The organism is Gilliamella sp. wkB18 (assembly GCF_001690875.1).
GTDB classification, from domain to species: domain Bacteria; phylum Pseudomonadota; class Gammaproteobacteria; order Enterobacterales; family Orbaceae; genus Gilliamella; species Gilliamella apicola_A.
This window is the reverse complement of sequence record NZ_LZHM01000099.1, coordinates 57,672-99,407: the sequence shown is the minus strand read 5'-3', so window position 1 is coordinate 99,407 and position 41,736 is coordinate 57,672. Positions and strand designations below refer to the sequence as shown.

Below are 41,736 nucleotides of genomic sequence, written 5' to 3'. Positions count from 1 at the left end.
CCATGCCGAACTCAGAAGTGAAACGCCGTAGTGCCGATGGTAGTGTGGGTATTACCCATGTGAGAGTAGGGTGCCGCCAGACTTTTTAAATTATAGAGAGCCCAGCAGAGATGCTGGGCTTTTTTACGTCTATTAAATAAATTATATAAATGTATGTTAAATAGAATTTATTTAATGTGTAATATGATAAAATCAGTATAGGAATATAATGAAAACATTAATAGCTTTTAATAAACCGTTTAATGTTGTCACTCAATTTTCGCCTCATGAAAAATATCAGACACTAAAAGACTTTATTCCTTTACCACAAGTTTACCCGGCAGGTAGGTTGGACACCGATAGCGAAGGGCTACTTTTATTAACTAATGATGGTAAGTTACAAGCTAAAATCAGCTCACCAAAATTTAAGTTACCAAAAACTTATTGGGTTCAAGTAGAAGGATTAATTAGTCAACAGGCTATAGATAAATTAAAGCAAGGAGTCCAACTAAAAGAATTTTATACAGCATCGGCGGCAGCGACTATTTTAGAAGAGCCTATAAATTTATGGCAAAGAATACCACCTATTAGGGAACGTAAAACTATTTTTACCTCATGGTTAAGCATCACTATAACTGAAGGGAAAAATCGTCAAGTACGAAGAATGTGTGCTGCTGTTGGCTTTCCATGCTTGCGTTTAATTAGAGTTCAAATTGGAGGATATAATTTATTTACTCATCACTTACCTTTAGGTCAATGGAAAATAATAAAATTAGATGAACTTTATTGATCATAAATACCAATACTTGTATAAGGGAAATGATTTTTTATTTTTTGCTGTTTTATTGTAGGGAATATTTATACTGCTGCATTTAGTTATTTTTATGGAGAAAAATCTAGGCAAATTTTCAAAAATTCATCCATTTTTCCACTTTTTTAGCAACTGAATAAGCAATATTTTTTATAGAAATATTGCTTATTAGCTTTAGTATTAACCTAAAAGTAATGCATCATCAGAGACTTTCTCGCCACGAGTTTTTTCAAACATATCTAATAAATCAGTAACTGTTAATTTATTTCGTTGTTCTCCAGATACATCAAGTACAACTTGGCCTTGATGAAGCATAATTGTTCTATTACCGTATTCTAAAGCTTGTTTCATCGAATGAGTAACCATCATAGTCGTTAAATGATTTTGGGAAACGATATCATTAGTTAGATCTAGAATAAACTGTGCTGTTTTAGGATCAAGAGCGGCTGTGTGTTCATCCAGTAAAAGTATTTTTGAAGACTGTAAGGTTGACATTAATAAACTTATAGCTTGTCTTTGTCCCCCAGAAAGTAATCCGATCATATCCGATAACCGATTTTCAAGCCCTAAATTTAAAGTCGCAAGCTTTTGTTCGAAAGTTTTTCTAAGTTTACGGTTGAGGGCTGGCAATAATTTAAAACGATGCCCGCGGTTATAAGCAATTGCTAGATTTTCTTCAATGGTTAAGTTTTTACAAGTACCAACCATTGGATCTTGAAATACCCTAGCAACCATACCAGATCTTTTCCATGCTGGATGGCGAGTTACATTTTTTCCATCAATGATTATATCTCCTGAATTGCCAAATAGATCTCCGCTAATCACATTAAGTAAAGAGCTTTTTCCGGCTCCATTGCTACCAATAATAGTAACAAATTCTCCTTCATTAATATTCAAGTTAAGACCACGTAATACGTAATTTTCTATTGGTGTGCCTTGATTAAAGGTTAATTGCAATTGCTCAACTTTAAGCATATTTATTTCCTCTTTTTTTCGAGTATTTTTTAAGTTGCTTAGGTAGTACAAGTGCAAGTACAACCAATATTGCTGTAATAAGGTTTAGATCTTCTGTTCCAACCCCTATTTCTTGAAGAAATTCATTACTTAGTGCAAAAGCAATAAATAAGCGATAAAGGATTGAACCCAAAATAACGGCAAGCATAATAGCCCATATACGTTTAGTTGGAAATATACTTTCACCAATGATTATGGAGGCAAGACCAATAACAATTGTTCCAACACCAATAGTTATATCAGCACTACCTTGAGTTTGCACAAATAAAGAACCTCCAAGAGCTATTAAACCATTTGATATCGCCATTCCAAGAATGGTAATCCTACCAGTTGGAATACCTTGAGATTTTGCCATTCTTTGATTGGTCCCAGTTGCTCTTAAAGCTAATCCTATTTGTGTATTAAGAAATAAATTTAGCAACATCCAAAATACAATAACAAATCCGAAAATCATAAGAGGTTGTACGATGTACTGATTGCTATAATCTTCTGTTATAAACGGTGAGAAAATCGTGTTGGCATCAAGTAATGATAAATTAGGCGAGCCGGCCATTTTGGGTGTTTCATCCATAATATAAGGAGCTAATCCTAATATTCTCAAATTGATAGAATAAAGCCCTATCATAACAATAATACTTGATAATAATTGTAATATATTCAGTTTAACATATAGTAATCCAGTCATTGCACCAGCAATACAACCCGCACACATACCAAGTAATGTGGCAATCCAAGGATCAATACCAATATATATACATAAACCACAGATTGCTCCACCAAGAGGGAAACTAGCATCAGCAGTTAAATCTGGGAAATCCAGTAAACGAAAGGAAATAAATACACCTAAACTAACTAGCGCATAAATGAGTCCAATCCCGATTGAGCCTAATAAAAATTCAAACGACATGAAAATATCCAATAATAGTTGTCGCCTAATAGGCGGTTTAGTTATAAAGAATAAAATTATTTTTCAATAATTTTTGTGGCTGATTTTAATACATCTTCAGATAAAGTAATATTTTGGCGCTCAGCTATTTTCTTGTTAATAGTTAACTGAACGACATTTCCTATCTGTGGCGGAATATTACCTGGCTTTTCACCATTAAGTATACGTATAACGATTTTACCAGCTTGGCGACCAAGATCATAATAGCTCATTCCTAAAGCTGCAATTGCGCCTCGTTCTGCTGAATCAGGATCGGAAGCGATAAGAGGAATTTTACTTTCATTAGCTACTTTAGCTAATGCTTCATAAGCAGAAATAACATTATTATCTGTTGTAGTATAAATTAAATCGACTTTACCTTTTAAGCTTCTTGCTGCTGTTGAAATGTCAGAAGTACGTTGAGCAGGAACAGCTATAATTTTCATATCGCGTTTTTCAAGTGAAACCTGTAGTTGTTTTAATATGATAGTTGAATTAATTTCACTTGGACTATAAACATAACCAATATTTTTAGCATCAGGCTTTATTTTTAATATCATATCAATTTGTGAATCTAATGATAAAGCATCAGAAACACCTGTGACGTTGGTTTTTGATGCTTCCCAACTTGGTGTTAATTTTGCTGCGACAGGATCTGTGACAGCAGTGAAAATAATAGGTATAATCTTTGTTGTTGCGACTAAAGCTTGCGAGCTTGGTGTTGCTATACCAATAATGACATCTGGTTTATTAGCGACAAATTGTTTAGCTATTTGAGCGGCATTAGCGCTGCTACCTTGTGCACTTGAAAATTGTAATTTCAAGTTTTTTCCAGCTATATAGCCATTATCTTTAAGTTCATCTTCAACTCCTTTACGAACATTATCTAATGCAGGATGTTCAACAATTGCAGTAATTGCAACATATTTTTGCTTTGTTTGAAAATCCGCTGATGATGAAAAGGCTATAATCGAGAAAAGCAGCATGATAAATTTCAGAATTGGATGGCGCATTTAGGTACCTATGTAATATTTATTTTACAGCCAAATTGAATATTCATTTAATATAAATCGAATTATAATATTTTTCTAGAGTGAAAAACAAGTTGATTGTAAATTTTTAATTACAACCCGTTAATTATACTTATATAAAGAAGATTAGTTTTATAAATTTTAATCTATTAGTTTACCGTTATATGAAATTATGAAGGAAAGAAAGCATAAAGGAATTTGAATTTTCTATTATAACTTATAATATGCTTTGCTATATCTAAATAGCGCACAAAGCGCCTTTAGATAAAAAGCCATTTACTTTTTGGGGAACAAATACAATAATTATTGACCAATAACCTTATAAGCTGAGCTGATAATTTGTGGTGATAAATTTATACCTTGCTTTTGTGCGGCATCAAGATTGATGACAAGGCGCAATGCTTGACCTATTTCTGGTGTAATGCTTCCTGTTTTTTCACCTTTCAATATTCGAACCACTAATTTTCCTGATTGCCGACCAACATCATAATAACTCATACCATAAGCCGCGACAGCTCCATGTTCAACGGCGTCTGGAAATGATGCTAAAAGTGGGATTTTATTTTCATTAGCAAATTTTACTAATGATTCATAAGCTGAAACCACGTTATTATCTGTTGTAGTATAGATTAAATCTACTTTACCTTTTAATGTATTTGTTGCTGTTGATATGTCAGCAGTTCGTTGTGCAGGGACGGCAACTAATAAAATATTTTGTTTACTTAAATAGGTTTTTAGATTTTTTAAAACCACTGTAGAGTTTATTTCGCTTGGACTGTAAATGTATCCAACTGATTTAACATTGGGTACGATTTTTTTCATAAATTCGATTTGTGGAATAATTTCTTGATAATCGGAAACACCAGTAATATTCGAACCTGTTGGTTTCCAGTCTTTAATTAACTTAGCTGCGATAGGATCAGTAATTCCAGCGAACACAATTGGGATTTTCCTAGTAGCTGCCGCGGTTGCTTGAGCACTAGGTGTGGCAATTGCTACGATAACATCAGGTTTAGCAGAGATAAATTGCCTTGCAATTTGAGCTGCTGTTGCACTACTTCCTTGTGCACTTTTATATTGTACATTTAGATTTTTATTTAATATAAAGCCATTTTCTACTAATTCATCTTTAACTCCATCACGAATTTGGTTTAAGGAGGGATGTTCAATAATTGCTGTAATGGCGACGTTTTTAACGATATCAGCAAAGCTAAAAGATGGCATTGCTAACAGTATAACTATCAATGATAAATAACGGTTCATTTAGATAAACTCATAAACTAGTACAGTGATTCATTTTAGCTTTATTAAGCAAAAATGTTAAGTTGTATTTGACTATTAAGCATGATCACTGTTTTAGTATAAATATGAACAAAGTATTGCAGTATATAGAAACTAGCGTGTTTTTATATGGATAAAAATATTTCTATCAAAGAAAATTTTATTTTAAAATTGATTAATATGACAGCTAGAATGAACTAATATTAGTTACTTTGGAAATACAAATGGATTGATCCCACTTTTTGCAAAGCCTTCTTCTTCTGTTTTTATATCTAACATAAGAGAACCAATATCATCTGCGACTACTTCAATATATGGGTCTTTATCTTGATCAAATATTTTTAAATAGCTTTGGCAAACACCACAACATTCTGTTTTGATCGCAGATAATTCGTTATTTAGCGAAAAATATTCAATATCTTTTAGATTATCACAGCATGTGCATTTAACACGTGGTACATACCATTCACTTTCACATAAACTACAATGTAAGTATCGTAGCCCATTATTACTGCCAAGCTGAATAACGCTAGCTACAGGCATACAATTACAAACAGGGCATAACCAGTGCTGGTGGCTATTTTCTGCTACAGCTTTACCTTTGATTTGACTAGCAAGTTGACTGTAATGAATTGATAATGCCGACCATATAAATACAGCTTCATTACCATCTACATGATTGTACTCTTTATTAAGTAAATGAAATGCTTTATGTTGTAATTGCTCAGTATCATTTTTTTTTAATTGTTGAATAACGAATGCAACTTGTTCTGTTGTATTAGAAAGTAAATGCAATAGCGTTTTTAAATAATCTTGCCAAACATAAGTAAGCGGCAAGTTTTCTAAAGTTAATGGTGGTTTGTCATTGTTTAATAGATGAGATAGATCGGTATTAATGGGATTATTTTTAATTATTTCAGCTTGTTGTTCAACAATTGTGGAACAAAAAATCAAATAGCTAGACAGTGGACTTTCTTTAGCAAGCGCTTTCAAACGTTTTGCTCTACGCATATACAATGTATTCGGGGACGGATAAAAAAGTAATGGAATTTGTCTAATAACAGAATTTATATTATGTTGTTCAAGTTGCTCTTGTTGGATGATTTTAATGCTCATTATCGCTTACCATTCATGACTATTTTATCTAAAATTAAATTATTAATTTAGATAACTCCGCTGATTACTACCAGCGGATAATATCTATTAAAATTAATAATGATTATTAAGTGTTTTTTTGTTCTGCTTTTGCTTTTTGAATAATACTTGATTGTTCATTCGCTTGTAGTTCTTGTTGATAAATTTTTTTCATTTCTTCTTCATACCATAATGAGTGATTTTTATGCGCCCACGCACGTGAAACATAACCCGTAATCATTCCTTTTATTGAACCTTTGACCCAAAACGCCATATAAGCATGACCAATAGCAAGCAAAATTAGACAAATAGCAGCAAATGAATGGAAAAATATTGCAATGCGAACAATTTCAATTGAAAAGTAATCCGAAATGTATCTACGCCACATAATCATTCCTGTAACAAATAACACAGAAATTAAACCCATAATACACCAGAATAAAAATTTCTGACCGACATTGTATTTGCCAATAGGGATACCTTCTTCTTTACCCATAATGACGAATTTAAAGTTTTTTAACCACATAATATCATTTTTATTCGGGATATTGTGATGAGCAAGTTTTAAGAACATAAACATTAATAAAACAAATACAAAACAACCAATAATTGGGTGTAATACCCTAACTAATTGTGGTGTACCTAGTACTAATCCAAATAGTTTAATTGATGGAAAAAACAGCGATAAACCAGATAATGTAGTTAATATAAACAGGAAAACCATACACCAATGACAAAAACGAACTATAAGTGGTGTTCTTAATATCATTCCTTTCTTATTCATGATGATCCTCTTGATATAATGGATTATTCTTACTTCTAAAAGTAGGTAGTCCTAAACGTTTTCTTGCTTGTTTATCTGCTTCTTTCTCATGTTCTATATCTTCTTTATCGACTTCAATAGCTCCAACGCCCATGTAATGGAAAAGAAGTCCACTAAAAGTTGCAATAAACGCTGCAGCTGATAGCGGTTTCCAAGCTCCTTTCCAGAATTTAACTAGTTCGCTAATTTGCGGTTCATTTGGTAGACCATGGTAAAGCTCCGGTTGATCAGAATGGTGCAAAACATACATAACGTGAGTACCACCGACAGCTTGAGGATTATAAAGCCCAGCATGTTCGAAACCACGTTTTTTTAGATCTTCAATGCGATGCTCAGCATGGCGAATCATATCTTGTTTTGTTCCAAAATGAATAGCACCAGTAGGGCAGGTTTTAACGCAAGCTGGCTCTTGTCCAACTGCCACCCGATCAACACATAAAGTACATTTATAAGAACGATTGTCTTCTTTGCTTACTCTTGGTATGTTGAATGGACACCCTACAACGCAGTAACCACAACCTATACAATGCTCTGATTGAAAATCTACAATACCATTAGCATATTGGATAATTGCACCTTCAGAAGGGCAGGATTTTAAACAACCAGGATCAGAACAGTGCATACAGCCATCTTTACGGATAAGCCATTCGAATTTTCCGTTAATTTCAACTTCTGAGTAACGCATAACTGTCCAAGCTTTAGGCTCTAAATCAGCTGGATTATCGTATACCCCAACAGTATTACCAATTTCTGCACGGAGATCATTCCACTCACTACAGGCAACTTGGCATGCTTTACAACCAATACAAGTGGTTACATCAATTAATTTTGCTACTTCTTGCTGATAATCTCTTGCTCGTGGAGCAGGGGTCAAATCATTAGTTGCTGAGCGGCGGATGATATCTTGAGTTTGTAATGACATATTTATTCTCCCATCTTATGCCACTGTGGTAACTTTTTCGATATTGACTAGGAATGACTTATATTCAGGTGTTTGTGAATTTGCATCTCCCCAATGAGGTGTCAATTCGTTGACTAAAAAACCTTTTTTAGTTTGCCCGGTGAAGCCCCAGACAATTGGTATTCCAATAGTTTCGATCTCTTTACCATCTACTGTCAAAGTTGGTAAGCGTTTTGTCACAACTGCTTTCGCTTTAATATAGCCGCGATTAGATGTTATCTTTACTGTATCACCAAGTTTTATTCCCTTTTTATTGGCAAGATTTTCACTTAATTCAATGAATTGCTCTGGTTGTGTAATTGACGCTAACCTTGTATGTTGTGTCCAAAAATGGAAGTGCTCAGTAATACTATAAGTTGTACCAACATAAGGGAATTCATTAGCATTACCTAATCTTTCTAAATCTTCTTTAAATGCTCGAACAACTGGGTTATTTATCTGATTTGGATGTAAAGGGTTATTTGAAATAGGCGTTTCAAATGGTTCATAATGCTCAGGAAAAGGACCATCAACCAATCTATTTAAGCAAAATAATCCACCCAAACCATCATTATTCATAATAAATGCGCCAGCACCAGAGCTTGGTGACAATGTTGTGGTGAAATCAGCCACATCATTACCATCCCAGCTTGAACCATTCCATTTTACTAATACTCGTTTAGGATCCCATGGCTTACCATTTTCATCAGCAGAAGCGCGATTATAAAGGATTCTTCGATTCATTGGCCAAGCCCATGCCCAACCGGCATGAATTCCTTTACCTGATGGATCACTTGGATCTCGTCTAGCCATTTGATTACCTTGCTCTGTCCATGAGCCACAGAAAATCCAAATACCTGATGACGTTGTGCCATCGGCTTTTAATTGTGAAAAGCCACTAAGTAACTGCCCTTTTTTGAGAATAAGGTTATCATTATCATCGATTAAATCAGCAAGTGCACGACCATTGCATTCTTTAGCTAACTCTTCCGCAGCAGGTCCTCTAGGATCTTGGTAATCCCATGTTAATTTATTAATAGGCTCATGATATGCACCACCTTCTTCGGCATAGAGTTCTTTAATTCTTAAAAAGATACGAGCGATGATTTCAGGATCATATAATGATTCATAAGGAGGTCTGGCTGCAGCCCAATGCCACTGTAATAAACGAGAAGAGTTAACAATGGTCCCGTTTTCTTCGGCAAAACAATTGGAGGGAAGTCTGAAAACTTCAGTTTGAATCTTACTTGGATCAACATCATTTGACTCGCCGTGGTTTTTCCAAAACTCGGCTGTTTCTGTTGGTAATGGATCAATATTAACTAAGAATTTTAAATTTGATAAACCTTCGCGAATACTATTTTTATCAGGTAGAGCAGCAAGAGGATTAAATCCTTGGCAAATAAATCCATTAGCCTCACCATCGCGCATCATTTTACTAAATCTTAAAATATCGTAAGTTTTATCCCATTTAGGTAGCCAATCAAATCCCCAATTATTGTCTTTAGTCGAATTATTTCCATACATAGACTTCATAAAACTAACAAAGAATTTAGGGTAATTACCCCAAAAATTAACCTCAGTTGGACCAAGTGGTTTTGGTGTTTTTTCTTCTAAATATTGCTCTAATGAAACTTGAGAATCTTTCGGTAACTCGAGATAAGCAGGTAATCGATTAGATAATAAACCCACATCGGTTAATCCTTGAATATTTGAATGTCCACGTAGCGCATTAATACCTCCTCCCATTATACCAATATTGCCAAGAATTAGTTGAATCATGGCGGCAGCACGAATAATCTGTGTGCCATAAGTATGTTGAGTCCAACCTAATGCATATAAAAAAGTAGCGGCTCTATCATTAGTTTTAGTGCTGGCTAGGGAACGACAAACATGTAAAAAGCCTTCAATAGGACTACCTGTTATCTGATTGACTATTTCGGGAGTGTAACGGCTAACGTGTTGCTTAAGTAGATTCCAAACACAGCGGGGATGCTTTAGCGTTTTATCTCGTAGGGCATAGCCATTTACATCTTTTTGATATGCCCAGCTGGTTTGATCATATTGTTTATTTGAGGCATCATAGCCACTAAAAAGCCCATTATTTACATTAAAATTAAAGTCATCTCGAATAATCAGAGCAGCATTACTATGGGTGATTAAATAATCGTAATTCACTTCATTATGGGTAATAAGGTAATTAACAATACCTAATAAAAATGCAATATCTGATCCTGCACGGATTGGTACGTAATGATCAGCAACAGATGCGGTTCGATGAAAACGTGGATCAATAGCAATTATTTCTGCTCCATTAGTAATCTTAGCTTCAATAGCCCATTTAAAGCCTACAGGATGAGCCTCGGCAGCATTTCCTCCCATTACGATGATTACATTAGCATTTTTTATATCATTCCAGTTGTTAGTCATTGCGCCTCGACCATAAGTTGCTGCTAAGCTTGATACTGATGGTCCATGGCAAACTCTTGCTTGTGTTTCAAGACTTAACATGCCTAATGATCGGGCTATTTTAAATGCTAACCAACCTGTTTCATTGCTTGCGGCTGAGGTGACAAGCCAACCAGTGGTTGTCCAACGGTTGACAGTTGTACCTTTTTTATTTTTTTCAATAAAATTTTTATCACGGTCATCTTTCATTAGGTGTGCAATACGATCAATGGCCTCATCCCAACTAATACGCTGCCATTTATCTGATCCTGGAGCTCGATATTCAGGGTATTTAATACGTTGTTCACTTTTGATATAGTCGAGCACGCCTGCACCTTTCGGACAAAGTGAACCGCGGCTAACAGGGTGATCAGGATCTCCTTCTACATGGAATATGGATGATTCGGCATTTTTTGCGCCATCTCCACGGCTATAAAGTAACATTCCACATCCTACAGAGCAATAGGTACAGTTGTTACGGGTTTCCTTTGATTTCAATAATTTAAATTGGCGAGTTTGTGCAAGTGCTACATTTGGAGCAAATCCCAGTGTAGCTACCGTTGTTCCAGCCATACCACCAGCACAGATCTTGAAGAACTGTCTACGGTTAAATAGCATAAGGACTCCTTAAAAAGCTGACATTACATTATTTGGTTTATTATATTGAAGGTAATAAACATCCTTACTATTTGTAATGATAATATTTAATGAAATGGAAATAAAGGAAAAAACAGGAATGAATGCATGAAATTTGATGTGAGTCAAAAAATAGATAAAATAACAGTATTATTTTAAGTAATTACTATAAAAACCATAAAATTTATTTTGAGAAGATGGTAAGAAAAAATTGGTAATAATTTGTGAGGCTAAAAAAATATAAATCGCATGTTTATCGTGGTACTTTTTCCTTCATTAAATTACAACTTAAGTATTGCTTGCCTATCAGCAAGGCAAGCATAAATAATTTATTTAGGATTAATTTCTTCAATTGTTTGCATCACTCGTGTTGTTATAAGCGGTTTGAGTATAGTATTCATTTGTTCAATCTTTAAGACGTTAGTCCCGTTTTGGTCATCTAAATAACCTTGTTCACGTAATGCAATAACCAAAGTTGAAAATACGCCTTTATCAAAAAATTCAGGGGCATTAATACCGTGTAATACTGATAATCTTTCAGCAATTAACCGAGCTTCTTTTTCTAAAGAAGATCGGCTGATAGTTGGATCTTTTTGTAATAATGAAAAAGCAATAGTATAACGCTGTAGCATATCTTTAGATGATGATGCAAGTAACTGCAAATCAGATATTTTAAGGTAACTTAAAGTTAGTTTATCTGGTGAATAATCAATTAGATTTAATTCAGCGTAAGTTGCGATGATTTGAGATACATATTTAGTTAGTTGCTCATCATTATGGTAAAGAAATAACTCTGATTTGATTAACGGGAATAGCAATTTTATCTGTTCAATAACTGCACCTGGTGAAATTCGGTTATATTTTAGTAAAATGCGAGCCACTATAGCAGGAATAATTAATAAATGCTGAATATTATTGCGATAATAAGTCATCAATACTGTTTGTTCTGCCGTTAAGCCTACAATTTCACCAACTTCATCTGTTGTGATAACAAATTTTCCCATTCCTTTAGCGTGTTTGAATAGCTCTTCTGCCGTTTGATCTGGAATGGTAATTAAATTCGAATAGGGAACATTTTTCATTAATTTTAAAAGATAATCAATGTGCTCTAAAAGTTTCGCTTTGGTTAATGCATGCTGATCGGCAGCTAATAATATTGAACTACACAGATTCATGGCGTTAATTGCTGCTGATGAATTAATACATTCCATTATTTGTTTGGCAAGCAAATTGGTTGTCGGTGTTAACCAGTTAGGGCGCTGTATGCCCATTGGTTCAATAGCATCTCGCCAATTAGAAACCTGTTGATTTAAAAATTGGTTAAGGGGTATTGGTTGTCCAAAATTAACATAGCCAAAGCCTAACCTTTTTAATTTAAAAAAAGCTTTAATTGTGCGCCACAAACTCTCTTTTTCTTTTTTAGCGCCACGTAGCTCATTTGCATAGGTTGCTACTTCTAATATATGCTCATAACCAATATAGACAGGTACTATAGTAATTGGTCTGGCATCACCTCGTAATAGGGTTTGAATGGTCATCATCAGCATACCTGTTTTAGGGGCAAGAAGTCTACCAGTACGTGAACGCCCACCTTCAATAAAATATTCAACTGAATAACCTCGGATGAATAGCTCAGCTAGATATTCACGAAAGACGGCTGTATAGAGTTTATTTCCTCTAAATGAACGGCGAATAAAAAATGCACCTAATCGCCTAAAAATAGGACCTGCTGGCCAAAAGTTCAAATTAATGCCAGCAGCAATATGAGGAGGTACTAGCCCTTGGCGATAAAGAACATAAGATAATAGTAAATAGTCCATATGGCTGCGGTGGCAAGGTGCATAAACAATTTCATGACCATTTTGCGCAAGCTCTCGAATTGGATCAGCATTTGTCACTTTAAGCCCTTGATAAAGCCGGTGCCAAGCCCAAGTTAAGGCAAAATCAGTAATTCTAAGCATACGATAAGAAAAATTAGCAGCAATTTCATTTAGCATTGCTAATGCATCTTGTTTAGCTTGATTAAGGCTAATATTTTTACTTTTTGCTTCTTCTTGGATTATTTCTGAAAGACTAGGATTATTTAATAATTTATTCAGCATTTCTTGGCGAATGGGTAGCTTTGGACCTACTGATGCTGTTCTTTGTTTAGCAAAATGAATACGTGCAACACGTGCTAATTTGTGCGCTAAAATAGAAACATCTTGATTATTATCATATTCGATGGCTTTTAATGAAACAGCTCTTGAAAAACGTGTATAACAGTCTCGTCCTGAAGTGATTATTTTATATAATTTATACGTTGCACCAAACACTTGAAGAGATGGTTTTTTTTTGCCTTCTTTATCTGGACTGCGTCCAAACATTACCGATACAGGTAACATTTGAATATCTAATTGTTGATTTTGTTGATGAGCTAAAAGATAATTTCTTAAAATTGTTATAGATTTATACTGTTGTTTGTTTGATGCAAAAATACCTGGCCCTTTATCAATATAAATAAAAGCAGAAACCATTTTGCCATTAATATCAATACGTTTTAATGGATCTGGTAAATTATGATGCAGACAAAGGGAACGAACGACCATTAAGTCTATTTTCGAATGATATGGCAATACATAGAGGATTGGTCTGTTTGTATCAATATCTAATTCAGCAATGGGATCAGTAGGAATAGGTTTGCTTTTAACAAAAAGTTTAATTAGGAGTTGGATAAGTGAAAAATAAGCTTTAGTCCACCAAGAAAACATAAAAATAAACCTCATACTTTTGCGTAAATTATATACATTAAATCATGCCAGGTTGTTAACCAATCAACCAAACAAAAATTGAGTGTTTAGGTTGTAAAGCTAAATAATTCTTTTTTTTAATTAAAAAAAGAGGACTTGATTAAGTATATACTTGTTATCACTTAAAAGTTAGTAAAATTGCACAATCTTTTAGCTAATAACTATATTTGCTATTAATGGTTATAGTAATATATAAGCGTATTATAAAGGTTTATTAATATCAACTTCAACGAATCTCTTTGGATTATAAGGAATGATCTAAGTGCACCGGAATAATTTCTTTAATAAATTTATTAAACTAGTATATATAAAACCTGTTATAAAAGAAGTTAGTATCGTTATTTATATTTTTGTATATAATTAACAAACCATATGATTTATCTATGCATTATTAAAAAATATAATAGTTAGCCTTTTAAAAAGGATAGGTCATTGGTTAAAATTGCTTTTTATTTAATTAAGTTTTATTTAAAAACGTTTCGAACTTTAAAAATGAATAGTATATTTGTTATTGTTAAATCGTCGAGCTTTCGCTAAAAATAAATGTTTTAGGATTATTAATGTCTACACTCAGATTATGATGAATACATCTTATTTTTTAATTGGCAAACAATACTTTTGGTATTCGCTCATAATTTCCGATTTTATATTATAAATTTTAATGATATTTGATTTATTTATTGTTGCTTCTAATGCTCTTTTCATTTATTTTTTTCTTTCGATTAAACTATAGTTTATCTTCAGGTTAAACTGAATTATAAGTAACTTGGAGAAAAATAGTATGTTGTTTAACAGAAAATTGATGTGGCTTCAGCTAGAAGTTGGTACTAAATCACTTAATATTACTTTGATACTATCAAACCCCAGTTTTGCCTCATTCGAATAATCATAATGTTTACCGACTAGATATAACACAAATATTTGCAATATAGATTGTTCCACTAATGTGGCGGTTTGCTATCATATGTGTATAGTATTATTCAACTTATTAATTTTAATATATTATTTGATAAAGATATTTTAAAATAGTGTAAACAAACAGCATCACTTAAACGTCCCCAATTTTGACTAATAAAAATTTCTATTAATTAAACTTTTCAAATTTATACTTTTTGATATTTCCTTAATTAAATGTTTTAACGAAAATCAGCAATTAATTATTTTACTAAAAATAAGTTTTATTAAATTAATTTTTATTTCGATACAATATATCTAAAATATAACGTAACTCTTTAATCTCTAATTGACCAGGTGCCGAAGCGTTTTTGGCTGCACCAAAAGTCATTGCTGAACCAAACGTTGCACTAGCAATACGGCTCACGACGCCAAGCTCTGCCATAGACATGGTAATGATAGGTTTGGTTGCATATTTCTGGTTCATTTCAGTGGTGGCAGCAAGTAATGTTAATACATCATCTGTTGTTTGTGGCATAACAGCAATTTTGGGAATGTCTGCGCCAAGTTCTTGCATTTTTTTTAGTCGATAGATAATATCTCTTTTAGATGGCGTTTTTTCAAAATCATGATTTGATACCACAACAAATACCTGATGTTTGTGTGCAACATCAATAATATCTTTTACATAGTTATCACCAATAAACATCTCAACATCAATCAGATCGATAAACCCGCTACAAGCCATTTCTTTATTTAATTGAATATAAGATGTTAATGGCCATGGCTTAGCTCCACCTTCGTTTGCGGTTCTAAAAGTGAATAAAATGGGTTTATTTGGTAGTAAATCTGTTATTTTTTTAGCGACTAACTTTACAGTATTAAGATTATCAACGTGGATAAAGTGATCAACACGCCACTCTAAAACGTCAAAATCAATTGATTGTAAAAATTGTACTTCATCAATTAATTCTGCTTCAGTTTTACCGATAATTGGCACAATAATTTTGGGTGCGCCTGAACCGATTTCAAGTTTTTTGATGGTTAGTGTTTTCATTTTGTATCCTGTTAGCTAAAAATTCCGTTAATAGACCATAATTTTATCTGGTTTTAATTTTGTATTAAATAAAACAGTAGCATGAAGTCATTAGCATAAGAAATTATTTATTAATCATTAAAACCCATTTGCTCTTTCACATAATCAATAGGGGCATCTTCGCCTGTCCAAATTTTTATTTGAGCTGCACCTTGCCATAACATCATGCCAATACCATTTAATATTTTACAACCTTGTTGCTCAGCTATTTCAAGTAGTTTTGTTTTACGCGGACTATAAATACAATCTGTAACAACAAGATCGGGGGGTAACATTGTTGGATCTGTAATTAAGCTTTTTCCTTCTAACGGTTTCATTCCGACACCTGTTGCATTGCAAAGTACAACACTATCTGAAATTTCTTTGCGTAGTTGATCTTTATCGGCCAGATCGAACACGCATACATCACATTGAGTATTATGATTTAATTTTTTCGCAATGGTCTCTATTTTTGTATAGCACTCATCTTTTTGATTAAAGACAGTGATCTCTTTTACGCCATCAAGAGCAGCTTGTACAACAATGGCTGTTGCAGCCCCTCCAGCACCTAGAATGGTTATTTTTTTGCCTATTATATCAATATTGGCTTCTTTGAGCATGCGCATGTAGCCCATTCCATCTGTGTTATAGCCTGTTAAAACACCATTATCATTTGAAATAGTATTACACGCACCACTCATTTCCACAGCAGGTGTTAACTTATCAAGGTATTGGCAGACTAGTTGTTTGTTGGGCATAGACACAGCACTGCCACGTAATCCTAATGCTCGTATTCCTTTAATTGCGTCAGGGAGTTTTTTTTGGTCAACTTCAAATGCTAAATAAACATAAGGTACCTTTAATTTAGAATAAATGGTATTTTGCATTTGAGGGGATAAGCTATGGCGAATAGGGTAAGCCATTAAACCAATCAATAAAAAATGTCCGTCGATATTATTTCTCATTAACAACTCTCCACAATAGCCCTACATTTTAGTTAAAGGCTATTTTTAGAATTTTTTATTAACACATTTTTAATTTTATATATATTTATATATAGATGAAAGAGTGAGTATACACTATCGATTGCACTTTCAACATCTATCGCCTAGAATAATAAGTTTTCTTCTTAAATAAGAATTTATTTTATGAATACAGTGCTTGATTTGTTTTCTTCAATAAATGCGGTTGTCGTTGCGGTAATTTGCATGTTAATTTTATCTCTTTGCCGTGTTCATGTCGTTATTAGCTTAATAATTGGTGCATTTGTTGGTGGACTATTTAGCCATTTATCGTTAAAAGAAACTATTGATGCATTTAATACTGGGATCAGCAATGGAGCTAATATTGCGCTTTCTTATGCTATGTTAGGAGCGTTTGCAGTTGCAATATCAAAATCTGGCTTACCCGAATTATTGGCTGATAAAGCTATTAAGCAACTTACATCAAGCGATGCAAAAAAACGTATCAAGTGGATTTTGATTGTTATTATTGGGTTAGTAAGTATTTCATCGCAAAATGTTATTCCTATTCATATTGCTTTTATTCCGCTTTTAATTCCACCACTTTTATACGTAATGTCCCGTTTACAGCTTGATAGAAGAATGGTTGCTTGTATTATGACATTTGGATTAATTACCCCTTATATGTTTTTACCGGTAGGATTTGGAAATATTTTTTTGAATCAAATTTTATTAAAAAACATTACTGCATCAGGAATGGATGTTAGCCATGTAAATGTAATGCATGCAATGGCAATTCCTGCATTAGGTATGTTTGTTGGTTTATTATGGGCTATTTTTATCAGTTATCGTAAACCTAGAGAATATAAAATTATTCATAAAGAGGCGAATCAAGAAGCTTTAAAAGATGTGAATAAGCGTTCACTTATTGTTTCATTATTGGCGATTGTTCTATCTTTTACTATTCAACTTTATACTGGTTCAATGATTTTAGGTGCCTTAATTGGTTTTATTTGCTTTATTGTATCGGGTTCGATTAAATGGGGCGAAGCTGATGGCGTTTTTACGGACGGCATCAAAATGATGGCTATGATTGGGTTTGTAATGATTTCAGCGCAAGGTTTTGCCGAAGTGTTAAAACAGACTCACGAAATAGAACCTTTAGTTAACAACAGTGCAGCATTATTTGCTGGTAATAAAGTGATTGCCGCTTTTGTGATGATGCTAATTGGTCTGGTTATTACATTAGGTATTGGATCTTCATTTTCGACAGTCCCTATCATTGCCGCAGTATATGTACCACTTTGTGTACAACTCGGTTTTTCACCAATTGCCACCGTATGCTTAATTGGTGCATCAGGTGCGATAGGTGATGCGGGATCGCCACCATCAGATACTATTTTAGCGACCTCTTCTGGGCTAAATAGTGATGGGCAACATGATCATATTCGTGATAGTGTTATTCCAACATTTACCCATTTTAATATTCCATTATTTATTGCTGGTTGGATTGGCTCGTTAATTTTATAAGTTAATCCAATTAAATGAATTAAGGTCGCTATTCATTATGAATAAAAAATCATCCCAAAATATTAGAGCCATTTGTGCGCAAGCTATTTTTAATGTGCTAGAAGAAGGACAGTCATTAAGCGCTACATTGACAACTTTAAACCACAAAATAGCCGATAAAGATAAGGCGTTAGTACAAGAAATCTGTTTTGGTGTGATGCGAGTGTTACCAGAACTCAACTTTTATATTCATACCTTGATGAGTAAAGTGTTAACGGGTAAAAATAGAATTTTACATGACCTATTGTTAGTGGGTATTTACCAGATTCTTTATACCCGTATTCCAGCACATGCAGCAGTCGGTGAGACAGTTAATGCGGTCAATACTCTCAAAAAAACACAGCTTAAAGGGGTTGTAAATGGTGTATTGCGTGAGTTTTTGCGCCAACAAACATCATTACAACAACAATTTACACAAGACAGCAAGCAACAAAACCAGCAGACATTACACCCAAGTTGGTTGTTAACACGCCTTAAGCAAGCCTATCCAGAGCAGTGGCAAGCCATTGTTCATGCTAATAATCAAAAGCCACCAATGTGGTTGCGAGTTAATCTTAACCAATATTCAGTAAGTGATTACCAACAATTACTTGCTGAACAACAAATTGAGTCTGATAGCTTTCCAGAGTTACCTAGTGCTCTGCGATTATTGTCGCCAGTCAATGTAAATAAATTACCCTATTTTGATGAGGGTGCTGTCACGGTACAAGATCTGTCTGCGCAATATGCCGCTTATTTACTTGCTCCACAAAATGGCGAGTTCATTTTGGATATGTGCGCAGCACCTGGTGGTAAAACCACACATATTTTAGAAGTTGCTCCAAAAGCACAAGTTTTAGCGGTGGATATTGAGCCTAGCCGAGTGAAGCGCATTCACGAAAATTTAACTCGATTAAACTTACATGCCGAAGTTAAAGTTGGTGATGGATTAACCCCAGAACGATGGTGTAAAGGGCAACAATTTGATCGCATTTTACTTGATGCGCCTTGCTCAGCAACAGGCGTTATCCGCCGTCATCCAGATATAAAATGGTTACGCCGAAATAGTGATATTGCCCAATTAACTGAGCTACAACATGCAATCTTAACTAATATTTGGCCTTATTTAAAAACTGGTGGTACTTTGGTTTATGCCACTTGTTCAATTCTACCAGACGAAAATAAATTACAAATTGAGCGTTTTTTACAAGAGAATACCACCGCAAAATTACGAAGTGAACTTAAGCAATTTTTACCTACTGAAAACGGTGGTGATGGTTTCTTTTATGCGGTATTAACGAAAGAATAAAATTAAGTTGTTATTTTTGTCGAAAAGCTTCAGGAAGTATAGTGTTGAACTATAAAATGGTAAATTACTTGCTTAATCCTAACTTGGACAAAGTTTAGTAGTTATGATAAATTTTAGGCTTGTTTTATGTTAGGAATACTATCTGATATGGCTTACACGCTTACCTACAATGATTTACCTGAAAATATCCAAAATTGGCAAGGTTTGCCGCTTTCATTAAATGGCTGTGAAGTTGTTCCTTTAGATTATAATGCAGGTAAAACAGGTTGGATTATTTATGGTAAAAAGTTAAACAAAACGGTATTGTCAAAATTTCAAGAGCAGCTTGCTATGCCAATGGTGATTGTTTCATCATGGAAAATTAAAACTTACCAAATTGTTCGTATCGCTGGCGTCATGCCTAAAAAGGCGAAATCTATTTCACTGAGATTAGGTATCGATGTCTCTCCAATTGATAATCTACCAACATTGCAGTCACCAGGTTTATTAGTGATGGATATGGACTCAACGGCAATTGGTATTGAGTGTATTGATGAACTAGCAAAATTGTTAGGGGTTGGTGAACAAGTTGCTTGTGTTACAGAACAAGCCATGCGAGGTGAACTGGATTTTGTAAATAGCTTACGTAAACGTGTTGCTATTTTAAAAGGTGCTAATGAAAGTATTTTACAACAGGTTAAAAATAAACTTCCTCTCACGCCAGGTTTGATTTATTTGATTAAACAGTTACAACAACGGAATTGGCATGTAGCAATTGTATCAGGGGGATTTACCTATTTTGCCGAGCATTTAAAACAGAAGCTAAAACTAACGGCTGTATATGCTAATGAATTAGAAATCAAACATGGAAAATTAACTGGTAAAGTTTCTGGTCAAATTGTTGATGCAAAATATAAAGCAAGGACATTACAACAACTAGCAGCATCGCTGGAAATTCCCATTGAACAAACTGTCGCAATTGGTGATGGAGCCAATGATTTGATGATGATTCGTATTGCTGGTCTTGGCGTTGCTTATCATGGTAAACCTAAAGTTGTCGAAAAAGCACGAATTAGTATTAATTATGCTGATTTAACGGGGTTATGGTGTATTTTATCCACTAGTTTATTAAGCGAAGGTTAGGAGATTAAATTGGCAAAAGCAGTAAAACGTGCTTATGTTTGTAATGATTGCGGAGCAGATTACCCACGTTGGCAAGGGCAATGTAGTTCATGCCATGCTTGGAACACCATTACCGAAGTTAGGCTTGCAAGTACCTCTTCACGTAACGACAGATTAACGGGTTATGCAGGTAGCGGGATTGGGCAAGCTAAAATTCAAAAATTGTCCGAAATCAGTTTAGAGGCACTGCCAAGATTTTCAACTGGTTTTTCAGAATTTGATCGTGTGCTTGGTGGTGGTGTCGTACCGGGGAGTGCCATTCTCATAGGGGGAAATCCTGGAGCAGGTAAAAGTACGTTGTTACTGCAAACCATGAGTAAGCTTTCATCACAAATGAATACACTTTATGTTACTGGTGAGGAATCCCTCCAACAAGTTGCAATGCGTGCACACCGATTAGGTTTACCTGCGGATAATATTAATATGTTGTCCGAAACCAGTATTGAGCAAATCTGTTTATTAGCTGAGCAGTCACAACCTAAACTAATGGTGATTGACTCAATTCAAGTAATGCACCTGACTGATATCCAATCTTCGCCCGGTAGTGTCGCTCAGGTTCGAGAAACAGCTGCCTATTTAACTCGTTTTGCTAAAACAAAAGGTATCGCTATTATTATGGTGGGACATGTTACTAAAGATGGCTCACTTGCTGGCCCAAAAGTACTTGAGCACTGTATTGACTGTTCAATTTTATTAGATGGTGATGCTGATTCTCGTTTTAGAACTTTACGCAGTCATAAAAACCGTTTTGGAGCAGTAAATGAGCTGGGTGTGTTTGCTATGACTGAACAAGGTTTAAAAGAGGTTAGCAACCCATCAGCAATTTTTTTAAGCCGTGGCGATGAAATGCTACCGGGTAGTTCGGTAATGGTATTGTGGGAAGGTACTCGCCCATTACTGGTCGAAATCCAAGCGCTAGTCGATCACTCGATGTATGGTAATCCAAGACGTGTGACTGTAGGCCTAGATCAAAATCGGCTTGCATTATTGCTTGCAGTATTGCATAGGCATGGGGGATTGCAAATGGCCGATCAAGATATTTTTGTTAATGTTGTTGGTGGTGTAAAAGTTACCGAAACAAGTGCGGATTTGGCATTGATTGCAGCACTTGTGTCAAGTTTTCGCAATCGTCCGTTGCCACAAGATATCGTTATTTTTGGTGAAATTGGTCTTGGAGGCGAAATTCGACCTGTACCGAGCGGGCAAGAACGTATCTCTGAAGCGGCTAAACATGGTTTTAAAAAAGCAATTGTACCTATTGCCAATATGCCGAAGAAAAATCCCGAAAATATGCAAATTTTTGCAGTTAAAAAAGTGTCAGAAGCACTAGATATTTTAGGTGATTTTTAAAAAACAGATAAAATAGTAATAGTTAAAATTAATCCGCCAATAAGATTATCGGCGGATTAAAGTTGGATTCAATTTTTATTAAATGGGTTAATATTATTGTTTAATAACAAATTTCATAACAAGGTTGATAAGCGCTTCCTCCTGGCAATTTCATTCGGTTTTGTTTAACGAAACTACGCAATAAATTATCGAGTTGCTGCATAATTTCAATATCACCTTGTAATTTGTATCGACCATTTTCGGCAATTTGCTTCATACCAAATTCTTTAACATTTCCTGCAACAATACCAGAAAACGCACGACGCAAATCAGCGGCTAACAGCTCGACAGGTTGCTCACGATGAAGATTTAATGAGGCCATATTAGCGTGAGTAGGTTCGAAAGTATGTTGTAATGATTCATCGATTTTTAATAGCCAATTAAACCCATAAGCATCGCCTGTTTTTAAGCGTGAAGCTTTAACATGCTTAACACCCTCTTTCATAATACGAGCTACTTGTTCAGGTGAGTCGATAATAATTTGATAAAGTTTAGTTGCCTCATCGCCTAATGTGCTACGAATAAAGCTGTCGATAGAAGCAAAATAGGACTCGCACTCTTTAGGACCCGTTAAAATTAGAGGTAATGTTTGATGTTTATTTGCAGGGTTTAATAAAATACCCAGAATATAAAGCAATTCCTCGGCGGTTCCCGGTCCACCAGGGAAGATAATAATGCCATGAGCCATTCGTACAAATGCTTCAAGGCGTTTTTCGATATCGGGCATAATAATCAATTCATTGACTAATGCATTAGGTGGTTCAGCTGCAATAATTGATGGTTCTGTCATGCCAATAAAACGGCTTTCTTTATAACGCTGTTGCGCATGACCAACAGCAGCGCCTTTCATTGGTGCTTCCATAACACCTGGACCACAACCAGTACAAATGTTAAGTTCACGCAAACCAAGTTGCATACCTACTTGACGAGCATAATAGTATTCATTTTCGTTAATCGAATGTCCACCCCAGCAGACAACCAAATTTGGCTCTTCACCCACATGGAGTGCATTGGCATTGCGTAAAATAGAAAAAACAAGGTTTGTAATATAAAACGATTGATCCCTTTCAAATTTGAAATCGGAAATAAGCTCTTTAACTGCACTGATTTGACTATTTAAAAAAAGGATATCGCGTAGTACAGCAAAAAGGTTAGCTTGAATTGAGCGAATAATTTTACCATCAACAAAAGCACTTTTTGGTGCATTAACCAATTCCAACTTGACACCACGCTCTTTGCTAATCACATTAATTTCGAAAGACTGGAATCTATCTAACAGATCTTTAGTATTATCAGTCTTACTGCCTGCATTTAGTGTCGCTAAAGAGCAATTTCTATATAATTTATAAAGCTCACTATTGGCGGATTTTTTTAAAATATCGACTTCTGCTTGAGCAAGTAAATCCATTGATCCTAATGGGCTAATATGGGTGATCATTGCAACCTCGATTTATCGGTTTCATCTAAAAAAGTTATTATATACCTAAACAGATGGAATAGATAACTTGGTAAAATAACATTTTATTTTGTTATACCTTTAAGAGTGAGGTCGCATTTTTTCGATAATTTGGTTACTGTACTGTTGAATTGCTAATAGTCAAAAAATAAAGTCTATGTTAGACTTAGTTAAACTCTGAAGCTCTTTTACTAAAGTGTTTTTTATTGATTTTATATGTTAGGTGAGCTGTGGTATAGCACAAAAATTGCTATGCTCTTGGATTTGGATAAGGTGTTTAAACTTATATGCAATTAGTTGATAATTATCGACGTCGATTTCAGTATCTGCGTTTATCGATTACTGAATTGTGTAATTTTCAGTGCCAGTACTGTTTACCGAGAGGTTATCAGCCTAACAAGGAACATAAATTTTTGTCGCTCAATGAAATTAATCAAGTTGTGGCAACATTTACTGAGCTCGGTGTACGCAAAATTCGGTTAACCGGTGGTGAGCCTACTTTGCGTCGCGATTTTATTGATATCTTATCGCTCATATCTTCCTATCCCAGCGTGAAGGAACTCGCTATTACGACCAATGGTTCACGTTTATTAAAAAATATTCACCATTGGCATCAAGCTGGTTTAAATGCGATTAATATTAGTATTGATAGTTTTTCTCCCCATTTATTTAAATTAATTACTGGTCAAAATAAGCTTAAAGAATTACTGCAGTGTGTTGATAAATCGTTAGAAGTAGGTATAAAAAAAGTCAAAATTAACACTGTTTTGATGAAAAACATGAATGATAATTTAAATGATTATTTGTTATGGATTAAAGATATTCCAGTAGAGTTGCGCTTTATTGAACTTATGGAAACAGGCGAAAGCAATGATGTATTTAATCGTTATCACTTGTCTGGTAGTTTTATTGAAACACAATTAATTGCGCAGGGATGGGAGTTACAACCCAAAAAACCTTTATCAGGTCCTGCTAAGATTTATGTGCACAGCGACTATCAAGGAAAAATTGGTTTGATTATGCCCTATTCAAAAGATTTTTGTAAAAGTTGCAATCGATTACGTGTATCATCTATCGGTAAATTACATTACTGCCTATTTGGCGATGCGGCGGTTGATTTACGTGATTTGTTGGAAAGCTCAGAACAGAAACAACAATTAAAAGCAAGAATTCTTGCTTCATTAATGATTAAACCAGAAAAGCATTTGTTACATGATCATCATGTAGGACTCACCCCTAATTTATCTTATATCGGTGGATAATTGGCTGTTCTGTTTTGGAACTTTGTCAATTTGCCAATGTTGTATAGCCCAATCTAGTAACTGTTTTTGAGTGGCGTCTTGCCAATTTTCTGGCACACATTGCCCTAGAAACTGTAAAGCCTGGACGGTTAACGCTTTAAAATTGTTTAAATCAATCGGGCTAGCATGATTTTGTTTTGATAGTTTATTGCCATTTTTATCTAATACTAGTGGTAAATGGCAGTAACTTGGCACAGAAAAACCAAGCAGTTGATATAGTGAGATTTGTTTTGCAGTAACAGGTAAAAGATCTGCGCCACGAACAATTTCGGTAATTCCTTGTTCATGATCGTCTAATACTACCACTAAGTTATAGGCAAATAAGCCGCCTTTTCGGTGAATAATAAAATCTTCTTGCGCGCTTGCTTTTTCAACTGTTTGTAAGCCACGAATCTGATCTTTAAATTGAAAAATAGGATGATTTTGTTTTAAACGTATAGCAACTTGTTGTTTATTATTGATAGATAAATGTCGTTTACGACAAAAATTATCGTAAATACCATTTGTTAGGTTTTGAATTCGTTGTCTAGTACAGTCACAATAATAAACTTCTTGTTTGTCTATTAGTGTTTTTAAAATAGTGCGGTAACGCTCACAGCAAGATGATTGATACAAGACCGTATCATCCCAATATAGATTAAGTGCTTCAAGCGTTTTTAATATAAGTGATGATGCCCCTTTGACTTCTCGTGGTGGGTCGATATCTTCGATACGGACAAGCCATTTACCACGACAAGATTTAGCTTGGAGATAACTACCAAGAGCTGTTACCAACGAACCGAAATGTAACGGTCCTGATGGTGAAGGGGCAAAACGACCGATATAATACATAGGTCTTATTTAAGATTAATAGACAAAACTAGGATTACATTCCCATTTGTTTTTCACGAAGTTCAGCAAGAGTTTTACAATCGATACATAAATCGGCTGTAGGTCTTGCTTCTAAACGACGTATACCGATTTCAATACCACAAGATTCACAAAAACCAAAATCATCAGTTTCAATCTTTTTTAATGTTTTTTCAATTTTTTTAATAAGTTTACGTTCTCTATCACGTGCTCTTAATTCTAGGCTAAACTCCTCTTCTTGAGTTGCTCTATCAGCAGGATCTGGAAAATTTGCTGCTTCATCTTGCATATGTGAAACAGTTTTACCCATTTCTCCTTGTAGCTGAGTAAGCCATGCTTCCAAGATAAGCTTAAAATGTTTCAATTGCTTAGAATTCATATACTCCTCATCTTTTGCCTCTTTATAAGGTTCAAGCCCAGCAATTGAAAGCAGGCTAAGAGAAGATGTATTTAATTTTTGTTCCTTTTTCACTGCAATCCCCTTAGATACAGATTATTCGCAAGCGCTAAACTATAGCAATAAATTAGCTATTGGCAAAATTTTTTTATGTTTTTTTTTAAGTAAACTATGTAGATTAATATAAGTGCGTGTTATAAATAAATTTTATTATCAATTCCACTGTTTCATGCCATTTATAGGGCATTTAACGACTAAGTCATGTAAATTATCATTATCAGGTAATATCAATTCCGGAGCGATATCAAAAAGAGGGTAGAGTACAAATTCCCTATGTTTCATATGGTAATGTGGTATAGTAAGCCTTTCACTATTAATAATTAAATTATCATACAATAAAATATCTAAATCTAGGGTTCTAGCACTCCAACGGTTATCTTTACGCATGCGTCCTTGTGACTTTTCAATTGCTTGTAATGCATCAAGTAGTTCTATCGGAGATAAGCCTGTGATCAATTTTATAACTGCATTAAGGTAGTCATTTTGATCTTGCGGGCCTAAAGGTTTACTCCTATAAAAAGGTGAAATATCTGCTACTTTTGTTTTAGGTAACTGTTGTAAAGCAGTAATGGCATGATTCGCTTGTTCAAGCGGATTTCCAAGATTACTTCCAAGAGCAATATAACAAATTGACATAATTAGGTTTTTTTCAGAATATAAATATATTTAAGTAGTAGCATTTTATCATATAATACAACAGGCAAAAAATGTATATATAAAATGATTAATGCTTTTGATCTGAACGTATTGAATTATAAATAGATCAGTTTTTTATTGATGCTTTTTTCTCATTTCTGTGCGAATTAATTTATCATGTGAAAATGATCTTATTTTAGGGTTTATAATCCGTTTAAGAAATTAACTAACTTTCTTAATAAACATGCACATAATTTGTTAACTTCAAATTATTGAACGGAATGATTAATCAAGTAATGAATTATTTTGCTTGTAATTTAAAAGATTGCAATGAATTGGATAATTCAAAAACTATTGGTTTGTGGAGCAATAATGAAGGTGGCAATGCTAAGCTTTGACTAACTGGCAAAAAATAGATCTGCTTTTGCAACAACAACTGTATTGTGTATAGGTAAAATTATTAGGAGCTAGTTCAAATTTTCCCACCGTTTTTGTCAAAGTAAACTCAATATTGATTTAATTGTCTAAAAGGCTTTATTTTCACCAAAATATACGTGTTTAATTGAAATTAAAATTGTTAGTTAAATCTAGAAAACCTAAAACAGGTGATGCTATCAAATAACCCTTAATAGTTACTGTTATTTTGTTAAAAAATTATTAATTAATATTAGAATAGTGTCCAATAATTAGTATTGATATTGATATAACAAAATGGATTTACTGATTTTAGATCAGTTTTTTAGGTTAGTAAAAGAGGAGGACGTTTGCGTAATTTTGGGTGCTTAGTCTTTATTGAAAAAGATTAAAACTCCCAAAATTAAAATAAATTATTATGTATTATAACACGTTAACAATTGATTCACACAGTCTGGACATGTTATCTAGGGTCATTCCTGCGACATTAATGCGCCCTGAGTTAATAATATAAATACCATAATCATTGCGTAATTTAAGTACTTGCCTTTCATTCAATCCACTAAAAGAAAACATGCCATTTTGTTTGACTATGAAACTGAAATCTTGATTTGCGCCTTTATCTTGTAGCGTTTTGACAAATAATTGGCGCATACGATGAATACGTTGCCGCATGTTGGTTAATTCATTAATCCATTCTTCTTTTAATTCCTTATTATTTAGAATATACGAAACAATTTTTGCTCCATGAGCTGGTGGGTTAGAGTAATTTGCACGAATAATGGTTTTTACTTGGCTAAAGGCGCGATCGGCAATTTCAGTACTTTGGGAAATTAAAGTAAAGGCACCAACACGTTCGTTATAAAGCCCAAAGTTTTTAGAATAGGAGCTAGCAATGAGTAGCTCTGGATGCATGTTAGCAAATAAGCGTAATCCGTAGGCATCTTCTTCAATTCCTTGCCCAAAGCCTTGATAAGCTAAGTCAAATAGTGGTAACCAACCATTTTTTAAAGCTAAACCAGAAATAGTTTGCCATTGTTCAGGTGTTGGATCAATACCCGTTGGGTTATGACAACAGCCATGGAATAAGACTGCATCTCCTTTTGTAACTAGGTTTAAACTGTTCATCATAGCATCAAAATCAAGGCTATGTGTTTGTGGGTTATAATAGTTGTATTCACGTGCTTCAAGCCCTGCTGTTTGAAAAATACTAAGATGATTTGGCCAAGACGGATTACTTAACCAAATACGTTTTACTTTGGTTCGATGAACTAGAAAATCTGCCATAATACGTAAGGCACCCGTGCCACCTGGTGTTTGTGCTGTTCTGGCTCGCTCACTTTCACTACCAAAAAGCAAGCTTTGTGTTGCAATATTGAATTCTGGAACGCCATCAATAGGTAAATAGCTTTTAGTCGCCTCCTTATCAAGTAAAATGTGTTCAGCTTTTTTTACACTATCTAAAATAGGTGTTAGGGTTGTTTCATCTTTATAAACACCAACGCTTAAATTAATTTTATTGATACGTTCATCTTTATTATAAAGATCGGCTAGACCGAGAATAGGATCTGCCGGGGCAGCATTTAAATTTTCAAACATAATTCACCTATTTCCTCTAAGTTACTTTCATCGCATTATATACACATTATTTTGTAATATACAATTTAGATAATTGAATTTTACCAAAAAGATTTAGCTGATAATTTAATCTTTTCACAGATCATTTTTTAGTTACGTACAATGAGTTTGTCTAAAAATGACATCAAATCATCAGCTAAAGTTATAATTTGCCCTGTTATTAAATCTTCTTTTACAATTTGATTGGTGAGGTTGTTTAATGCAATTATAGTTGTATCTTCATCGGTTGTTGCTATAAAAATAGTCGGGAAACGTTTTAATCTTTTTTGCTGAGATAAATGAGCAATTAAATGTTGTTCTAAATTTGAAAAATCATCGTCATTCCAAGCTTGTATTAGTGTTAAATTGATATCAGCAAACTTTGCTGACATATTGCCTGCGTACTGAGTTCCATAAAAAACGTGTGCGTTTGGTTGTAACGTGATACCAACAATTTTTTCAACGACTGTTAGATCTCTAGGCGGATTTAATAAGAAAGGTCTCCAAAACACAGTTAATTGATCGGTCTTTAAAATACAGGGTGAAGACATGGCATGGAGTTCTTCGCTTTGTGGTGCATACTCAAACTGACTCAGCCAACGAGCAGTGAAATCAATTAATGCATTTTTATCAACTGAATCCATAAAACTAATTTAATCTCTTAATTTTATAAAAATATTATCATATATCAATTATTATACTGGTTTAGCTAATATATGCACTATTGTTTTGATATATAATTTTTGTTAATTATTCTAATAATCAAATAAAAGTTTGTAGAGATATTTTTAGCTTTATCTGATGTTTTAGTTTAATGTTTCAAATAGATAAAATTTGTTTTTGATAATATAGCTAAATTAATTTTAATACTATAAAAAATCATTATCTAACTATTTATAAAATGGTAAGTTTAATTTTCTTGCTATCCTTAGCGGAAACGTGAATAATAAAGACGGGTAATTTTATCCTTGTAATGCAGCAATGGCGTTAGACATTACAATTTTTTAAAAAATAAATAGCGTATGTAGAATCGTTATAATTAGATAATATGTTTATTTTTAACAATCATATATAAAGTTAGAATGTTTGCGAAAATCAGTTAACTACAAGATTTTGCAAATTAATATGGAAATAATATCAATTAAATAGGTGCTTAGTATTGATTCGAAAAAACAGACAAATGTTTCGAATTTTACATAGTAACTGAATATGGGTTGATATTGTGTAAACGATATCGGATTCACATAAAATAATAACTAAAAAAACATAAATAAAATAATGAATACCGTTTAAAAATATCTTGTTTAGTATCGTTTGTTATTATTGTTAAAATAAACAGCCTACTAATAATAGAATTCTACCTACAGTTAATTAAGATTAATCAAGAGTGTAGAATAATGAAAAGAATGCTAATCAACGCAACCCAGCAAGAAGAACTCCGTGTTGCGCTTGTTGATGGTCAACGCTTATACGATTTAGATATAGAAAGCCTTGGGCATGAGCAAAAGAAAGCCAATATTTATAAAGGCAAAATTACCAAAATTAATCCAAGTTTAGAAGCAGCTTTTGTTTCTTATGGCGGAGAACGAGATGGTTTTTTACCTCTAAAAGAAATTGCTGATAACTACTTCCCATCTAATATGACAGGGCGTCGTACTATCAAACATCTACATGAAGGCCAAGAAGTACTTATTCAAATTGAAAAAGAAATTCGAGGAAAAAAAGGTGCGGCGTTAACTACTTATATCAGTTTGGCAGGTAGCTATTTAGTATTGATGCCCAATGATCCTCGTGCTGGCGGTGTTTCTCGCCGGATTGAAGGCGAAGATCGTGCAGATTTAAAGCGAATTATTGATGCTATTGAAAAACCAAAGGGCATGGGAGTTATAGCTAGAACAGCGGGGGTTGGTAAAACCCAAGAAGAACTACAACAGGATTTAAATGCTTTAGTAAACTATTGGACAGCAATTCAAAATGAAGCAAAAAATCATTCAGCTCCAAGCTTGATTCATAAAGAAAGTGATATTATTACTCGAGCTTTCCGTGATTATTTACGTGATGATGTTGGTGATATTTTGATCGACAATCCAAAGGTATTAGAAATAGCTAAAAAACGCTTAGCTGATTTAGGAAGGGTTGAATACGTCAATCGCCTTAAACTTTATGAGGGTGATGTGCCGTTATTTAATCATTTTCAAATCGAAGGTCAAATTGAATCAGCGTTCCAACGTGAAGTACGTTTACCATCAGGAGGTTCAATTGTTATTGATGCGACCGAAGCATTAACTGCGATTGATATTAATTCAGCAAAATCTATCCGTGGTAGTGATATAGAGGAAACTGCCTTTAACACTAATCTCGAAGCTGCAGAAGAAATTGCTCGGCAATTACGCTTACGCGACTTAGGTGGTTTAATTGTTATCGATTTTATTGATATGACGCCAATTCGCAATCAGCGAGAAGTAGAAAATCGCTTAAAAGAAGCAATGAAAACAGACCGCGCACGAATTCAAACAACGAGAATTTCACGATTCGGCTTGCTTGAAATGTCTCGCCAGCGTTTAAGTCCTTCACTACGTGAAGCAACGCATCATATTTGTCCTCGTTGTCAAGGAACAGGTACGGTTCGCGATAATAATTCATTATCGCTTTCTATCTTGCGGTTAATTCAAGAAGAAGCGATGAAAGACAATACAGTTCAGATTGATGTTATCGTTCCTGTACCAATAGCGAGTTACTTACTTAATGAAAAACGTCGTGCAATTACCAATATTGAAAGAATGCACCCTGATGTCAAAATTGTGATAGCTGGCGATGAAGAAATGGAAACACCACTTTATAAAGTGATTCGTAAACGAGCAGGTGAAGAAACAGACGTATTAAGTTATAATCTTCCAAAGTTGATTCGCGAACTTGAAGAACAGGAAGAAGATCAAGTTGCAGAAGTGGTTGTTGAACAAGCGGTATTGTCAGGACCAAAAGTTGAAGCTTGCACCATACAAAAAGAAAAGATTGAGGTAAAAGCCGAAAAGTCAGGAAGTTTATTTGGTGAGTTATTTAGCAAGATTCGTAAACTGTTTGTATCCGAAAAATATGAGCCTGAGCCAGAAATTAAACCATTGCCAAGTAAAAGACGCGATAATCAACGTTCAAATAATCGACGACAACGTAATAATAGAAATAGCAATGCTGCGGCGACTAACAGTCATAATGTGATAACTGATGATATAAAAGAGCCAACCCGAAATAATAGTCGTCGAGCTAAACAAAATAATAGCGCTACTTCATCAATTGGCGTAAATAATGTTAAAGCGGAAAAATCCGTTATTGAAATGACACAATCGAAGCAACGAGAGGTCAAACCAAGACGTCAACAACGTACTTTAACAAAAAGTATACGTGTTAAAAATCTCGAAGCAGCCATGACAAAAAATGACAAACAGCGGGTTATTATTCCGTCATTGTTATTGCCAGTTATTGTTTCTGAGCAAACTGAATGTGATGTTATTCCAGAGTCACAACCAAAACGCCAACGACGAACTTCTAGACATTTAAGAATGAATGGTCCGCGCAGCAAACGGCGTGTACGAAATACAGCTCTTAAACAATCGCCAATGCCGTTATCATTTGCGGCGGCATCATTAGAATTGGCTTTAGGAAGAGTAGCCATTGACTACAGTCATGTTAATCATGATATGCCAAATGACGTTGTACCTATTATTCCTTCGCTTTTATTGCCAGTTATTATTAAAGATGAAGTGATAACCTATAATGCGGATATAACAAAACAAACATCGGTTATTGATGAAGTTTTACATGAGCATTCATCTACTAATACCGTATTTACGATGAGTGATAATATTCTCAATGAAAACAATAGTGATATAGCAACAAAGGTCGAGCAACCAGTAGGTTACTCTTCTTCTGTTATGAAAAAGGCACCAGCACCACAATCAGTTACCGAGAAGATTGGTATAAAGTTACGCGAAGAGTCGGATTATCAATTTGAAGGTAAAGGGAATGCAGGTGGCTTAAATGCAGAGAATCATGCCTATGCAAAGGCAAGTAAGCCGTCATACCCTTCAGAATAAAATTGATATAGAACTGCAGTAGTGGCTATTAGGTCACTACTGTTTATATTTGAGTTGATGACAACGATAAAAATAAACAATGATTATCTATATTTTCAAAAAAATAGTAGCTTTTTTATTTATTATCTGCGTGCTAGCTCAGATTAGTTTTTGTCTTGTTTATTTTTCTCCCCATTCATTATTTAATGATTTAAGTTTTGTTGAAGCTTATAGAAACTTTTTTAAACAACTATTTCAGGGACAATTTACTTTATTATCTGGTGAAACAGTCCCTTTTTTTAATACTTTAGCTGCCACATTTGAGCTTTGTATTTTAGCTTTAATGGTTACACTAATTGTTGGGCTACCTTTGGGAATTTTTTTAGGGTTAAGTAGAATTAATTGGTTAAATAATGTTATTAGATTAATATGCCTTTTGCTTTACTCATGCCCCATAGTATTACTTGTTGTTATGGTAATGTTTTTATTATCACCAACTTGGTCAGTATCAATCAATTTTAATGTATCATCATTAGTTTCTGTATCAGGTTCATCATTGTTGAAAATTTTACTCTCATCAAGAGTAGATAAAATAGCTGTATTGTTAGCGCAGTTGCATTATCTATTATTACCAATATTTATTTTGTCTATTCAACCAAGTATTATGACTATTCAACTGGTTAGTCAAAATGTGCAGAATACTTCGCAGCAAAATTTTATAAAAATGGCAACAATTCGAGAAAGATCGCCATTTAGAATTTTACGACGTCACCTATTGCCTAATACTATTCCAGCTACGATTCCACAACTAACTTATAATACAACAACACTCTTGTTTTCAACCATGGTAGTAGAGATTTTATTTAACCGAGTAGGTTTAGGGCAATGGATAATGAGTGCTTATTATCACCATAATTATTTTATTATTTCAATTGCCATTCTGGCATGTGGAACAGTAATAAGTTTATTAACTTTATTAGGTGAAATTACAGCTGTGATGATTTATCCATTACGCCATAAGGAAAATCATGTATAAGATAAATAAGTTATTCAATTGGTTAACATTTAGCTTTAATAAACTACATGGCAACATTTATTCCCTCGTTGGATTTTATGGTATTGTCGCAATAACATTTGTTGCTTTATCGACAAAATGGTTTTTCCATGCACACCTTGAGCCTATTTTTGCAGCTTCTTTACCACCGGCTTGGTGGGCTAAGGGTGATATTAATCATATATTGGGTACCAATGCTCAAGGACAAGATATTTTTGATTATTTGTTAATTGGCTATCGATCTACCATATCAATGACACTTAAAACTGTATTTTATGTAATAGTAATTGGTGGACTAATTAATTATTTAATGTTTTTTATTCCTTTTTTGCGAGCTTTTATTCTTTTAAGTTTTCGGTTTTTTATGGTTGTTCCTCCTTTACTCGGTGTTATTACGATTAGCCTATTATTAGAAGATAATATAACTAATATGTTGCTTGTCATTGGATTATCTTATACACCACGTTTTATTTATAATATTCACCAGAAAGTGAGTCGAGAATGGAATAAAACCTATATTACTGCTTATCGATTGGATGGTTTATCGCCATTTTCTATATTAAATAATTATATTTTATATAATATTTTACCTATTTATTTGACTGAAATTATCTCATTATTTAGCTCCATTATTTTAGCAATTACCACAATCACTTTTTTAGGTTTTGCTAATGATGTCTCTCGACCTGATTTAGGTATGATGATGTTTAGAATGAAAGATATCATTGATACTAATTATTTGGCCTTTTTATCTCCTGGAATCGCTATTTCAGCTACCATTATATTCGTTCACCTATTGAATTTTGGATTAAATGGTCGACAAGAAGGATATTAATTATGGCATTGCTAGATATTCGAAATTTAACTATTGAGTTTATTACTCCTGATGGTCTTTTACGCGCAATTGATCGAGTTAATCTTAAATTATCAGAAGGTGAAATTCGTGGTTTGGTCGGGGAGTCTGGTTCTGGAAAGAGTTTAATCGCTAAAGCGATTTTGGGAGCAACTAATAATAACTGGAAAATTTCAGCAGATCGTTTCCATTTTAATAATATTGATTTTCTAAAATTGACACCTAAACAGCGTCGTAAAGTTATTAGTGATAATATATCAATGATTTTCCAAGAACCACAATCATGTTTAGACCCTTCTATGAGAATTGGGCAACAGTTAATTGAAGCTATTCCAAGAAGAGCATTTAAAGGTCATTGGTGGCAAAGATTTTTTTGGCGTAAATATCGTGCTATAGAGTTACTGCATCGAGTTGGAATTAAAGAACATAAGGAAATTTTAAAGTCCTATCCATTTGAATTGACAGAAGGAGAATGTCAAAAAGTAATGATAGCAATTGCATTGGCAAATCAACCTAAACTTCTTATTGCTGATGAGCCAACTAACGCTATGGAAGCAACAACAGAAGCACAAATTTTTAGACTGCTAGCTAGCATGAACCAAAATATGGGTACAACTATTTTACTCATTAGTCATGATTTACAGATGGTAACAAGATGGACAGATCGTATTAATGTGCTTTATTGTGGGCAAACAGTTGAAATTGCTGATAGTGAAGATTTAATTAAGTCACCATATCATCCTTATACACAAGCATTAATTTATGCTATTCCCGACTTTGGTAAAGCCATGCCGCATAAGAGCCCATTAAATACTTTGCCAGGCGTGATCCCTTCACTAGAACATTTGCCGATTGGTTGTCGATTAGGCCCTCGCTGTCCATATGCGCAAAAAAAATGTATTTTAGCGCCTGAACTGAATCAGATAAAAGGCCACTCTGTTGCCTGCCATTTTCCTTTAAATACTGATGAGCAATACAGATAACAATAGGAATACACCATGAACCCCATTCTAAAAGTACGTAATTTATCTAAACAATTTAGTGTTCCTAAAGGATTCTTTGGGCATTTACGTATTGATGCGGTTAAATCTTTATCCTTTTCACTTAATGAAGGTAAAACATTAGCGATTATTGGTCAAAATGGTTCAGGAAAATCCACATTAGCAAAAATGTTAGTTGGCATGGTGAAACCAGATAGTGGCGATATTTGGATTGATGGATCTAAAGTAGAATATGGCGATTATAGCCATCGCTGTCAGCTTATTCGAATGATTTTTCAACATGTTGAAAGTTCATTTGATCCAAGGCTTCGTATCGGTCAATTACTTGAAATCCCATTAAAGCATAATACACGTTATAATGCATTTGAACGTGAAAAATTGATTAGTGATGTTTTAAAACAAGTTGGTTTATTGCCAGAACATGCTTTTTATTATCCTTCTGTTATGGCTTCAGGACAAAAACAACGTGTGGCATTGGCTAGAGCATTAATTTTAAAGCCTAAAGTTATTATTCTTGATGAGGCATTAGCTGCATTAGATATTTCGATGCGATCTCAAATTGTGAATTTGATGTTGAAATTGCAAGCTCAGCAAAACATTTCTTATGTTTATGTGACGCAAGATATTGGTATGATGAAACATATTAGTGACGAGATTTTGGTTATGCATAAAGGTGAGCTTGTTGAATATGGTAATACAGCAGAAGTGTTGGCTTCGCCATTAAGCGAGATTACTCAAAAACTAATCAATAGCTATTTTGGTGAAGCTCTTACTGCTGATACTTGGCGTACTGATACTAGGTTCTTTTAATATTTTTGATAGCTTTTTCTAAATCTAATTGAGCATTCTCATGATGCCATCTTGAACTATTTTGTATAATTATTGAATAAAAAACTCGACAAATAATCTAGAACTCTCTATATTTAGCTATATGGATTTCTAGACGTCTATTTGTTTTTTTTAAAGCTTATTGATTATTAGGAGTTTTTATGCCTATCTGTATTCCTGATTCATTGCCTGCTGTTGATGTGCTTCGTAAAGAAAATGTTTTTATTATGACTTCATCTCGTGCAAATATGCAAGAAATTCGTCCACTTAAGCTTCTTTTTTTGAATTTAATGCCTAAAAAAATAGAAACAGAAAACCAATTTTTACGGTTGCTTTCTAACTCTCCTTTACAAATCAATATTCAGTTATTACGAATAGACCAACGCGAATCTAAAAATACTCCTGTCGAGCATTTAAATAGCTTTTATTGTGATTTTGAAGATATTTGCGAACAAAATTTTGATGGTTTAATCATTACAGGCGCTCCATTGGGTAAAGTCGCATTTTCAGATGTGGTTTATTGGTCTAAATTAACCGAAATTATCAAATGGGCGAAAGAACATGTAACTTCAACCATGTTTATTTGTTGGGCGGTGCAAGCGGCATTGAATATATTATATGATTTACCAAAATTCACGCGCTCAAATAAATTATCTGGCGTTTATCAGCATCAATTAGCACAACCCAATGCTATATTAACTCGTGGCTTTGATGATTTATTTTTAGCACCTCATTCTCGTTATGCTGATTTCCCAATAGATAAAATCAAAAGTTATACTGATTTAACAATTTTAGCTGAATCAGATGTCACCGGTCCTTATCTAATGGCAACGGCTGATAAGCGCATGGCATTTGTGACAGGTCATCCTGAATACGATTCTTTCACTTTAGCAAAGGAATATTTTCGTGATTTCAAAGCAGGTATTCAACCAGATATCCCTGAAAATTATTTCCCGAATAATAATCCTAGTTTGTCGCCTAAAGCGTCATGGCGTAGTCACGCTTATTTATTATTTAGTAATTGGCTCAATTACTATGTTTATCAATTAACACCATTTGATTTGACTACCCGTAATTTAACAATCGATGATTAAAATAAATCATTATGATAATTATTTGCTTTAATTGTGCATGATGGTGAATAATTTTTCATTTGAAAAAGTAAATAACAAAAACTTTCAAGATATTAATAAGATATTTCCAAAATAAGAAACATTTGAGATTAAAGAAAAAATAAGCCCTATTATAAATATCATTTAATATAAAACCATACAATGTATAAATTTAATCCTAAAATATTGTAATTAATTTTATGCATTGCTTATTAGAATATAAAGAATAAGTTAAACAAACACAATGGCCAAGATCTGCAATAATCAACGCACGAAAGCTCATTAATTAAATATGGTTTTGTTGAATTTCCTAAAACATTATTATAAGAATCAGCTTTAAGAAAACATTTTTATTATAATAAAGATTAAGATGAATCGATTTAATATTGTGTTAGTTAATCAGAAAAATGTCAGCAGCTATACTCAATACTTGAAAAATTTTTTATATCATAATATTAATTGTTTATGGTCATGATAACCACAAAGTTATAAATGAACTTAAAATAGCCTTAACTACGGAGTATGCTTTTTTATTACAAAATCAGCTTGAGTTTGATTCATGGCTATTACCAAATTCAAAAAATGATTTATTTCAGTTAAATAAAAAGATTCGACACAAATTGATATCTAAAGAAATCTTTGATCGAGAATAGTTTCTTATAATAAAGAAAACTTACCGAATGAATTCTTTAAGTTATTTAATAATATAACTAGCAAGTTGTGTATCAAGGCAAATTTGATTGTAAATGGCTGTTTGTGTCAAATGCTCCCTCAAATATTAAATTAGTCGATGAGGTGTTGGATTATCAAACGAAACATTATTCTTAGTATGCGATAGTTCTTTTACTAGTATTGTAAGGTGTCAGTGATGCAGTGCAAAATGCATTATATTTTATATGGCAATTTAATACTGCCGGCAATGTTAGGGATTTTTTTGTATTCAATCTGCATGAAGAACATTAGTTAAACTTAGTACAAGAGTTTCCCCCTTTCTTCGTACTAAATATCTACAAGCCAAACCATAAGACAATTTGACATAGGAACGGCTAAAAAATAAATTAAAAGTTTGTTGCTTAGTAGGCTAGTTAAGCTATTAACCCTATCATTTCAGTAAGAACAGATAAAAGATCCTTATCTTGCATCCTTTTAGGCATAGTTATATTATGGATACAGTGCGTTATTATTTAAGGAATTAGTTATGTTAAAATCCATCGATCCAATTACCACTTCATCTTGGAAATCCCTTCAAGTAAGTTACCAAAAGCATCATAATAAAACCATTGCTCAAATTTTAGAAGAAGAGCCAAAACGAATTGAGAAACTCAGTATCCTTTTTGAGGATGAATTTTTGGTTGATCTTTCCAAAAATCGTATCACGCAAGAAACGTTAGAAATACTTTATAAACTTGCTGATGAATGTGATCTAAGTGATGCAATTACAGCCATGTATAGTGGTGAGAAAATTAATCGTACTGAAGATCGTGCTGTTTTGCATGTTGCTTTACGTAATGTATCAAATACACCAATTTATGTTGATGGTAAGAATGTGATGGATGATGTTAACGCTGTCTTAGCTAAGATGGAATCATTCAGTAAAAAAATCATTAATGGTGAATGGAAAGGATACACTGGTAAAGCCATTACTGATGTGGTCAATATTGGTATTGGTGGTTCAGATCTAGGGCCAGTAATGATTACCGAAGCGCTAGGACCTTACAAAAACCACTTGAACATGCATTTCGTATCAAATGTAGATGGCACACATATCGTTGAAGCGTTAAAAGGCTTAAATCCTGAAACCACTTTATTTTTGGTTGCATCCAAAACTTTCACCACTCAAGAAACTATGACAAATGCACAAACAGCACGAGCATGGTTACTTGATGCTGCTAAAGATGATAAAGCAGTTGCTTTGCACTTTGTTGCTCTTTCAACTAATGCTAAAGAAGTTGAAAAATTTGGTATTGATACAGCTAATATGTTTGAATTTTGGGATTGGGTTGGTGGACGTTATTCATCTTGGTCGGCAATTGGCTTATCAATTGTTTTATCAATTGGTTTTGATAACTTCAAACAATTTTTAGCCGGTGGTCATGCGATGGATAAGCACTTCCAAAGCGCACCAATTGATAAAAATATCCCAACGTTACTGGCATTAATTGGTATTTGGTACAACAATTTTTGTGGTGCCGAAACCGAAGCTATTTTACCATATGATCAGTATATGCACCGTTTTGCAGCTTATTTCCAACAGGGAAATATGGAGTCAAATGGTAAAAGTATCGATCGCAACGGTAATAAAATACCTTACACAACAGGCCCAATTATTTGGGGCGAACCAGGAACCAATGGTCAACATGCATTTTATCAATTAATTCACCAAGGTACTAAACTCATTCCTTGTGATTTTATTGCACCAGCAATAAGCCATAATCCAGTTGGAGATCATCACCCAAAATTATTATCTAACTTTTTTGCTCAAACTGAAGCTTTAGCTTTTGGTAAAACAAAAGAACAGGTTGAGCAAGAGTTCATAGCTGCAGGAAAAAATCTTGATGAAGTGAAGTCTGTTGTACCATTTAAAGTATTTGAAGGTAATAGACCAACTAATTCAATATTAGTGAAAAAAATTACTCCTTATGCCCTTGGTGCCTTAGTTGCGATGTATGAGCATAAAATTTTTACTCAAGGAGTTATTCTTAATATATTTAGTTTTGATCAATGGGGTGTTGAACTTGGCAAACAACTGGCTGGGCGTATTTTACCCGAATTAGCAGATGATGAACCTGTAAACTCACATGATGTTTCAACTAATAATTTGATTAATCAATATAAAAAATGGCGTTAGTGAATTTTCTTAGTCAGGTAATGTTGATTTTTATATGAAAAAGCCCTTCAGTTGATACTGAAGGGCTTTTAGTTCAATAGATAATTATTTTTTAATGCGCATAACAGGCGTTTTACCTGCTTCAACGGTACCAGTAAGCTTGGTTAACTCCAAAATGCTATCCATATTTGAAATAACAACAGGTGTTAATACTGATTTTGCTCTACTTTCTAATAAAGGTAAATCAAATTCAATAATAGTATCTCCAATTTTAACTTGTTGACCTTCTTCTGCAATACGCGTAAAGCCTTCACCTTTTAACTCTACTGTATCAATTCCGAAGTGGACAAAAAGTTCAATACCTTCATCTGATTCGATTGCAAATGCGTGGTTCGTTTCAAAAATTTTACCTATTTTACCATTTAATGGTGCTACAATTTTATTACCCGTAGGCTTAATTGCAATACCATCACCCACGATTTTTTCAGCAAAAACCACATCAGGTACATCTTCAATTTTGACAATCTCACCACTTAATGGTGCGATTACTTCGATTCTATTTTTATTGTCATCGGATAGGTACTGCTTGATTTTATCGAATAATCCCATCATTGTCTCCTAACAAATTTGCTTTTCAGCAGTATAATTATCTATTAAATCAATAACTTCTTTAGCTGTTGCTTTTTCTAATGCAGTATTGGCTAGTTTTTTAGCTTCTTCAAAGTTAGTATTGCGAATCAATTTCTTAATTTTAGGAATTGAGACTGCACTCATACTAAATTCATCAAGCCCCATGCCAAGTAATAAGATTGTCGCCCTTTCATCCCCTGCAAGCTCGCCACACATACCTGTCCATTTACCCTCTTTATGGGAAGCATCTATAACTTTTTTGATCATTGCTAGTACAGAAGGCGAAAGAGGGTTATATAGGTGAGAAATTAGTTCATTACCACGGTCAACAGCAAGCGTGTATTGTGTTAGATCATTGGTTCCAATACTAAAGAAATCCACTTCTTTAGCTAAATGATGAGCAATTACGGCTGCAGCAGGTGTCTCAATCATTACACCGATTTCGATATTTTTATCAAACGCTTTACCTTCGGCATTTAACT

Annotated in this window: 32 protein-coding genes and 1 rRNA gene (1 of these 33 cut by a window edge); 14 read left to right on the top strand and 19 right to left on the bottom strand. The window is 33.9% G+C overall.

The features are described from left to right. Positions 1–82, top strand: a 5S ribosomal RNA gene (gene rrf / locus A9G48_RS12235); the annotation flags it as partial. Between the two features lie 126 nt (positions 83–208). Continuing rightward, complete coding sequence (locus A9G48_RS10440; protein ID WP_065576141.1) at positions 209–769, top strand: pseudouridine synthase; 561 nt, start codon at positions 209–211, stop codon at positions 767–769. Between the two features lie 201 nt (positions 770–970). On the opposite strand, the gene A9G48_RS10435 is transcribed toward A9G48_RS10440, so the two are convergent. From A9G48_RS10435 to A9G48_RS10385, 11 genes are all read right to left on the bottom strand, one after another. Continuing rightward, positions 971–1,765 (bottom strand): ABC transporter ATP-binding protein, encoded by a 795-nt coding sequence (locus A9G48_RS10435; protein WP_034948371.1) that lies wholly within the window; start codon positions 1,763–1,765, stop codon positions 971–973. Then, positions 1,758–2,711, bottom strand: coding sequence for an ABC transporter permease (locus A9G48_RS10430; protein WP_034948368.1), 954 nt, complete (start codon positions 2,709–2,711; stop codon positions 1,758–1,760). The genes A9G48_RS10435 and A9G48_RS10430 overlap by 8 nt, the downstream gene beginning before the upstream one ends. A gap of 56 nt (positions 2,712–2,767) precedes the next feature. Beyond that, the gene (locus A9G48_RS10425) at positions 2,768–3,742 is read right to left on the bottom strand and encodes an ABC transporter substrate-binding protein (protein ID WP_080715942.1); all 975 of its coding nucleotides are present in this window, start codon (positions 3,740–3,742) and stop codon (positions 2,768–2,770) included. A 321-nt stretch (positions 3,743–4,063) separates the two neighbouring features. Then, positions 4,064–5,023 carry an ABC transporter substrate-binding protein gene (locus tag A9G48_RS10420; RefSeq protein WP_034948365.1) on the bottom strand — a complete coding sequence of 320 codons (960 nt, stop codon included), beginning with the start codon at positions 5,021–5,023 and terminating at the stop codon, positions 4,064–4,066. A 225-nt stretch (positions 5,024–5,248) separates the two neighbouring features. Beyond that, positions 5,249–6,157: a formate dehydrogenase accessory protein FdhE gene (fdhE, locus tag A9G48_RS10415; RefSeq protein ID WP_034948363.1), complete on the bottom strand. Its 909-nt coding sequence runs from the start codon at positions 6,155–6,157 to the stop codon at positions 5,249–5,251. Between the two features lie 106 nt (positions 6,158–6,263). Continuing rightward, positions 6,264–6,959, bottom strand: a complete 696-nt coding sequence (locus A9G48_RS10410) for a formate dehydrogenase subunit gamma (RefSeq protein ID WP_051825461.1) — start codon at positions 6,957–6,959, stop codon at positions 6,264–6,266. Beyond that, positions 6,952–7,920, bottom strand: coding sequence for a formate dehydrogenase subunit beta (fdxH, locus tag A9G48_RS10405; RefSeq protein ID WP_080715941.1), 969 nt, complete (start codon positions 7,918–7,920; stop codon positions 6,952–6,954). Before fdxH ends, A9G48_RS10410 begins: the two co-directional genes overlap by 8 nt. A gap of 15 nt (positions 7,921–7,935) precedes the next feature. Continuing rightward, positions 7,936–11,004, bottom strand: a complete 3,069-nt coding sequence (gene fdnG / locus A9G48_RS10400) for a formate dehydrogenase-N subunit alpha (RefSeq protein WP_080715940.1) — start codon at positions 11,002–11,004, stop codon at positions 7,936–7,938. A 347-nt stretch (positions 11,005–11,351) separates the two neighbouring features. Continuing rightward, the gene (plsB, locus tag A9G48_RS10395; RefSeq protein ID WP_051825458.1) at positions 11,352–13,772 is read right to left on the bottom strand and encodes a glycerol-3-phosphate 1-O-acyltransferase PlsB; all 2,421 of its coding nucleotides are present in this window, start codon (positions 13,770–13,772) and stop codon (positions 11,352–11,354) included. A gap of 1,225 nt (positions 13,773–14,997) precedes the next feature. Then, complete coding sequence (gene aroD / locus A9G48_RS10390) at positions 14,998–15,762, bottom strand: type I 3-dehydroquinate dehydratase (RefSeq protein ID WP_034948360.1); 765 nt, start codon at positions 15,760–15,762, stop codon at positions 14,998–15,000. A gap of 110 nt (positions 15,763–15,872) precedes the next feature. After that, complete coding sequence (locus tag A9G48_RS10385) at positions 15,873–16,745, bottom strand: shikimate dehydrogenase (RefSeq protein WP_034948359.1); 873 nt, start codon at positions 16,743–16,745, stop codon at positions 15,873–15,875. Between the two features lie 183 nt (positions 16,746–16,928). Here A9G48_RS10385 and A9G48_RS10380 point away from each other — a divergent pair, with 183 nt between their 5' ends. The 4 genes from A9G48_RS10380 (at position 16,929) to radA (ending at position 22,110) form a co-directional block, all read left to right on the top strand. Further along, positions 16,929–18,272 (top strand): Na+/H+ antiporter family protein, encoded by a 1,344-nt coding sequence (locus tag A9G48_RS10380; protein ID WP_034948358.1) that lies wholly within the window; start codon positions 16,929–16,931, stop codon positions 18,270–18,272. Between the two features lie 37 nt (positions 18,273–18,309). Then, complete coding sequence (rsmB, locus tag A9G48_RS10375) at positions 18,310–19,599, top strand: 16S rRNA (cytosine(967)-C(5))-methyltransferase RsmB (RefSeq protein ID WP_034948357.1); 1,290 nt, start codon at positions 18,310–18,312, stop codon at positions 19,597–19,599. A gap of 147 nt (positions 19,600–19,746) precedes the next feature. Then, positions 19,747–20,721, top strand: a complete 975-nt coding sequence (gene serB / locus A9G48_RS10370) for a phosphoserine phosphatase (protein WP_034948414.1) — start codon at positions 19,747–19,749, stop codon at positions 20,719–20,721. 9 nt (positions 20,722–20,730) lie between these two features. Continuing rightward, positions 20,731–22,110 (top strand): DNA repair protein RadA, encoded by a 1,380-nt coding sequence (gene radA, locus A9G48_RS10365; protein ID WP_034948354.1) that lies wholly within the window; start codon positions 20,731–20,733, stop codon positions 22,108–22,110. A 100-nt stretch (positions 22,111–22,210) separates the two neighbouring features. Here radA and ppnN read toward each other — a convergent pair whose 3' ends face one another. Continuing rightward, entirely contained in the window at positions 22,211–23,587 is a 1,377-nt protein-coding gene (ppnN, locus tag A9G48_RS10360; RefSeq protein WP_034948351.1) for a nucleotide 5'-monophosphate nucleosidase PpnN, read from the bottom strand. Between the two features lie 305 nt (positions 23,588–23,892). On the opposite strand from ppnN, the gene moaA reads away from it, so the two are divergent. Then, a complete protein-coding gene (gene moaA / locus A9G48_RS10355) occupies positions 23,893–24,867 on the top strand; it encodes a GTP 3',8-cyclase MoaA (protein ID WP_034948348.1) in 975 nt (324 codons plus the stop codon). On the opposite strand, the gene gluQRS is transcribed toward moaA, so the two are convergent. From gluQRS to syd, 5 genes are all read right to left on the bottom strand, one after another. Next, positions 24,847–25,737, bottom strand: coding sequence for a tRNA glutamyl-Q(34) synthetase GluQRS (gene gluQRS, locus A9G48_RS10350; protein ID WP_034948346.1), 891 nt, complete (start codon positions 25,735–25,737; stop codon positions 24,847–24,849). The genes moaA and gluQRS overlap by 21 nt on opposite strands. 34 nt (positions 25,738–25,771) lie before the next feature. After that, positions 25,772–26,227 (bottom strand): RNA polymerase-binding protein DksA, encoded by a 456-nt coding sequence (gene dksA, locus A9G48_RS10345; RefSeq protein WP_034948343.1) that lies wholly within the window; start codon positions 26,225–26,227, stop codon positions 25,772–25,774. A 138-nt stretch (positions 26,228–26,365) separates the two neighbouring features. Beyond that, positions 26,366–26,848: a 2-amino-4-hydroxy-6-hydroxymethyldihydropteridine diphosphokinase gene (gene folK / locus A9G48_RS10340; RefSeq protein ID WP_034948340.1), complete on the bottom strand. Its 483-nt coding sequence runs from the start codon at positions 26,846–26,848 to the stop codon at positions 26,366–26,368. A gap of 837 nt (positions 26,849–27,685) precedes the next feature. Continuing rightward, the gene (locus A9G48_RS10335) at positions 27,686–28,861 is read right to left on the bottom strand and encodes an amino acid aminotransferase (protein WP_034948337.1); all 1,176 of its coding nucleotides are present in this window, start codon (positions 28,859–28,861) and stop codon (positions 27,686–27,688) included. Between the two features lie 128 nt (positions 28,862–28,989). Further along, positions 28,990–29,523, bottom strand: a complete 534-nt coding sequence (gene syd / locus A9G48_RS10330; protein WP_065568689.1) for a SecY-interacting protein — start codon at positions 29,521–29,523, stop codon at positions 28,990–28,992. A 753-nt stretch (positions 29,524–30,276) separates the two neighbouring features. Here syd and rne point away from each other — a divergent pair. From rne to pgi, 7 genes are all read left to right on the top strand, one after another. After that, positions 30,277–32,970, top strand: coding sequence for a ribonuclease E (gene rne, locus A9G48_RS10325; RefSeq protein ID WP_034948331.1), 2,694 nt, complete (start codon positions 30,277–30,279; stop codon positions 32,968–32,970). A 79-nt stretch (positions 32,971–33,049) separates the two neighbouring features. After that, a complete protein-coding gene (locus A9G48_RS10320) occupies positions 33,050–33,985 on the top strand; it encodes an ABC transporter permease subunit (protein ID WP_034948328.1) in 936 nt (311 codons plus the stop codon). Further along, positions 33,978–34,838, top strand: a complete 861-nt coding sequence (locus A9G48_RS10315) for an ABC transporter permease subunit (protein WP_034948326.1) — start codon at positions 33,978–33,980, stop codon at positions 34,836–34,838. Before A9G48_RS10320 ends, A9G48_RS10315 begins: the two co-directional genes overlap by 8 nt. A gap of 2 nt (positions 34,839–34,840) precedes the next feature. Next, a complete protein-coding gene (locus tag A9G48_RS10310) occupies positions 34,841–35,839 on the top strand; it encodes a peptide ABC transporter ATP-binding protein (protein WP_034948323.1) in 999 nt (332 codons plus the stop codon). Between the two features lie 15 nt (positions 35,840–35,854). After that, on the top strand, positions 35,855–36,667 hold the full coding sequence (locus A9G48_RS10305; protein WP_034948320.1) for a peptide ABC transporter ATP-binding protein: 813 nt from the start codon (positions 35,855–35,857) through the stop codon (positions 36,665–36,667). A 179-nt stretch (positions 36,668–36,846) separates the two neighbouring features. Beyond that, positions 36,847–37,779, top strand: coding sequence for a homoserine O-acetyltransferase MetA (gene metA / locus A9G48_RS10300; protein WP_034948315.1), 933 nt, complete (start codon positions 36,847–36,849; stop codon positions 37,777–37,779). A 1,216-nt stretch (positions 37,780–38,995) separates the two neighbouring features. Continuing rightward, positions 38,996–40,645, top strand: coding sequence for a glucose-6-phosphate isomerase (pgi, locus tag A9G48_RS10295; protein WP_034948312.1), 1,650 nt, complete (start codon positions 38,996–38,998; stop codon positions 40,643–40,645). 84 nt (positions 40,646–40,729) lie between these two features. Here pgi and crr read toward each other — a convergent pair whose 3' ends face one another. Both crr and ptsI read right to left on the bottom strand, forming a co-directional pair. Beyond that, positions 40,730–41,233 (bottom strand): PTS glucose transporter subunit IIA, encoded by a 504-nt coding sequence (gene crr, locus A9G48_RS10290; RefSeq protein ID WP_034948309.1) that lies wholly within the window; start codon positions 41,231–41,233, stop codon positions 40,730–40,732. 9 nt (positions 41,234–41,242) lie between these two features. Beyond that, positions 41,243–41,736, bottom strand: partial view of a phosphoenolpyruvate-protein phosphotransferase PtsI gene (ptsI, locus tag A9G48_RS10285; protein ID WP_034948306.1) — the 3' portion only. It continues 1,234 nt past the right edge of the window; only the last 494 of its 1,728 coding nucleotides appear in the window; its start codon lies beyond the right edge, outside the window; the stop codon is at positions 41,243–41,245.

What these genes read in the sequence shown, in the direction of transcription:
- metA (WP_034948315.1), top strand. Translation starts at nt 36,847, where the DNA reads ATGCCTATCTGTATTCCTGATTCATTGCCTGCTGTTGATGTGCTTCGT.
- A9G48_RS10430 (WP_034948368.1), bottom strand. Translation starts at nt 2,711, where the DNA reads ATGTCGTTTGAATTTTTATTAGGCTCAATCGGGATTGGACTCATTTAT.
- syd (WP_065568689.1), bottom strand. Translation starts at nt 29,523, where the DNA reads ATGGATTCAGTTGATAAAAATGCATTAATTGATTTCACTGCTCGTTGG.
- A9G48_RS10435 (WP_034948371.1), bottom strand. Translation starts at nt 1,765, where the DNA reads ATGCTTAAAGTTGAGCAATTGCAATTAACCTTTAATCAAGGCACACCA.
- A9G48_RS10315 (WP_034948326.1), top strand. Translation starts at nt 33,978, where the DNA reads ATGTATAAGATAAATAAGTTATTCAATTGGTTAACATTTAGCTTTAAT.
- A9G48_RS10310 (WP_034948323.1), top strand. Translation starts at nt 34,841, where the DNA reads ATGGCATTGCTAGATATTCGAAATTTAACTATTGAGTTTATTACTCCT.
- A9G48_RS10425 (WP_080715942.1), bottom strand. Translation starts at nt 3,742, where the DNA reads ATGCGCCATCCAATTCTGAAATTTATCATGCTGCTTTTCTCGATTATA.
- A9G48_RS10380 (WP_034948358.1), top strand. Translation starts at nt 16,929, where the DNA reads ATGAATACAGTGCTTGATTTGTTTTCTTCAATAAATGCGGTTGTCGTT.
- plsB (WP_051825458.1), bottom strand. Translation starts at nt 13,772, where the DNA reads ATGTTTTCTTGGTGGACTAAAGCTTATTTTTCACTTATCCAACTCCTA.
- A9G48_RS10420 (WP_034948365.1), bottom strand. Translation starts at nt 5,023, where the DNA reads ATGAACCGTTATTTATCATTGATAGTTATACTGTTAGCAATGCCATCT.
- moaA (WP_034948348.1), top strand. Translation starts at nt 23,893, where the DNA reads ATGCAATTAGTTGATAATTATCGACGTCGATTTCAGTATCTGCGTTTA.
- serB (WP_034948414.1), top strand. Translation starts at nt 19,747, where the DNA reads ATGGCTTACACGCTTACCTACAATGATTTACCTGAAAATATCCAAAAT.
- rsmB (WP_034948357.1), top strand. Translation starts at nt 18,310, where the DNA reads ATGAATAAAAAATCATCCCAAAATATTAGAGCCATTTGTGCGCAAGCT.
- folK (WP_034948340.1), bottom strand. Translation starts at nt 26,848, where the DNA reads ATGTCAATTTGTTATATTGCTCTTGGAAGTAATCTTGGAAATCCGCTT.
- A9G48_RS10440 (WP_065576141.1), top strand. Translation starts at nt 209, where the DNA reads ATGAAAACATTAATAGCTTTTAATAAACCGTTTAATGTTGTCACTCAA.
- fdxH (WP_080715941.1), bottom strand. Translation starts at nt 7,920, where the DNA reads ATGTCATTACAAACTCAAGATATCATCCGCCGCTCAGCAACTAATGAT.
- aroD (WP_034948360.1), bottom strand. Translation starts at nt 15,762, where the DNA reads ATGAAAACACTAACCATCAAAAAACTTGAAATCGGTTCAGGCGCACCC.
- fdnG (WP_080715940.1), bottom strand. Translation starts at nt 11,004, where the DNA reads ATGCTATTTAACCGTAGACAGTTCTTCAAGATCTGTGCTGGTGGTATG.
- A9G48_RS10335 (WP_034948337.1), bottom strand. Translation starts at nt 28,861, where the DNA reads ATGTTTGAAAATTTAAATGCTGCCCCGGCAGATCCTATTCTCGGTCTA.
- ppnN (WP_034948351.1), bottom strand. Translation starts at nt 23,587, where the DNA reads ATGATCACCCATATTAGCCCATTAGGATCAATGGATTTACTTGCTCAA.
- A9G48_RS10320 (WP_034948328.1), top strand. Translation starts at nt 33,050, where the DNA reads ATGATTATCTATATTTTCAAAAAAATAGTAGCTTTTTTATTTATTATC.
- pgi (WP_034948312.1), top strand. Translation starts at nt 38,996, where the DNA reads ATGTTAAAATCCATCGATCCAATTACCACTTCATCTTGGAAATCCCTT.
- A9G48_RS10305 (WP_034948320.1), top strand. Translation starts at nt 35,855, where the DNA reads ATGAACCCCATTCTAAAAGTACGTAATTTATCTAAACAATTTAGTGTT.
- A9G48_RS10385 (WP_034948359.1), bottom strand. Translation starts at nt 16,745, where the DNA reads ATGAGAAATAATATCGACGGACATTTTTTATTGATTGGTTTAATGGCT.
- fdhE (WP_034948363.1), bottom strand. Translation starts at nt 6,157, where the DNA reads ATGAGCATTAAAATCATCCAACAAGAGCAACTTGAACAACATAATATA.
- gluQRS (WP_034948346.1), bottom strand. Translation starts at nt 25,737, where the DNA reads ATGTATTATATCGGTCGTTTTGCCCCTTCACCATCAGGACCGTTACAT.
- rne (WP_034948331.1), top strand. Translation starts at nt 30,277, where the DNA reads ATGAAAAGAATGCTAATCAACGCAACCCAGCAAGAAGAACTCCGTGTT.
- A9G48_RS10410 (WP_051825461.1), bottom strand. Translation starts at nt 6,959, where the DNA reads ATGAATAAGAAAGGAATGATATTAAGAACACCACTTATAGTTCGTTTT.
- crr (WP_034948309.1), bottom strand. Translation starts at nt 41,233, where the DNA reads ATGGGATTATTCGATAAAATCAAGCAGTACCTATCCGATGACAATAAA.